Source organism: Acinetobacter pseudolwoffii (genome assembly GCF_002803605.1).
Taxonomy (GTDB): Bacteria; Pseudomonadota; Gammaproteobacteria; order Pseudomonadales; family Moraxellaceae; genus Acinetobacter; species Acinetobacter pseudolwoffii.
Genome location: NZ_PHRG01000008.1, coordinates 1 through 57,671 on the forward strand (window position 1 = coordinate 1; position 57,671 = coordinate 57,671).

56 protein-coding genes, 1 tRNA gene and 2 pseudogenes (1 of these 59 running past the window's edge) are annotated in these 57,671 nt (G+C 42.1%); 32 read left to right on the top strand and 27 right to left on the bottom strand.

The window, feature by feature from the left end; genetic code table 11:
- The 12 genes and pseudogenes from CWI32_RS12455 to CWI32_RS12510 all read right to left on the bottom strand — a co-directional run.
- Positions 1-192: pseudogene (locus CWI32_RS12455) on the bottom strand (IS982 family transposase); the annotation flags it as partial.
- Positions 193-331: 139 nt separating this feature from the next.
- Positions 332-1,720 carry an adenylosuccinate lyase gene (purB, locus tag CWI32_RS12460; RefSeq protein WP_005096467.1) on the bottom strand — a complete coding sequence of 463 codons (1,389 nt, stop codon included), beginning with the start codon at positions 1,718-1,720 and terminating at the stop codon, positions 332-334.
- 54 nt (positions 1,721-1,774) lie between these two features.
- Positions 1,775-2,506, bottom strand: coding sequence for a high frequency lysogenization protein HflD (gene hflD, locus CWI32_RS12465; RefSeq protein ID WP_005096468.1), 732 nt, complete (start codon positions 2,504-2,506; stop codon positions 1,775-1,777).
- Between the two features lie 7 nt (positions 2,507-2,513).
- The gene (gene mnmA, locus CWI32_RS12470) at positions 2,514-3,653 is read right to left on the bottom strand and encodes a tRNA 2-thiouridine(34) synthase MnmA (RefSeq protein ID WP_005171681.1); all 1,140 of its coding nucleotides are present in this window, start codon (positions 3,651-3,653) and stop codon (positions 2,514-2,516) included.
- A gap of 4 nt (positions 3,654-3,657) precedes the next feature.
- A complete protein-coding gene (locus CWI32_RS12475; protein ID WP_100535429.1) occupies positions 3,658-4,143 on the bottom strand; it encodes an NUDIX hydrolase in 486 nt (161 codons plus the stop codon).
- A gap of 169 nt (positions 4,144-4,312) precedes the next feature.
- Positions 4,313-4,789, bottom strand: coding sequence for a hypothetical protein (locus tag CWI32_RS12480; RefSeq protein WP_005171677.1), 477 nt, complete (start codon positions 4,787-4,789; stop codon positions 4,313-4,315).
- Positions 4,758-5,459 carry a hypothetical protein gene (locus tag CWI32_RS12485; protein ID WP_005171676.1) on the bottom strand — a complete coding sequence of 234 codons (702 nt, stop codon included), beginning with the start codon at positions 5,457-5,459 and terminating at the stop codon, positions 4,758-4,760. The genes CWI32_RS12480 and CWI32_RS12485 overlap by 32 nt, the downstream gene beginning before the upstream one ends.
- A gap of 2 nt (positions 5,460-5,461) precedes the next feature.
- Positions 5,462-6,025: a PAAR domain-containing protein gene (locus CWI32_RS12490; protein ID WP_228127731.1), complete on the bottom strand. Its 564-nt coding sequence runs from the start codon at positions 6,023-6,025 to the stop codon at positions 5,462-5,464.
- A 258-nt stretch (positions 6,026-6,283) separates the two neighbouring features.
- Positions 6,284-6,814 (bottom strand): gamma carbonic anhydrase family protein, encoded by a 531-nt coding sequence (locus CWI32_RS12495; RefSeq protein ID WP_100535458.1) that lies wholly within the window; start codon positions 6,812-6,814, stop codon positions 6,284-6,286.
- A 111-nt stretch (positions 6,815-6,925) separates the two neighbouring features.
- Entirely contained in the window at positions 6,926-8,074 is a 1,149-nt protein-coding gene (gene dacC, locus CWI32_RS12500; RefSeq protein WP_005096478.1) for a D-alanyl-D-alanine carboxypeptidase PBP5/6, read from the bottom strand.
- Between the two features lie 128 nt (positions 8,075-8,202).
- Entirely contained in the window at positions 8,203-8,583 is a 381-nt protein-coding gene (locus tag CWI32_RS12505; RefSeq protein WP_100535430.1) for an MCR_0457 family protein, read from the bottom strand.
- A gap of 162 nt (positions 8,584-8,745) precedes the next feature.
- A complete protein-coding gene (locus tag CWI32_RS12510; protein WP_005096482.1) occupies positions 8,746-9,117 on the bottom strand; it encodes an MCR_0457 family protein in 372 nt (123 codons plus the stop codon).
- 111 nt (positions 9,118-9,228) lie between these two features.
- Between CWI32_RS12510 and surE the strand changes: the two genes are divergently transcribed.
- From surE to CWI32_RS12525, 3 genes are all read left to right on the top strand, one after another.
- The gene (surE, locus tag CWI32_RS12515) at positions 9,229-10,017 is read left to right on the top strand and encodes a 5'/3'-nucleotidase SurE (RefSeq protein WP_100329817.1); all 789 of its coding nucleotides are present in this window, start codon (positions 9,229-9,231) and stop codon (positions 10,015-10,017) included.
- Between the two features lie 95 nt (positions 10,018-10,112).
- Positions 10,113-10,943: a peptidoglycan DD-metalloendopeptidase family protein gene (locus CWI32_RS12520; protein WP_005096485.1), complete on the top strand. Its 831-nt coding sequence runs from the start codon at positions 10,113-10,115 to the stop codon at positions 10,941-10,943.
- Between the two features lie 91 nt (positions 10,944-11,034).
- On the top strand, positions 11,035-11,964 hold the full coding sequence (locus CWI32_RS12525; RefSeq protein WP_100535431.1) for a LysR family transcriptional regulator: 930 nt from the start codon (positions 11,035-11,037) through the stop codon (positions 11,962-11,964).
- A gap of 57 nt (positions 11,965-12,021) precedes the next feature.
- Here the strand turns inward: CWI32_RS12525 and CWI32_RS12530 are convergent, their stop codons facing one another.
- The gene (locus CWI32_RS12530; RefSeq protein WP_100535432.1) at positions 12,022-13,233 is read right to left on the bottom strand and encodes an aspartate aminotransferase family protein; all 1,212 of its coding nucleotides are present in this window, start codon (positions 13,231-13,233) and stop codon (positions 12,022-12,024) included.
- A 160-nt stretch (positions 13,234-13,393) separates the two neighbouring features.
- On the opposite strand from CWI32_RS12530, the gene grxD reads away from it, so the two are divergent.
- On the top strand, positions 13,394-13,735 hold the full coding sequence (gene grxD, locus CWI32_RS12535; protein ID WP_004279738.1) for a Grx4 family monothiol glutaredoxin: 342 nt from the start codon (positions 13,394-13,396) through the stop codon (positions 13,733-13,735).
- A gap of 89 nt (positions 13,736-13,824) precedes the next feature.
- On the opposite strand, the gene CWI32_RS12540 is transcribed toward grxD, so the two are convergent.
- Complete coding sequence (locus CWI32_RS12540) at positions 13,825-16,452, bottom strand: Lon protease family protein (protein WP_100535433.1); 2,628 nt, start codon at positions 16,450-16,452, stop codon at positions 13,825-13,827.
- A 197-nt stretch (positions 16,453-16,649) separates the two neighbouring features.
- Here CWI32_RS12540 and CWI32_RS12545 point away from each other — a divergent pair, with 197 nt between their 5' ends.
- The 4 genes from CWI32_RS12545 to rpmE all read left to right on the top strand — a co-directional run bounded on the left by CWI32_RS12545 (position 16,650) and on the right by rpmE (position 20,764).
- Positions 16,650-18,815: an AmpG family muropeptide MFS transporter gene (locus CWI32_RS12545; protein ID WP_100535434.1), complete on the top strand. Its 2,166-nt coding sequence runs from the start codon at positions 16,650-16,652 to the stop codon at positions 18,813-18,815.
- Position 18,816: 1 nt separating this feature from the next.
- Positions 18,817-19,218, top strand: a complete 402-nt coding sequence (gloA, locus tag CWI32_RS12550; RefSeq protein WP_005096493.1) for a lactoylglutathione lyase — start codon at positions 18,817-18,819, stop codon at positions 19,216-19,218.
- Positions 19,219-19,363: 145 nt separating this feature from the next.
- Positions 19,364-20,344: a bile acid:sodium symporter family protein gene (locus tag CWI32_RS12555; protein WP_005171651.1), complete on the top strand. Its 981-nt coding sequence runs from the start codon at positions 19,364-19,366 to the stop codon at positions 20,342-20,344.
- A 195-nt stretch (positions 20,345-20,539) separates the two neighbouring features.
- Entirely contained in the window at positions 20,540-20,764 is a 225-nt protein-coding gene (gene rpmE / locus CWI32_RS12560; protein WP_005096496.1) for a 50S ribosomal protein L31, read from the top strand.
- 86 nt (positions 20,765-20,850) lie between these two features.
- Here rpmE and CWI32_RS12565 read toward each other — a convergent pair whose 3' ends face one another.
- The 3 genes from CWI32_RS12565 to epmB are packed head-to-tail and all read right to left on the bottom strand — an operon-like array spanning position 20,851 to position 25,775.
- Positions 20,851-23,016, bottom strand: a complete 2,166-nt coding sequence (locus tag CWI32_RS12565) for an EAL domain-containing protein (RefSeq protein WP_100535435.1) — start codon at positions 23,014-23,016, stop codon at positions 20,851-20,853.
- The gene (locus tag CWI32_RS12570) at positions 22,998-24,743 is read right to left on the bottom strand and encodes a cyclic-di-GMP receptor FimW-related protein (protein WP_005096498.1); all 1,746 of its coding nucleotides are present in this window, start codon (positions 24,741-24,743) and stop codon (positions 22,998-23,000) included. Before CWI32_RS12570 ends, CWI32_RS12565 begins: the two co-directional genes overlap by 19 nt.
- A gap of 9 nt (positions 24,744-24,752) precedes the next feature.
- Complete coding sequence (epmB, locus tag CWI32_RS12575; RefSeq protein ID WP_100358087.1) at positions 24,753-25,775, bottom strand: EF-P beta-lysylation protein EpmB; 1,023 nt, start codon at positions 25,773-25,775, stop codon at positions 24,753-24,755.
- Positions 25,776-26,161: 386 nt separating this feature from the next.
- On the opposite strand from epmB, the gene efp reads away from it, so the two are divergent.
- The 9 genes from efp to CWI32_RS12620 all read left to right on the top strand — a co-directional run bounded on the left by efp (position 26,162) and on the right by CWI32_RS12620 (position 35,820).
- Positions 26,162-26,731 carry an elongation factor P gene (gene efp / locus CWI32_RS12580; protein WP_100535436.1) on the top strand — a complete coding sequence of 190 codons (570 nt, stop codon included), beginning with the start codon at positions 26,162-26,164 and terminating at the stop codon, positions 26,729-26,731.
- Positions 26,732-26,902: 171 nt separating this feature from the next.
- Complete coding sequence (locus tag CWI32_RS12585) at positions 26,903-29,002, top strand: carbon starvation CstA family protein (RefSeq protein ID WP_005171642.1); 2,100 nt, start codon at positions 26,903-26,905, stop codon at positions 29,000-29,002.
- A 10-nt stretch (positions 29,003-29,012) separates the two neighbouring features.
- Positions 29,013-29,315: a YbdD/YjiX family protein gene (locus CWI32_RS12590; RefSeq protein ID WP_005096505.1), complete on the top strand. Its 303-nt coding sequence runs from the start codon at positions 29,013-29,015 to the stop codon at positions 29,313-29,315.
- Between the two features lie 431 nt (positions 29,316-29,746).
- Positions 29,747-30,709, top strand: a complete 963-nt coding sequence (locus CWI32_RS12595) for an AAA family ATPase (RefSeq protein WP_171304345.1) — start codon at positions 29,747-29,749, stop codon at positions 30,707-30,709.
- A 12-nt stretch (positions 30,710-30,721) separates the two neighbouring features.
- Complete coding sequence (locus tag CWI32_RS12600) at positions 30,722-31,627, top strand: DUF58 domain-containing protein (protein ID WP_100535437.1); 906 nt, start codon at positions 30,722-30,724, stop codon at positions 31,625-31,627.
- Positions 31,628-31,640: 13 nt separating this feature from the next.
- Positions 31,641-33,632 (top strand): transglutaminase TgpA family protein, encoded by a 1,992-nt coding sequence (locus tag CWI32_RS12605; protein WP_100535438.1) that lies wholly within the window; start codon positions 31,641-31,643, stop codon positions 33,630-33,632.
- A 47-nt stretch (positions 33,633-33,679) separates the two neighbouring features.
- Positions 33,680-33,756: transfer RNA gene (locus CWI32_RS12610), tRNA-Val, on the top strand.
- Positions 33,757-33,967: 211 nt separating this feature from the next.
- Positions 33,968-34,972 carry a tyrosine-type recombinase/integrase gene (locus tag CWI32_RS12615; protein WP_100535460.1) on the top strand — a complete coding sequence of 335 codons (1,005 nt, stop codon included), beginning with the start codon at positions 33,968-33,970 and terminating at the stop codon, positions 34,970-34,972.
- Positions 34,969-35,820, top strand: a complete 852-nt coding sequence (locus tag CWI32_RS12620) for a phospholipase D-like domain-containing protein (RefSeq protein ID WP_252146113.1) — start codon at positions 34,969-34,971, stop codon at positions 35,818-35,820. Before CWI32_RS12615 ends, CWI32_RS12620 begins: the two co-directional genes overlap by 4 nt.
- A gap of 18 nt (positions 35,821-35,838) precedes the next feature.
- On the opposite strand, the gene CWI32_RS12625 is transcribed toward CWI32_RS12620, so the two are convergent.
- Positions 35,839-36,144 (bottom strand): hypothetical protein, encoded by a 306-nt coding sequence (locus tag CWI32_RS12625; protein WP_100535439.1) that lies wholly within the window; start codon positions 36,142-36,144, stop codon positions 35,839-35,841.
- 101 nt (positions 36,145-36,245) lie between these two features.
- On the bottom strand, positions 36,246-37,055 hold the full coding sequence (locus CWI32_RS12630; RefSeq protein ID WP_100535440.1) for a S24 family peptidase: 810 nt from the start codon (positions 37,053-37,055) through the stop codon (positions 36,246-36,248).
- 144 nt (positions 37,056-37,199) lie between these two features.
- Here CWI32_RS12630 and CWI32_RS12635 point away from each other — a divergent pair, with 144 nt between their 5' ends.
- Positions 37,200-38,501, top strand: coding sequence for a DUF3631 domain-containing protein (locus CWI32_RS12635; RefSeq protein WP_100535441.1), 1,302 nt, complete (start codon positions 37,200-37,202; stop codon positions 38,499-38,501).
- A 143-nt stretch (positions 38,502-38,644) separates the two neighbouring features.
- Here CWI32_RS12635 and CWI32_RS12640 read toward each other — a convergent pair whose 3' ends face one another.
- Both CWI32_RS12640 and CWI32_RS12645 read right to left on the bottom strand, forming a co-directional pair.
- Positions 38,645-39,127, bottom strand: a complete 483-nt coding sequence (locus tag CWI32_RS12640; protein WP_100535442.1) for a very short patch repair endonuclease — start codon at positions 39,125-39,127, stop codon at positions 38,645-38,647.
- Positions 39,128-39,489: 362 nt separating this feature from the next.
- A pseudogene (locus CWI32_RS12645) lies at positions 39,490-40,002 on the bottom strand (IS66 family transposase); the annotation flags it as partial.
- A 210-nt stretch (positions 40,003-40,212) separates the two neighbouring features.
- Between CWI32_RS12645 and CWI32_RS12650 the strand changes: the two are divergent.
- From CWI32_RS12650 to CWI32_RS12670, 4 genes are read left to right on the top strand one after another with little or no spacing between them, the layout of a single operon-like run.
- Positions 40,213-40,434: a hypothetical protein gene (locus tag CWI32_RS12650; protein WP_100535443.1), complete on the top strand. Its 222-nt coding sequence runs from the start codon at positions 40,213-40,215 to the stop codon at positions 40,432-40,434.
- The gene (locus CWI32_RS15085; RefSeq protein ID WP_157799539.1) at positions 40,431-42,533 is read left to right on the top strand and encodes a hypothetical protein; all 2,103 of its coding nucleotides are present in this window, start codon (positions 40,431-40,433) and stop codon (positions 42,531-42,533) included. Before CWI32_RS12650 ends, CWI32_RS15085 begins: the two co-directional genes overlap by 4 nt.
- On the top strand, positions 42,530-43,354 hold the full coding sequence (locus CWI32_RS12665) for a hypothetical protein (RefSeq protein WP_100535446.1): 825 nt from the start codon (positions 42,530-42,532) through the stop codon (positions 43,352-43,354). Before CWI32_RS15085 ends, CWI32_RS12665 begins: the two co-directional genes overlap by 4 nt.
- On the top strand, positions 43,347-44,093 hold the full coding sequence (locus CWI32_RS12670; RefSeq protein ID WP_100535447.1) for a DUF6339 family protein: 747 nt from the start codon (positions 43,347-43,349) through the stop codon (positions 44,091-44,093). Before CWI32_RS12665 ends, CWI32_RS12670 begins: the two co-directional genes overlap by 8 nt.
- Positions 44,094-44,189: 96 nt before the next feature.
- Here the strand turns inward: CWI32_RS12670 and CWI32_RS12675 are convergent, their stop codons facing one another.
- A complete protein-coding gene (locus CWI32_RS12675) occupies positions 44,190-45,389 on the bottom strand; it encodes an IS256 family transposase (RefSeq protein WP_100535448.1) in 1,200 nt (399 codons plus the stop codon).
- A 142-nt stretch (positions 45,390-45,531) separates the two neighbouring features.
- The gene (locus tag CWI32_RS12680) at positions 45,532-46,452 is read right to left on the bottom strand and encodes a Dyp-type peroxidase (RefSeq protein WP_100535449.1); all 921 of its coding nucleotides are present in this window, start codon (positions 46,450-46,452) and stop codon (positions 45,532-45,534) included.
- A gap of 161 nt (positions 46,453-46,613) precedes the next feature.
- Between CWI32_RS12680 and CWI32_RS12685 the strand changes: the two genes are divergently transcribed.
- Entirely contained in the window at positions 46,614-47,234 is a 621-nt protein-coding gene (locus CWI32_RS12685; RefSeq protein WP_100535450.1) for a LysE family transporter, read from the top strand.
- 328 nt (positions 47,235-47,562) lie between these two features.
- Here the strand turns inward: CWI32_RS12685 and CWI32_RS12695 are convergent, their stop codons facing one another.
- From CWI32_RS12695 to CWI32_RS12710, 4 genes are read right to left on the bottom strand one after another with little or no spacing between them, the layout of a single operon-like run.
- On the bottom strand, positions 47,563-48,045 hold the full coding sequence (locus CWI32_RS12695; RefSeq protein WP_005094567.1) for a 2-thiouracil desulfurase family protein: 483 nt from the start codon (positions 48,043-48,045) through the stop codon (positions 47,563-47,565).
- A 3-nt stretch (positions 48,046-48,048) separates the two neighbouring features.
- Complete coding sequence (gene znuB, locus CWI32_RS12700; protein ID WP_100535452.1) at positions 48,049-48,849, bottom strand: zinc ABC transporter permease subunit ZnuB; 801 nt, start codon at positions 48,847-48,849, stop codon at positions 48,049-48,051.
- Between the two features lie 3 nt (positions 48,850-48,852).
- Positions 48,853-49,635 carry a zinc ABC transporter ATP-binding protein ZnuC gene (znuC, locus tag CWI32_RS12705; protein WP_100535453.1) on the bottom strand — a complete coding sequence of 261 codons (783 nt, stop codon included), beginning with the start codon at positions 49,633-49,635 and terminating at the stop codon, positions 48,853-48,855.
- On the bottom strand, positions 49,617-50,114 hold the full coding sequence (locus CWI32_RS12710) for a transcriptional repressor (protein ID WP_005173814.1): 498 nt from the start codon (positions 50,112-50,114) through the stop codon (positions 49,617-49,619). The genes znuC and CWI32_RS12710 overlap by 19 nt, the downstream gene beginning before the upstream one ends.
- Before the next feature lie 146 nt (positions 50,115-50,260).
- Between CWI32_RS12710 and CWI32_RS12715 the strand changes: the two genes are divergently transcribed.
- The 9 genes from CWI32_RS12715 to atpD all read left to right on the top strand — a co-directional run.
- Positions 50,261-51,097 carry a metal ABC transporter solute-binding protein, Zn/Mn family gene (locus CWI32_RS12715; RefSeq protein ID WP_100535454.1) on the top strand — a complete coding sequence of 279 codons (837 nt, stop codon included), beginning with the start codon at positions 50,261-50,263 and terminating at the stop codon, positions 51,095-51,097.
- A 174-nt stretch (positions 51,098-51,271) separates the two neighbouring features.
- Entirely contained in the window at positions 51,272-51,664 is a 393-nt protein-coding gene (locus CWI32_RS12720) for an ATP synthase subunit I (RefSeq protein WP_005173819.1), read from the top strand.
- A gap of 110 nt (positions 51,665-51,774) precedes the next feature.
- Positions 51,775-52,650 carry a F0F1 ATP synthase subunit A gene (atpB, locus tag CWI32_RS12725; protein WP_005094552.1) on the top strand — a complete coding sequence of 292 codons (876 nt, stop codon included), beginning with the start codon at positions 51,775-51,777 and terminating at the stop codon, positions 52,648-52,650.
- 85 nt (positions 52,651-52,735) lie between these two features.
- The gene (atpE, locus tag CWI32_RS12730; protein ID WP_000424060.1) at positions 52,736-52,981 is read left to right on the top strand and encodes a F0F1 ATP synthase subunit C; all 246 of its coding nucleotides are present in this window, start codon (positions 52,736-52,738) and stop codon (positions 52,979-52,981) included.
- 39 nt (positions 52,982-53,020) lie between these two features.
- Complete coding sequence (locus CWI32_RS12735) at positions 53,021-53,491, top strand: F0F1 ATP synthase subunit B (RefSeq protein ID WP_005173825.1); 471 nt, start codon at positions 53,021-53,023, stop codon at positions 53,489-53,491.
- 12 nt (positions 53,492-53,503) lie between these two features.
- Positions 53,504-54,040 carry a F0F1 ATP synthase subunit delta gene (locus CWI32_RS12740; RefSeq protein ID WP_005173826.1) on the top strand — a complete coding sequence of 179 codons (537 nt, stop codon included), beginning with the start codon at positions 53,504-53,506 and terminating at the stop codon, positions 54,038-54,040.
- A gap of 43 nt (positions 54,041-54,083) precedes the next feature.
- Positions 54,084-55,628 carry a F0F1 ATP synthase subunit alpha gene (atpA, locus tag CWI32_RS12745; protein ID WP_074383695.1) on the top strand — a complete coding sequence of 515 codons (1,545 nt, stop codon included), beginning with the start codon at positions 54,084-54,086 and terminating at the stop codon, positions 55,626-55,628.
- An 88-nt stretch (positions 55,629-55,716) separates the two neighbouring features.
- Positions 55,717-56,586 carry a F0F1 ATP synthase subunit gamma gene (gene atpG / locus CWI32_RS12750; RefSeq protein WP_004280996.1) on the top strand — a complete coding sequence of 290 codons (870 nt, stop codon included), beginning with the start codon at positions 55,717-55,719 and terminating at the stop codon, positions 56,584-56,586.
- A 26-nt stretch (positions 56,587-56,612) separates the two neighbouring features.
- On the top strand, positions 56,613-57,671 hold the 5' portion of the coding sequence (gene atpD / locus CWI32_RS12755; protein WP_004280997.1) for a F0F1 ATP synthase subunit beta. It continues 336 nt past the right edge of the window; the window shows 1,059 of its 1,395 coding nt (coding positions 1-1,059); the start codon lies at positions 56,613-56,615; the stop codon falls past the right edge of the window.

Consider the following 57,671-nt stretch of genomic DNA (forward strand, 5'->3'; position numbering starts at 1 on the left):
GTTTTTAAAATACATCCAGATACTTTTATCTGTATCCATTCCAAGGAATTCACCCACAATTTGCATTGTGATAATTTCAATATCGGTAAGAGCAGGTGGAAAGCCACGAGTTCTGAGTGGTTTATTAACAACAATTGGATATAGCTCATCTATAATTAAATAGACAAAGATGATAAATTCTTCAATGGACATAACTGTAATTTTATTTTCTTGGTCGAAATTAAAGTGAGGTTATGTCCTTCTCATTTCAATGACTTAAAAAGTTGAGATTGGCGTAACATTATAAATAAAAAGGCGAAGCCTGAGCTTCGCCTTTTGGTCTTATTTTAAATTAGATTTTAGCAATCAGCTCAGCCACTTGTTTGGCCTGTTCAGCAGCATTACCTGTATAAGAAGCAGGTGTCATTTCAGCTAGACGCGCACGATCAGCAGCAGGAACCGCTTCTAACTCGTTACCGTTTACGAAATCAACCATCATGTCGCGAGTCATGGCCTGACCACGAGTCAGAGCTTTTAATTTTTCGTATGGTTTTTCAACGTTGTAACGACGCATTACAGTTTGAATCGGTTCAGCCAACACTTCTTGCGCATTGTCTAAGTCTTCGTTAATGCGCGCAGCATTGAGTTCAAGTTTGCCGATCCCTTTAGCACATGCTTCGAAAGCAATTAAGCTTTGTGCAAAACCAACACCCATGTTACGCAGCACAGTAGAGTCAGTCAGGTCACGCTGCCAGCGAGAAATTGGCAGTTTTTCCCCAAGGTGTGCAAGTACAGCATTGGCAAGACCCAAGTTACCTTCAGAGTTTTCGAAGTCAATCGGGTTTACTTTATGCGGCATGGTTGAAGAACCGACTTCGCCATCTTTTAGCTTTTGCTTGAAGAAACCAAGCGAGATATAACCCCAAACATCACGGTTAAAATCGATCAGAATAGTGTTGAAACGACGCAGGGCATCAAACAGTTCAGCCATGTAGTCATGTGGCTCGATTTGTGTGGTGTACGGGTTGAAATCTAGACCCAAAGATTCCACAAATGCTTGTGAATGCGCAGGCCAGTTGATGTCTGGATAAGCAGAATAGTGCGCATTGTAGTTACCTACTGCACCATTGATTTTGCCTAGAAGTTCAACATTTTTGAACTGTTTGATTTGACGTGCAAGGCGGTAAGCCACGTTCGCCATTTCTTTACCCAACGTCGTTGGGCTTGCAGTTTGACCATGCGTACGAGACAACATTGGCTGGTCAGCATGCTTTTCAGAAAGTGCAACAATTGAATCAATGATTTGCTGCATAGATGCAACCAGTACATCACGACCGCTTTTCAGCATTAAAGCATGTGATAGGTTGTTAATATCTTCAGACGTACATGCAAAGTGAATGAATTCACCGGCATTTTTCAATTCGTCGATATTGGCAATTTTTTCTTTCAGGAAATATTCAACCGCTTTAACGTCGTGGTTGGTGGTGCGTTCAATTTCTTTGATACGATTGGCATCATCTTCAGAGAAATTGCTTACAATCGCATCAAGCGCTGCATTAGTTTCGCCTGAAAACGCCGGAACTTCAGTAATTTCCGGATGGTTCGCAAGCGCCTGTAACCAACGCACTTCAACAGTCACACGAGCATGGATTAAACCAAACTCAGAAAGAAAGGGACGTAGAGCATCACATTTGCTCGCGTAACGTCCATCTAGTGGAGAAAGTGCAGTTAAAGCGTTCATATCGATTCCTTAGATTTTGGAATTAAACGTAAAACGAAACACGTGCAGTATCAGTTAAACCACCTGAAACTGTAAACGCGCCAGATTCTGAATATCTTTTAGCAACTTGCGTTTGCCAAATACCATGCCCCAGGAGCTGCCACCGAGCTGACGCCACAGGTGCGCCATTTGTAAACCGGTAAAGAGGGAAGCACGGATGCGGTTGGTGTGTCCGGCATCTTTAAAGGCTTCGGCATTGCCACGAACCATGATGCGCGGATTGATTGATCCCGCAGTATCGACATAGGTTTGAGCCAGATTGGCAATGATGCTGGGGTGCAGGTAATTGTTATCGAAAAAGGAAAGCTGTCTGAGAATTTTCTGTTGGGACTGTTCAATAATTTCAACAAATTTGGGATTGCTATAGACCTTCTTTTCTAATTGAAGAAGTGCCATGGCATAGCTCATTGGAAGTTTGGTGCTGGAAAGTTTTGGAATTCTGGATTTTGGCGAAGTATTGAAGGGTTGAATAATGCTGCTTTCTAATGTTTTTAAGCCTAAGGAAATATCGGCCAGTTGATTAAAAAAGTCTAGGGTCTGGGCATTTTCGTTATTGCCGGGACGAATATTGAGACTGGCTTTAATCAACTGTTCAAAATAAAAGTTACCGTTTTCACCAATACTTTGCTGACCACTCAATGCGGTCATATGGGTCAGCTGGGTGGCCTGAAACACACCCGCTAACGCCAAAGCGCGATTTTGACGAGTATTCAACGTTGTGGCTGGTTGAAATGGTAACTCCGTCATGCCGAATTCATCCTTTTATAAAATCAGGTTTAGGTGCATTGGTATGATGAATCACACCACCGCCTAAACAAACTTCACCTGAATAAAACACCACACTTTGACCTGGGGTCACTGCACGTTGTGGTTCATCAAACTCCACACGTACACCATTGGGTGATTCTGAATCTTGGTACACCGTACAGGCTTGATCAGTCTGACGGTAACGGGTTTTGGCCGAGCAACGGAAACCTGTTTCAGGAATATCCTGCTCGCCGGCCACCCAGTCAATCGCTTCACTCCAAAGCATGGTGCTTTGCATCAGTGGGTGCTCATGGCCTTGACCCACCACCAGACGATTGCCTTCGATATCTTTATGTAATACGAACCAGGCACCTTCCGCGACGCCTTTCATTCCGCCAATACCGATGCCGCCGCGTTGACCGAGCGTATAGTACATTAAGCCGTGATGATCACCAACCTCTTTACCGTCTTCCAGCACGATTTTTCCGGGTTGTGCCGGTAAATATTGCTTCAAGAAGTCATTAAATCGGCGCTCACCAATAAAGCAGATGCCAGTCGAGTCTTTTTTCTTTGCCGTAGCAAGATCTAATTCTTCAGCGATTTTGCGGACTTGCGGCTTTTCAATTTCACCGACAGGGAATAATGTCTTGTTAATTTCACGACCATGTACGGCATGCAGGAAATAGGTTTGATCCTTATTCTGATCAACACCACGTAATAGTGGTGCGTATTCTTCACCGCGCGAATTGGTCATGGTTGCACCGCGACGACAGTAATGACCTGTGGCAATAAAGTCTGCACCCAAGTTCACCGCATGATCTAGAAAAGCGCGGAATTTAATTTCTTTATTACATAAAATGTCTGGGTTTGGGGTACGGCCAGCCGCATATTCTGCTAAAAAATGTTCGAATACACGATCCCAATATTCCATGGCAAAGTTTGCGGTATGCAGTTTAATCCCGATTTTGTCACAAACGGCCTGAGCATCGGCAAGATCATCCATCGCCGTGCAATATTCTGTGCCGTCATCTTCTTCCCAGTTCTTCATGAAAAGACCTTCAACCTGATAACCCTGTTGAAGTAAAAGCGCAGCAGAAACAGATGAATCTACACCACCCGACATACCGACGATGACACGTTGTTGCATAGGATTAGGCATCCAAATTTGAAATTAAGGGAGAGTTTTGGTGCTCGTAAATGAGCGATAAAGGGTATTTTTGACCTGACAGGGCATCTTGCACGGCTTTAATCACCAGGGGACTACGGGCACGCGCCGATTCTTTCAGTTCGTCCAATGTCATCCAGACTGCGCCGACAATGTCCGTATCTAAAGCGGCATTTGGGTCGTAGTCAGTGGATTTGGCTAAAAAGCAGAAACGAAAATAAGTACGATCCGGAAACATGGGCGGGGTATAGGTATACATCCCTAAAAGATGGGTCACTTCAACCGTATGTCCGGTCTCTTCCATGGTTTCACGAATTGCGGCTTCGATAATGGTTTCACCGCATTCCACATGACCTGCTGGCTGATTAAATACGGTATGTGTCACAGCTTCTGTATGTTCTTCGACAAACAGGAATTTTCCATCTTTTTCAACGACGGTTGCGACAGTGACGTGAGCAGTCCAAGCGGTCATAGAATAGCACCAACACCAAGGAAGAGAGTGCACTATTGTATAAAATTTTGTGGTGTGTGGCTATGATGATCAGTTTTTTCTTTAAGGTGTTATCTCCTTTGCATGTGAGAAGTGGGAAATAAACCAAATATAATCAGTATCCCGCTCAATTAGATTATGAGGCATACATTTAATCTGATTTTCTACAGTCATTTTCAATCAATGTATCACGATAAGATTCATTCAAGCTGTGTTGCCAATGCTTAACATAAGCATCAACCCAGATGTAGCTCTCATTTTTGTCAATTTTAGTGGGTAAATATTGCTTATATTTTTGCAGAAAAACACCCATCCAACAGATTTGATTGATTTGAGCAATGTTTAAGTCTTCATCAAAACGATAAGACTTACCAATCGTTTGCTCATAGCCTCGAATCACAGCGATTTTTTCCAGTGTCGAAAATAGTAACTGTTGCGTTAATGGAGATAATTCAGATGAGGAGGCAATTTGGTACACTTTGGCATCGGACAACAATGTACCTACTATTCCTCGATTGGCATTTTTTAGTGCTTCACTATTTATGTCGGTTTGAGAGGCGAGTGAACAACTTGCCAAAAATATGAAACATAATGAACTAAGGGTTATTAATTTTTCTATACATGACATTGTCTGGATCACCTAAGTATATGCCTTGAGATTTTAATATTTGAATCATGTTTGGATTAAAATCCTGTTTAAAAACATCAATAAACATATTTTTATTAATTGTAATCGGCCCTTTGTTATTTTGGATTAAAAACATATCTCTTGTAGCATCAACAATATTAATTTTATCAATCTGATTTTGTAGTTTCTTAGCTTTAATTAGAGCAGATTTTAATTGATCTTGGGTGTTTAAATAAGGAATATCTTTTACTTCATCAATGGTAAAAGTCGTAAGAAACCGAGCCTTAAACACAGCTTTTTGAAATTCAGCTACAATTTTAGGAGCTTCGCGCATCACATTTTTCATTAGATAGTTATGAAACTTTACATACATTTGAGTATGAAATGCAGGATCTGATAAATACCCTTCAGGCAAATTATTAGTATCCCATTCCATCCCAAACCTGATAGCTGTAAGTAACTCTATCTTATTTGTGATACTCGACCATTGATCTAAGCTCATCAAAAAGTTGTAAGGACGAGCAATATAGTAATTTCGTACTTTAATAACACTGTTGCATAATGGTTCTGAAAATTCACAGACTTTTTTTTCCTCTGGAAAGGCTTCCCAAATATTAGAATTTCCAGAAATGATGCGACTATAGGCAGAGGCTAATTTTGTGGTTTCCATCATTATTCCCATTTATTCATGGGGTGGGAAAAGTCAAAAACATGTAGATCGACTTGTTCTGATTTAATTCCTGTATGCAAGATTTCAGTAAAACCATCATGATCTGTAAAGCCGCTCTGTTCTTTCCCATCATTTGTTGTTAATAGATAAAAATATCCATTTACAGGTATATTGAATTTTTTATTTATGAGCTGGAACTTTAGTCCATGTTCTTCTACAGGAATAGGATTCTCTACGAAATTTTGGGTACTTGAATATAGGTTTCTTTTTTGTTGCAGAAAGGCATGTACAGTATGCTGAGGAGCTCCAACCACATGAACTTGCTTTGGCATTAAGATTGCCCCACAGCTAAAGTGATCACCTGCATAAGCCACTGCTTTCCCATCCATAATGACATGATCATGGCTTTTAATTAGTGTTGACCACATATTACATTTGGGACAAGCAAAACCATCACCAACTCTTAAGAAGGAGATCCCCATTTGGGTAATCCTGGACTGGCTTGCCATAACTATTCCACCGTGTGAAGTCGTGGAACCTTGAATGCCGAAAGGACGTGTCATCATTTAAATTCTTATTGGTATATTGTTAACATGAATAAAGATACTTTTAATAACAACGATATATTCAAAATATGAGAAACTAACTCGCTTTTATAGAAAAATTATTCATACTTTTATATTGGGTTTTTCTTGTAAGTATATATTTTTATTAAAATTGCTATAATGATAATTTATTATGTTTTAAGCATATCAGAAGCATGATGAACTTGGAATCATCATGCTGAAAATTTTGCTTTAGAGGATCTGCTTTAAATAATTTTTTTACTTGTAATTCCCCGACACCTTCACATAATTCTGCGCTGAATACGGTAAAAATGCTTTTTCTTTATCTGTCAGCGGACGCACTTTTTTCACAGGGCTGCCCACATACAAATAACCGCTTTCCAAAACCTTATTCGGTGGAACAAGCGAACCTGCACCAATCATGACATCATCTTCAACAATCACATCATCCAGAATAATCGTACCAATACCGACCAAAACACGATTGCCAATGGTACAACCATGTAGTTTGACATGATGACCAATGGTGACATCTTCACCAATAATTAAAGGCGAACCTTCAAGCTTATCGGCTTTCTTATGGCTGACATGCAACATCGAGTGATCTTGTACATTCGAGTTTTTACCAATCCGAATATGATTCACATCACCCCGAATTACAGCAAAAGGCCATACCGAAACATTTTCAGCCAAGATCACATCGCCGACCACAATTCCCATCGGATCGACATAACAGGAAGCATCAATCTGTGGGGTCGTATCTAAATAAGAACGAATATTTTGGCTCATAACGATCTGTCCGATAAATGATGAAGGATCATGTGCATAGTATAAAATAAAAAGCACCCATCTGAATGAGTGCTTTGGTCTTAGTCCAAGACTGAAATGGTCTGTTTAGACTTAGAACAAGTTGCTAAAGAACTGTTTGATATGGTCGAGCATACGCGCGAAGAAACCCGCTTCTTCCACTGCATTCAAAGCCACAAGAGGTTTTTCTGAAATGACTTTACCATCCAGAGTTGCAACATATTTACCGACAACTTGCCCCGGTTGTAATGGTGCAGTCAGTTTCGGTTGAACCACCAGCTGGGTTTTAATCGCATTGGCCTGACCTTTCGGCATGGTCACGTTAAAGTTTTCAGCAAGTCCGATTTGAACTTCATCTTCCTTACCGAACCAGACTTTGGCTTTAGCAAGTACCTGTTTAGCTGGTTGAACATTTTTGGTTTCGAAGTTTGCATAACCCCAAGCCAGCAATTCACGTGTCTGCGTTGCACGTTCCTGCATGGTTGGTGCACCAAAAATAACTGAAATCAAGCGAGTAGGGCCGCGTTTAGACGAGGTGGTCAAGCAGTACCCTGCTTCATTGGTATGACCAGTTTTTAAGCCATCTACACTTGGGTCGGTATACAGCAGGGCATTACGGTTACCTTGCTTGATGCCATTAAAGGTAAATTCTTTTTCAGCATAAATCGGATAATACTTGGAACTGTCTTTAATGATGTGCTGTGCCAGCGTTGCCATATCTTTGGCAGTCGAATAATGACCTTCAGCAGGCATACCGGTTGAATTGATAAAGCTGGTATTGGTCATACCAATACGTTTGGCTTCCTGATTCATCATATGTGCAAAGGTACCCTCGTTCCCTGCAATATGTTCAGCCATAGCCTTAGATGCATCATTACCCGATTGAATAATAATTCCGCGCAGCATTTCAAGTGCAGTGGCCGTACCGTTTAAAGGCACATACATACATGATTCCGCGCTACTACCGCGACACCATGCTGACTCATTCATGCGAACCTGTTCATCTTCAGTGAGTTCACCGCTCAATAGTTTTTGTTCGATGATGTAGCTGGTCATCATCTTGGTCATTGAAGCAGGGGCTAATTTTTCATTTTCATTTTTTGAAGCGAGAAGTTGCCCTGTCTCATAGTCCATTAGCACGTAGGATTTATTATTCAATTCTGGTGGTGCAGATAGGACAGTTGCTGCAAAGCTAAAACTAGGAACTAATAATAATGCAGCAAGGGCAGTTTTTTGGGTCATTTCTAGTGGGTTCCTATATCTTGATGTAAGCACGAAGAGCCTAGCATTTTAGGATAAAGCTAGGCGGACTTCTATGGGAAACCCGGTCTTATTTCAAAAGTATTGTAAGTAATCGGCAGAAAAGCAGGTTAATTGTTATAGGTGGTTAATTCATTACAAATCACCTGATTTTTTTTCTTGCCAGCTTTCTTGGCATCAGATTGTGCTTCAGCCAGAATACTGCGGAAATCGTTCTGTTGAACCATCTGGTTTAAGCTTGCAACCGGATTGCGCTGACCTGGCATATATTCAGTCACCAGCTTGGTATAGCCCTGATTGAACTGTGACTTGTCCTTAACCATGCTCGGGCAGATTTCTGAAAGAACATAAATCGCAGCCAGTTCCTGCTTGGTCACTTGCTGGGTTGGCGTGACATTGATATTTTCATTGGCTGCAAATGCAGATGTTCCTAAAAGAGTCACGGCAGAAGCTGCACAAAGTGTCATGGCTTGAAGTAATGGATATTTCATTAAAAAACTCAAAAAATAGATTTAGAACAATAATTTGCCTAGCTTAAACTTATTTTTGAAATTGAAAAGTGGGAAAATGTAGCGAAGCTGTAGAATTATGAAGAAATCTGTAAGAGAAAATAAGACGATGTTTACACCGTCTTATTTGAAGATTTATCTAGCTTAGCCCTGGTAATCCAGAATCTCTTCGCATACGGTTTTTTGTTCGTCAGTACTGGTTTGTTTTGCACCCTGACGAGCTTCTTCCAGTAAAGATTTATATTCGCTATCTGCCTGTAGTTTTTGATAGCTCATGCCTTTATCTGAGTAGTCTGCAAGATAAGACTGGATGAGAGTCTGAATAATGCTGTCTAATTTTGCATTTTGGCCAATCATAGCCGGGCAAACCTCAGCCATGACTTGTGCCGATGCGATGTCTTCTTTCACAATGGTATTGTTTTCGTCAACAGTCAGCTCGCTCGCCATAACTGAAGGAGAAACAGATACTGCCAGGCTTAAAGCGAAAGCACTAAATAAAGAGAATTTTTTAATCATCTTGAGCCACATATTTTAAAGATGGATGTCGAGCAGTAAATATATATAATTCCAGCACTAATACAATTAAATGTCCTAACCAGTCATTTTTTAGCGCGACGAGATTTTTCAGTGAATATTTTAGTTTCAAATGATGATGGTGTGTTTGCACCGGGTATTCAAGCATTGGCACAGGCTCTAAAACCTTTGGGGAGGATTGTTATTGTAGCGCCAGAAAGTGAGCGCAGTGGTTACTCCAGTGCTTTGACTCTGGACCGACCTTTACGCCCGATTCAGACTTCTCCCGATGTCTGGGCTGTCAATGGTACTCCGGCAGATTGTGTTTATCTGGCTATGAACGGCCTGTTTGACTTTGAATTTGATCTGGTGGTCAGCGGTATTAATAGTGGTGCCAATCTGGGGGATGATGTCTTGTATTCCGGTACAGTCGGGGCAGCCTTTGAAGGTCGCTTAAGTAAACATCCTGCTATTGCGGTGTCATTGAGTGGGCCGAATGTACGCAGCTATCAACACCCTCAGGATTATCAGCTGGCTGCCAACTGGGTACATGATTTTATTGCACGCGGTTTGCCGGTTCTTCCTGAGCGTCATATTTTTAATATCAATATTCCGGATATGGCTGAATTACAGGGTGAAAAAGTGACTTATCAAGGCCGCCGCCGTCAGTCGAAGCCCATCACCAGTCATGTTGACCCACGTGGTCGTCAGGTGTACTGGATTGGACTGTCTGGAGAAGCAGTAGCAGAACCCAAGCAAGGGTTGAGCGAGATTGACTCGGACTTCTTTGCTGTGGCCAATGGCTATGTCAGCATTACTCCGATTCAGATGGATGCCACCAACTATGAGGTTTTGCGGAATCTTCAAACACAATTGGCAGAAAATGCGTTCTCAGTGTTATAACTTTGTGAAAAACTCGCGATTGCAAGTATATTGCAGTAAAACTTTGCTAATCTTAACGGGATTTTGCAACCGTATAGATCTTAGAGAGGAAGATAATGTTCTTGGTGTTACCGAAATGTGTTGTTGCTTCGCCTGCAGCCCTGATTAAAACCCTAGTTTTATCAACCGTTGTTATTTCTACAGGAGTAATCACCGGTTGTGCCACCAAACCTCAAGTAAATAATGCGACGCGTTATGCGACAGCTCCTGATTTCTATACGGTACGTTCAGGAGATACATTGAGTGGGATCGCAGCACGTTATGGACTGAACTATATCAGTGTTGCCGAGATGAATGATATTGCTGCACCTTACCGGATTTATGTGGGACAGTCGATCCGCCTGAAAAATAATACCGTACGTCGCAGTACCAGCACGCAGGCAGTGACTCAGGCAGCCCCTATCCAGCGTCAAACGATTGCAGTACCAACACCGGCCCCAGTTACACCAGCGACCACCGTGCAGACTACACCGCGTGTGAGCACGCCGGCGCCAATGACACCCGTCTCTACTGCCGCGGGTTTAGGTTGGGTAAAACCGTCTAATGGCCCAGTTTTGCAGCAGTATAATCTGGCATCTAATATCAAGGGCACACGCTATAGCGGCAATGTCGGTGATCCGGTGTTTGCAGCAGCAGACGGGCAGGTGGTTTATGCCGCAGATGGCCTGAAAGAATATGGCAATCTGGTGTTGGTGAAGCATATTAATGGCTATATTACGGCTTATGCCCATAACAGCAAACTGGATGTAAAAAGCGGACAGAATGTAAAAGCGGGGCAAAAAATTGCAGAAATGGGTTCAACTGGTACAACGCGAACCATGCTTGAATTTCAGGTGCGCTTAGACGGCAAACCGATTAATCCAACTACAGTTTTACCAAACAATTAAATAAATAATGCAAAACGTGAATTTCGCCGTATAATACAATAAGTTGCTTTTATCAAATGATGAGGCATCTCATAAGTTTAGAGGGAAATTTATGTTAGATCAACTTCGAGCAATGGGTGTTTTTGCTTGTGTTGTAGAAAAAAACTCGTTTAGCGGTGCTGCCCGTGAATTAGGGATTACGACCAGCGCCGTGAGTCAACAAATTCGCTCATTAGAACATGATATGGAAGTGGTACTTTTAAATCGTTCAACGAGAAAATTAAGTTTGACGGAAGCGGGACAAGCTTTTTTCTACAGTTGCCAGGAAATGCTATCTGCTGCAGAGCGCGGTAAAGTCCGAATCAATGAATTACGCGATGATCTTGTGGGTGAACTGCGCATTGTCGCTTTGCCAGAATTGTGCGCGAATCATGTGATTCCTGCACTTTCTCACTGGATGTCCGCACATCGTGGCCTGGCAGTACATCTGGAAACCAATAATCATGAGGTTGATTTGTTCGATGGGCGTATCGATATCGCCTTAAGATTTGAACAGAAAAATGATGAGCACAATCTTCAGGTGGTGCCATTGATGCAGATTGAGCAAATTCTGGTGGCGACACCGAGTTATATTAATCAGAGTACCATTATTTCACGTCCTGATGATCTTAAAAATCATGATGTGCTGCCTTTGAACCATATCAAAAATCATCAGTATTTCCAGTTTCAAAATGTCAATACTGCAGAAAAAGCCGATTTTGAATTGAAATCCCGTTTCAGTACCAATAATGGTCTGGTGGCAAAATCGATGTGCTTGCAGGGCAATGGGATTGCCAAGATTTTATATCTCGATGCGAAAAAAGACTTACTGAATGGCACTTTGGTTGAAGTTTTGCCTGAATGGCGACTTCCACCGATTACACTATATGCAGTCATGCCGAAACGTGAGCAACAACCGACAAAAATTCTTCGTTGCCTAGATACATTGAAACAATATTTTGACCAGATTTCTGGTGGGCGTATTTTACAAGCCGCATCATAAGATACAGAATATAAAAAAGCCGCTTTCAAGCGGCTTTTTTGTTTTTAAGCGCAGGGTTTAGGCCAAAAAAGCATTGATCATTTTCACTAAACGCTCAATCAGCTGATCAGCCTGTTCCTGAGTAATGTTCAGGGTAGGCAACAGGCGAACTACATTACCGGCAGTCACATTGATGATGGTTTTGTATTCATCACGTGCAATTGCGACCAGCTCAGCACATTCTTTCGGTAATTCAATTCCGATCATCAGACCGAAACCACGCACGCTCACATTTTGATCGGCCAGTTTGTTGCGTAGCTGATCCACGATATAAGCGCCTTTTTCCGCAGCATTGGCGACGATATTTTCTTTTTGCATAATATCGAGAATGGTGTAGACCACACGTGAACCCAAAGCTGTACCACTATAAGTCGAACCATGATTACCGGCAGTTAATACACCTACACCACGACCTTGAGTCATGACGGCGCCAATCGGGAAACCATTACCCAAGCCTTTGGCTGTGGTCAGTACATCAGGAATAATGCTGGTGTGCTGATAAGCAAAATATTTGCCCGTACGGCCATTCCCGGTTTGCACTTCATCTAGCATCATCAACCAGTTGTGCTGGTTACAGATTTGACGAATCTCTTCGAGATAGCTGAAACCTTGAGGTGCGGTATTTACACCACCTTCACCCTGAATGGGCTCAACTAAAATGGCTACGATATCCGGATGATGAAGCGCTGCCTCTTCAATCGCTTCGAGATCACCAAAAGGTACACGAATAAAACCTTCGACCAGCGGACCAAAGCCTTCCTGAACTTTTTTATTGCCTGTTGCAGAGAGGGTGGCCATGGTACGGCCATGGAAAGAATGATCCGCCACAATAATTTTAGGTGAAGCAATGCCTTGCATATGACCGAATTTACGTGCAATTTTGATTGCACCTTCATTTGATTCTGCGCCACTGTTGGAGAAGAATACTTCTTCCATACCCGCGACTTCGGCCAGTTTTTGTGCTGCCGCAGTTTGCCAAGGCACTTCAAACAGGTTGCTGGTATGAATCAAGGTCGCAGCCTGATCAGCAATTGCTTCGGCAATGACTGGATGCGCATGACCCAGACCACATACTGCAATTCCGGTTAATGCATCTAAATACTCTGTACCATCTTCGGTATAAAGATATGCACCTCGTCCTCGGACAAAGCTGATCGGTTGACGGCCAAATACAGGCATCAAGTGAGAAGGTTGATCAGTTTGTACCGGTGCGAGGGTAATATTATTCATGACTAACTCTTAACTGTTAGGTGGAAAGAAAAACTTATATAAGCAAAAACCCGCTCAGATTTAAAGGGTAATTGTAAATAAAATTGGAATTATTGCTTTAGACATACTGTTTTGTCTGGATTTGGGTATAATGCCAGACAGATGAGTTGAGGATTTATCAATGACTGAACAAGCACGCGATACCGAAGCGTTAATTCGTGACCAAATTGCTAAACATGCAGTACTTCTTTATATGAAAGGCACACCGCAATTTCCACAATGTGGTTTTTCTGCACGTGCAGTAGAAGCACTCAGTCAGATTGGTCGTCCGTTTGCTTATGTAAACATTCTGGAAAATCAGGACATTCGTGCGATGTTACCACAAATCGCCAACTGGCCGACATTTCCACAGCTTTGGATCAATGGTGAATTGATCGGTGGGAGCGATATCATGCTCGACATGTTCCAAAAAGGTGAATTAAAGCCTTTGGTTGAACAGTACAGCCCGGCAGCTGATGCTTAATTAAGGTTTAAATTAGGCCAGATGTTAAAAAAGCGCTTCATTGAGAAGCGCTTTTTTATTGCTATTTTAAAGATAGAGCAACGACCGGATTAATCTTCTGTTGCTGCATTTGGCTTTTGAGCTATTGCATGACCTGCTTCAAGTTCAGTGTGTGGCTCAACAATTTGCTTCTTGTCTTTTTTCTTCTTCTTTTTTTTCTTTTTCTTCGGTAATTCGACCAGCTCACCACCATCTTCAATCGCTTGCCAGTAATCCAGCTGTGCCATCACCGCGGCATAGATTGAATTTTTGCTATAGCGACCTTTTTTATCCAAGGTGCCGACCGGACGCGCCATCAGGATTTCCAGCGCCTGATCAATGGTATCAATCGCATGAATATGGAACTGACCTTCTTCGACAGCAATGGTGACATCTTTACGCAGCATCAGATGCTGCATATTCTGACGTGGAATAATCACGCCTTGTTTGCCGGTCAGCCCTTGCAGCTTGCAGGCATCAAAGAAACCTTCAATTTTGGCATTGACACCGCCCACTGGCTGTACTTGTCCCAACTGGTTCATAGAGCCGGTAATGGCCCAGGATTGATCAATCGGTAACTGGCTAATCGCAGAGAGCAGGGCAGACAGTTCTGCGACTGTGGCACTGTCACCATCGACCTGACCATAGCTTTGTTCAAAGGCCAGCGCAGCAGAGAAGTGCAGGGTCTGTTCACGACCAAAATGTGCTTTCAGGAAAGACGACATCAATAACACGCCTTTGGCATGCAAGGAGCCACCGAGTTCCACACTGCGCTCAATGTCGAGAATGTCACCACCCCCTTGATACACCGAAGCAGTCAGGCGTGAAGGAAGGCCAAATTCGACATCGGCATAATGAATTACCGACAAAGCATTAATCTGTCCCAGACGATGGCCACGGGTTTCGATTAGCTGTGTACCACGGGTCAGATCCTGCCAGTATAACTCACGCAAATAGCCTAAGCGATATTTACGATGATCGAGTGCAGTATTGATATGTTTTTCCGAGACCATCTTGTCACCGGCCTGAAAGGCATGATGATGCGCTTCACGAATCAGGTCACCCAAGGTCAGGGCATGTAATGATAGTGAGCTTTGGTCTTCGGCCTGACGGCTGGAATCTGTGAGCAGTGCAGCCAAAGCAGAACGGTCAAAAGGCAATAATTTATCCGATTGCACATAGTCGGCAATCAGCTGCATATAGGCCTGCTCGTTGTCGTCATTACGTTGTAATGTATCGGTAAAATCAGCACGGATTTTAAAGATGCTGCCCAGCTCCGGTTCAAGCTCTAGAATTTCATAATAAATTTCAGGCTCGGCCAGCAAGATCACTTTAATGTTCAATGGAATCGATGCCGGTTCAATTGAAATACTGCCGGTTAGCGTGATCATATGCTCAAGTGAAGACAGTTTTAAATGCCCGGATTTAAGCGCACGCTTCAAACCTTGCCATGCATAAGGCTGTTCCAGTAATTGTTCCGCTTCCAGCATCAGAAAGCCGCCATTAGCTTTATGCAACGTTCCCGGACGAATCAGGGTGAAGTCCGTGGTGATCGTGCCATTTTGGGTTAGCTGTTCCACATGGCCGAGTAAATTGTAATGTGTTGGAAAATCTTCAAAGATGACTGGCGCACCGCTATTCGGCTTGTGGGTAATAATCACGTTGGCCTGATAACGTGCCGGTACGCGGCTGAATAGTGCCGGGGTGAAATCATCTTCTTCCTGTTCCAGCACGATTTCGACATTATTGATAATATCTTCGGCATAATATTTTAGATAATGTTCCAAGCCTTGCACATGTTTGAACTTGGATAAAATCTGTTCTACACGTGGCACCACCACCTGTTTGGCAATATCACGATTCAGAATCTGAACTCGGTCGCGTGCATCATCTTCCAGATCACCCAGATGCAAACCCAGACGCTCCAGTTTTTTGTCCATATAGCGCATATTGGTCGCCAATTCGGCCCGATCCTGATTGCTCAGCGCATTCAGATCTTCCTGAGTCATTTCCTGTAATTTGTCATCAATCAGATGTACGGGAACAAAGCAGTGTTCATCGTGTCGCGAGATCAGTTTCAGATCGAGTTCTGCACCTTCTTTGGTGAGTTCGATCAGCGCCTGTTGCTGTTCATCGCCAGTTTCCTGGCGAATCATTTCAATGCGGTTGTGATAGGTTTCCGCAGTAAAACGGCGTTCGAGCTGTTTCAGAATGGTTTGCCAGCTTTGATTTAGCATGGCCTGAAATTTTGGACCTTGACCTGCGGGAAACTCCAATGCTATTGGCTGGCGCTGGTTTTGAAAGTTGTTGACGTAGACCCAGTCGTTTGGGGTTTCCATGGTTTTGGCATGCTGTTGCAGCAGGCGCTTCACCATGGTGCGTTTGCCCAAGCCAGCCGTACCCACGGCAAAAATATTATAGCCTGAATAAGGTAAGGCAATCCCTGCCTCGACCGAAGCCCGTGCGCGGTCTTGTCCCAAGAAATTATTCAGGGGCTTGATCCGTTTGGTCGACGCCGGAATTTTTTCTAGGTTTGGAATGTGCGTCAGTTGGGTGGATTTTAAGCGGGTATGCTCAAGGGTGTTGTGAATTTCGCTTTGTTCAAATGCCGAGATAAGTAAATCTGAGCGGATATTTTCTGGTGTTGTCGTATTGTTGCTGGCGATAGAAGAATTAATTTGATCGAGTCTCTGGGTCACTGTTGAAATCCAAAACGAAATATTACGTTGATAAGCGTTAAGGTATACAGATTTGCTTGGAAAATTCAAGCGAACATGTGGCTTTTGCCAGAAAATAAAAAACCAGAAATGTGATAAATATATAAATCTTGTTGAAAGATGCGCTATTACAGGATTGAATAGCAGCAATTGGTTTTTCCGCGGAAAATAATAAAGCAATGACAACACAAACGACGGGTTGGAAATCCGCATTTACAGCATTTTTAGATCGACGTGCCTTGATCATGCTGTTCTTGGGATTTTCGGCCGGTGTCCCGATTCTTCTGATTTTTTCCAGTCTGTCTTTATGGTTAGGTGAGGCCGGAATCAGCAAAAGTGCAGTCACTTTTTTTAGCTGGGCAGCATTGGGCTACTCGTTTAAATTCGTCTGGGCGCCGCTCATTGATGAACTGCCAGTGCCTTTTTTGACCAAGGCTCTGGGACGCCGTCGAGCCTGGTTGCTGATTGCACAGATTCTGATTGTCTGCGCCATTTCCATTATGGCTTTTTCTGATCCGGCTTTGGGCGTAACTCATTTACAGCAAATGGCGCTGGGTGCAGTCCTGTTAGGCTTTTCTGCTGCAACGCAGGATATTGTGATTGATGCCTACCGGATTGAACTGGCGGAAACCCAGATGCAGACCGTCTTGGCCGCGACCTATAATGCCGGTTACCGGATCGGAATGATCGTGGCGGGTGCTGGCGCCTTGTTTCTGGCCGCTTATTTGGGCACAGCCAAAGGCAACTATATCTACGATGCCTGGAAATGGACCTATCTGGCCATGGCCGGGGTAATGCTGGTCGGGATTGTCACCACGCTTTGTATTCGGGAACCGCAGGTTGACCGTGTGCCTAAACATTATCTGCGCAGTGATTATTTCCGTTTAGTCGCAGTGTTTTTTGTCGCAGTGATCAGCTTTGTACTGAGCTATATCTATTCAGGCAATCTGGTCGCCAGTATTACCGAACAGTTCACCATTCAAGATACTTTTGCCTTGTTCTGCTTTGAAGCCTTACGCTTTATTGGTTCTGGTGCGATTGCCTTTGCCATTGGTGCAAGCTTGGTGAAAATGGGTGCAGTCAACAAGCAGATGGCCTATGAAACCTGGGTTAATCCGGTTGCAGACTTCTTTAGGCGCTATGGCTTAAAACTGGCATTGGTGCTGTTGTTATTGATCGGTTTTTATCGGGTTTCCGATATCATCGCCGGGGTCATTTCCAACGTCTTCTATCAAGACCTGAATTTCAGTAAAGAGCAGATTGCCGAAGCGGTCAAAGTCTATGGGGTGATTTTCTCTTTAATTGGTGGTTTTCTTGGTGGTTTACTGGCCCAGAAAATGAACATCATGAAACTGATGTTTGTCGGTGCCGTGCTGGCCTGTTCCACCAACCTGATTTTTATTGGGCTGGTCAAATCCGGTGAAAAACTGGCAGCTGTCGAAGTTAGGGTCGCTAATCAGGTTTATCAGGCCGATACCGATGAAGTCGGTTACTGGAAGCTGAATGTACCCAGTGATGTTTTAGCGCAGAGTAAGCAACTGCAAGTGACAGCCAGCTATCTAAATTCAGATCATGCTACTCAGCCTGTACAGGTCAGCATGCCGTATTTGACTGCACAACAGGGCAGCACCCAGTTACAGATTCTGCCGATCACCAGTGACAATACCCTCAATGTCGCTGAACAGGACAAGACCATTGTGGTACGTGGTCAATATGTCGGTGCAGCGCTGCAACCGAATCAAAAGATTGTTTTACAAATCAATGATCAGAATATTGAGGCAAAATTAGAAAGTGAAGGCGTATTTACTGCCGCGATTCCTGCGCAGCAACTGATTCAGTCACCCGCACATATTGTCAGTGCAGTCCTGATGCAAGATGGCCAGGCGCTTCAGCAAACCACACATGTTTATCAGGTCAATGATCAGCTCATCCCTGGCCAGAATCTGGATGTTGATATTCAGCCTTTGGCGGTGATAGATGGCAGTAGTTCCGACATGATCGAAGTCAGTGGCAAGGTGATCAAACCTTATAGCGACAAGTGGCTTTATTTTGCCATTATTGTCGATAATCTGGCTGCCGGACTTGCGGGTGCTGCGTTTATTGCATTCTTGTCGAGCCTGACCAGTGTGTCATTTACCGCGGTTCAATATGCGATTTTTAGCTCACTCATGACCCTGACTCCCAAGATTTTAGGCGGATATTCGGGTACTATAGTGACCAATATTGGTTATCCGAAATTCTTCCTCATGACCACGTTAATTGGGATTCCGATCCTGATTCTGGTGGTTTGGGTCGCAAAACTGCTCGGTGAACACCAACAACAATCTGTACAGAAGGATGATTAATATGCGCATGCTGCATACCATGTTACGTGTAGGCAATTTAGAACAATCGCTCAAGTTCTATACTGAAGTACTTGGCATGACTTTGCTTCGTAAACGTGATTACGAAGAGGGCCGTTTTACCCTGGCTTTTGTCGGTTATGGCGATGAAGAAAATCACACCGTACTTGAATTGACGCATAACTGGGATACAGACAGCTATGAGCTGGGCAATGCCTATGGTCATATCGCGATTGCAGTCGATGATGCTTATAAGGCATGTGAAGAGATCAAGGCACGTGGTGGTAATGTCGTGCGTGAAGCTGGTCCAATGAAAGGCGGTGTGACTGTCATTGCATTTGTAGAAGACCCAGATGGCTATAAAATCGAGCTGATCCAGCAAGATCAGGATGCACGTAATAACTAAGTGGGATGTAGCGTGATAGATGAAATGTATTCACGTATAGATGAAAATATTACATCAACCTGAGTGCATAGCATGGACCCGGCATCTGTTAAGATAGCCGGGCATTTTTTTATCGAACAATAAAACTTTAAGGGAAGAACAGCAGATGCTTAAATTGTTGGCATTGGACCGCTTTACGATATTGCTATTTGTCATGGTGCTGTTGGCCAGTGTAGTGCCTGTCTCCGGACAGGCCGCTGAAGTTTTTGGCTGGATCACGACAGGCGCGATTGCCATTCTATTTTTCCTGCACGGTGCCAAGCTGTCCCGCGAAGCGGTGGTGGAGGGGATCATGCACTGGAAATTACATACTTTGGTCTTTGCACTGACTTTTGCCTTGTTTCCTATTCTAGGTTTGCTGGCCAAGCCGATTTTATTGCCAATGCTCGGGCAGGAGCTGTACTGGGGCTTCCTATTTATGTGCTTCCTGCCATCTACCGTTCAGTCTTCGATTGCTTTTACTTCCGTCGCACATGGGAATGTGGCCGGTGCTGTCTGTAGTGCATCTTTTTCCAATATTATCGGCATGTTTATCACCCCGGTATTGGTCGCATTTTTCATTTTAGGTCAATCTGAGCACGGGTTTGACCCAACCGCTTCGATTATCCAGATTACGCTGTTGTTATTGGTACCTTTTATCTTGGGGCAAATTTTACGTCCCTGGATTTATCCAAAAATGATGAAAATGCCAAAAATCGTCAAGGTCTTCGATCAAGGCTCAATTTTACTGGTGGTCTATGGTGCTTTTAGTAGCGCCGTAGTAGCGGGACTTTGGAATGAAGTCAGTCTCAGTACATTATTGCTGTTATTGCTAGCCTGTTCGGTGCTTTTGACCCTGGTGATGCTGTTGTCGCTGTATATCCCACGCTGGCTGGGTTTTAGTCGCGCTGACCAGAAGACGGTATTTTTCTGCGGTTCTAAAAAAACCCTGGCCAGTGGCGTGCCGATGGCACAAATTCTATTTATTGGCCAGCCACTGGGCATGATTGTTTTGCCGATCATGATTTTTCATCAGATTCAATTGATGGTTTGCGGGATTATTGCCAATGTGTGGGCCAAAGAGGCTGAGTCAGAAGCAGAAGAATAATTCGCATATTGAATTTTTTTCACGTATAATAATGCCCACTTGTTGTGCTTAGCTCTGACGGTATCCGTCTCGGTGGGCCAAAAGAATGGTCTGTTGTGGTGTTGATCTGCATGAACTTTGTTCCTGCTTCCTCATTTGAGAGTGATCAATAGCGATGACAGCTAAACCTTCTTGAATCTAATGGAGTAATCGACCATGCGCGCCGATATTCACCCAAAATATGAAACTTTAGTTGCGACTTGTTCATGTGGTAACGTAATCGAAACTCGTTCAGCTGCTGGTAAAGAAACACTTTACCTAGACGTATGTTCAGCTTGCCACCCATTCTACACTGGTAAGCAAAAGAACGTTGACACTGGCGGTCGTATCGACAAGTTCAAACAACGTTTTGCTGGTATGTCACGTTCTGTTAAACGTTAATACCCAAAATAAAAGAAACGGGCCTCAAGCCCGTTTTTTTGTGCCGGCCATTTGGAAAATAACCGCATGGCAGGCAATATAACTATTTAATGCTCTTGTACATCAATCAGGTGATCGAGTTTTTTCTGGAAATAATCCCCTTGAATAAAGCGGGCATCAACATTCCAGGCATTGGCGAACAGTGTCATATCATTTAATTCGCGGACCAGAATATTCAGCGGTTTGATATCATTATAGCTGGTGATTTTTTCCTGTAGCTGCTCGACTTCAGTCTCGTTATTCAGCATCTGGGTCAAGCTGGAATGCAAGCTGACACCATCTATTTCCAGCTCACGCAGCAAATTCGGACTATACATCGATTGACCAAAATCACGCAGCGCAATCAGCGCGCCATGTTCATGCAGAACACGTAAATATTTCTGTGCATCCTGTTGATTTAGCAGAATATCTTCTTCTGAGAATTGTAGGGTCAGCGGATGTCGGACTTTGCTGCGAATAATCGTAATCAGCTTGGAAATAAATTCCGGGAAGCTACGGTCTTTAAAGAGTACCGCACGGTTCAAATTCACGATTAAGGTCGCATCCGGATACTGGGTAATAAAATTGTGCAACTGTTTACTGGCTTCAACCAGAATCCAGCGATCCAGTTTAATCGACAGCTCATCATCTTCATGCAGTTCAAGCAGTGTAGAAATATCCTGCCATTTATTCTCATAAATGAAGCCGTTGGTCACTTCATAAGTATAAAGGCGAGTATCTTCTTTATCATACAACTGCTGATATTTTAAATGGATTTCACCACGATCCAGACATTCACTCAAAGCTTTCAGGATATGAGGTGTCGCCGCAGGAATAGAGCTGACTGCTGGACTGATCGCCGCAACTGTTGGGCTTTCGATTGGTGTCTCGGCCACACTAAAATCGATCTGCGGCATTTCTAGAGATGGCTGGTTGCTCAGTGAAGCAGGAATATCCAGTACAAATTCAGGTGCTACTTCTGCTTGAGGTAAAGACGTAGAGAAGGCTCGTGCAATCAGTTCATTGCAGTGCGCTTCATCATTTAAACCCTGTTCCAGAACCACATAACCCATGCGTAAATTGAGCGGGAACGAATTTTGTCCCACTGTCACTAATTGCGGCTTGCTGAGCGCATTTAATCCGATCAGTTTGGATTCAAGAATTGCTTTGGAATCTGCCTGGAACAGACCGACAAGGACGTCATATTCCAGCTTGAATAATGGAACATGGGTTTGTTCTTTGAGGAATTCTTTAACAGCTTTGAAATATCCACTAAACGTCGTCCACTCAGACTGTAGAACTTCTGGTTCATAGGAACTTAAAGAGAAAGTTACCATGGCATTTACAGGTGCGGACTGTTTGGTTATTTCACGTTTAAGGAGCTGGAAAGTACTCGGTTTTCCGGCCGGCTTCTCGGTATTGCCTGCTTGAGCCTGAGTATCAATAGTAATTTGTAGTGCATCTTCTTCAGCGCTGGATGGCAAGAATTCCAGTTTTAATGGGTTAGATGCGGCGACACGCGGATTAAGAGAGTGGATTTCAACCCGGCCTAAATCGACCTGGCCTTGAGAAATCTTTTTGAAACGTGTTTTAAAGTCGTTTAGATCAGAAGGTTGTAATAGATCTAGCAGCGGCAGGCCAATAATCTCGTCTTCACTTTGTAAGCCAAACAGTTTCAGATAGTCTGCATTGGCCTGAATATGAATCCCTTCTTGAATGGTTGCGATGGCACGGTTACTATCTTCGACTAAGGATTGTGTCTGACTTTGTGCTGCTTCCAGTTCATTGAGCAAATGTTGCTGGGTCTGCGATACACGGCTAAATGACAATGCCCGAACCAGTCCCACATAAAAGCGTTCCAGGTAGTCAAAATTGAGAATGTCATAAATTCCTTTATGAATATACTGGGCATAGTGTTCAGCCTGATAGTCATCCGGTTTAAGCAAAATCATCGGCAGATGAGACTGCTGGGAAAGACGCACCAGACTTAAGGCCTGTTCATATTTCAGATCATAAGCACGGCCAAAGATAATCAGATCCCAGTTAAAATTTAACTGTTTTTCAAAAGATTGCAAATCATCAAGCAGGACAGCATCGACCTGATAGTCATTGCTGGTCAGAAGATCACGGATTTGGTTATATCTAATTTGATTATCATCAATAATCAGTAAACGTGTTTCGGTACGTTTTAACTTTTTAGACAATAATGGATTTCTCACTTCAATGCTTCCCATAAATCATGATTTCTGCTTTCATTCATGTGCTGACCGATAAAGTTTTCTATCATTTCTTCTTCTTGATCATTCAATAATTCATAATCAAAACGGATAAAACTCTGCGTAATCAGTTGTGCTTTGGTCAGATAGATTTTTAATTCTTTCTGACCGAGGCGTAAATGAATGGTTTGTTTTTCCCTAAACATCTGTGAACCCGAGACAATCACACTGGTCGTGACCTGATCCAGTTGCGTCATTTTTACCAGCAGTGCAGGCTGATAATTGACATGATGGCGTTCGGTACGGCTATAAGCCGCGCAAGGGAATAATTCCTGAGCCAGAACTTCCAGACCAATTTCCAGACTCTTGTCGGTCGATTGCTTGATCCAGCGAATCACACCACCACGCCACTGGCGCTGTGATTTTTCCTGAACCAGAATAAATTCACCGGTTTTCAGATTGGCAGGGGTAATACCAGTCCATTTAATCCGGTAACCATTGACACTAATATCCAGAACTTCAGCACTATGAATCTGTTTGGTTTCGCGATCGAGGGCCTTGATGCTGCTAAAACCACTTGGAATGGCATTTTCCATTGAGCTGACAAAACTGCTTTCACTCTGGAAATTATAATTGGCCTCAAGTTCCAGGGTCTCGTTAAAGTTTTTACCTTTGGATAGATAAAAATGTGCCACCGTCAAGCCAAAGCAGATATTGATCTGGGCTGAATATTCATAACGTTCATGACGGCGTTCGATATTATTCGAGAGCAGATTGTAGATATGAAAATGTAGTGCAGGGGTCAGGAACAGTTTTTCATTACGCGACAGATACTGAGCATTTTTGCTTTGAGTATGGGTCAAATGTTCCATCAGATTCTGGGTGGAAATATAGAAGCTTGGCTGAAAATGTTCACCCTGATGTGAATTAAAGATCGGGGGGTGATCTTTGCTGGCGTCGACTACATAGCGCGAAAGTGTGGTTTCTTTCGGCAGAATCTGCACCAGTTTGGCCCAGTCAAAACTGCATAAATACAGCCCTTGAATTTCTGCAGGGCGAATCTGATGGGTATTAAAAATATCCAGTAAAATCAGTTGAGCATAAGCATGTGCAATATTCTGGATCTCGTGCTGGGTGCCTAAGACCTGATTGATATTGCTTTGGTAGAAATTATTTTCGATTGCACATTCAAGCAGTTGATGTGCAGCCAACCATTGCCCCATACCCGGTGTGCTATATAACATATGCTGTTGATATAACAGCAGGCTGAGCTGTTGCAAAGCATAATAAATCGACACCATACGCGCAGTTTGAATGCTTTTCTTTTTACCCAGAGAAAACAGGGAAAATTTTTGATGGGTCAGTTGATGATTACAGCGTTTGACGATATCAATATAAATTTTGGCAAAATGGCTACGCAGCAGCATGGCCAGTTCAATGATTTGATCGTTACGATCCGAAGTAATCAGCCCCTGATTGACAAAATGCTTTTCCAGACTGGTCAGAACATTTTCAAGGGTCGGATGCAAGACCTGAATCAGGTCAAAGCGCAGGGTTTCTGTGCATTTCAGCTCAGAAATTTCTAATAAGGCATTAAACAGGGATTTGGATGAATTTCCCAGTTGCAAAATTGAAATACCGGAAACCCACTCTTGCAAAGCTTTGGCAGTCGTCGGGCAAAAGCTCAGCTGATCCCGTGTGAGTTCCGTCGGTGTCTGAAAAATGTCGGACGTATGCTTGCTCATCTTTATTATTTAACTCAAAAATGTTGAAACCCCAAAAAGCGGTGTCTTATTGTTCTCGCCCGCTATTTCTCGAACCAGTTTAGGAACCAAATACCCCGGAAGGTTCGCTAAAACTTCAGTATAAATCTCATAAATGTCATCAGGTGGTAAATCAAAATGATGTGCACCTTTTACTTTATCAAGTACATGTAAATAATACGGCATCACCCCGGCATCAAACAAGCGATAGCTTAAATCTGTCAAAACCTGAGCAGAATCATTCACACCTTTTAATAAAACTGTCTGATTCAGCACAGTAATCTGTTGTTGAACCAACTGGTTCAAACGCTTGCAGGTGAAGTCATCCAGCTCCGATGCATGGTTGGAGTGTACCACCAGAATAATACGTAGCCTACTGTTTTTTAACATGCTAAGTAGCTCTTCGTCCACCCGGTTAGGGATCACAATGGGAACTCGTGAATGTATTCTTAAAAATTTGAGCTGTGGTAGAGATTCTAGTCGCTCAATCCAGAGTTGCAATTTCCGGTTGGATAAGGTCAGTGGATCACCACCGCTCAGAATCACTTCATTAATATCAGGCTGGCTTTGCAGATATTGCTTGATATTGATCCAGTCTTCATTTTTAGGCAGGTTGTCCTGATAAGGAAAATGCCGGCGGAAACAGTAACGACAATGCACGGCACAGGCACCGGTCAGTGTCAGCAAGAAACGCGATTTATATTTATGTAATACACCGGGCTGCTGATTGGCCTGTTCTTCGCCCAAGGGATCGGTAACAAATCCCGGATGATCTTCCAGCTCCAGATGATGCGGCAGGACTTGTAACAGTAGCGGGTCTAAAGGATTGCCTGGCTGCATTTTGCCGACAAAAGCACGTGGCACGCGTAATTTGAACTGTTCACTAGCCAAAATGGCACCTGAGAGCAGCTGCGCCGGGGCGAGTTGCAGCAGTTCAAGCAGTTCGTGCGGATCGGTAATCAGGTCGCTAAGCTGTGATTGCCAGTTTTGTTCTTGATATAAATAATTCGTCATGCTGGAAGATTAACAGTAGAAGTGGGAGGGCAAGGCCAGAGGGTTGCAGTTTAACAGTTTGTCGAGAACCAGAATAATCTGCTGTGCGATAAAATTTGTCGTCATGACTATATGTCATGTCAAAAATGATGACAGCCGGATGGCATTTTAGCGTCCAGCAAGACATGAATAAACAAAGGATTTTCATGCCTGATGCTAACTTAGGCAGTGTGAAGGGCTGAAAGCGGAATTTTTCATTGCGGCGAGCGCCATTGCTCATTTAGAATACGTAACATTAAATGAATGTGCATGTGGCAACTTAATGTTCGTGTCAGACTTGCTAAATGACATTGCAACAGCCCTTAGCATCGATAGATTAAAGTTAGTAAGTTTGGAGAGCGCCAGTCATGGCCTATTATTCTACGAATGATTTCAAGTCAGGCCTTAAGGTTATGCTTGATGGTAACCCATGTTCAATCATGGAAAACGAATACGTAAAACCAGGTAAAGGCCAAGCCTTCAACCGCGTAAAATTACGTAACCTTAAATCAGGTAAAGTTCTGGAAAAAACATTCAAATCAGGCGAGAACCTAGAAGCGGCTGATATCGTTGAAGTAGAAATGGAATACTTGTACAACGATGGCGAAATGTGGAACTTTATGGATCCTGTATCGTTTGAACAGATCGCAGCTGATAAAACAGCGATGAGCGATGCTGCAAAATGGTTAAAAGACGATTCAAATGAAAAATGTACCATTATGCTGTTCAATGGCGTGCCGTTAAACGTGACTCCACCGAACTTCGTGGTACTTAAAATCATTGAAACTGATCCAGGCGTTCGTGGTGATACTTCTGGCGGCGGCGGTAAGCCGGCGAAACTTGAAACAGGTGCTGTGGTACGTGTTCCATTATTCGTACAGCAAGAAGAAAGCGTTCGTGTAGATACCCGTACTGGTGATTATTTAGAACGTGCATAATGGTTTTAAAATAGACTATTATCGAGAGGGATGATCTAGATCATCCCTTTTTTTATGCCAAAGTCTTAGAGGAAAGTGAAAAGAACAGGCGTAAAGTCGCAAGGGAAAACAGCAGTACTTCGAACAACAACAACCGCGCTGATTTGTATGCATCACAATATGAGGGATTGAATGGAAACTTTACAAAAGAAGTCCACGCTGACTTCGAAAATAATTTGGCTTTTGGTAGCCATAGTGGGTGCAGTCTCCTTTGGAGTGCTGGCCCTGAGTCGGGGTGAGCATGTCAATGCAGTCTGGCTGGTACTGGCAGCTGCCTGTGTCTATAGCATTGCTTACCGTTTCTATAGCCTGTTTATTGCCACCAAAGTATTCGAGCTGAATGAGCGCCGTTTAACCCCTGCGCATCGTCTGGCCGATGGTCTGGACTATGTGCCAACCAATAAAAGTGTTTTGTTTGGCCATCACTTTGCTGCAATTGCCGGTGCAGGCCCGCTGGTCGGTCCGATCCTGGCCGCGCAAATGGGTTATTTGCCCGGAACCATCTGGCTCTTGGTCGGTGTAGTACTGGCCGGTGCGGTACAGGATTTTCTGGTGCTGTTTATTTCGACCCGTCGTGACGGTCGTTCACTCGGTGAAATGGCCAAGCAGGAACTCGGCACCTTTGCCGGTATTATCGTCATGCTGGGTGCCTTGGGTGTGATGATTATCATCCTGGCGGTGTTGGCACTGGTGGTCGTCAAAGCCTTGACCAATAGTCCGTGGGGCGTGTTCAGTATTGCTGCCACGATTCCGATTGCGATCTTTATGGGCGTGTATATGCGTTTTATCCGTCCGGGTAAAATTGCAGAAGTGTCGATTATTGGTTTTGTATTGATGATGCTCGGGATCATCTACGGTGAAAACATCGCGCAACATCCGTACTGGGGGCCGTTCTTCACACTATCGGGAACTGAGCTGACCTGGGCATTGATCATCTATGGATTTATTGCATCAGTATTGCCGGTGTGGCTGTTGCTTGCGCCACGTGATTATCTATCCACTTTCTTGAAAATTGGTGTAATTGCCGGTCTGGCGATTGGTATTCTGTTTGCCATGCCTGAAATGAAACTGCCAGCGGTGACCAAGTTTATTGATGGTACAGGCCCGGTATTTGCAGGCTCCATGTTCCCATTCCTGTTCATTACCATTGCCTGTGGTGCGATTTCCGGTTTCCATGCCCTGGTCTCTTCGGGAACGACACCGAAACTGGTCAATAACGAACGCGATATCCGTGTGATCGGTTATGGCGGTATGTTGATGGAATCTTTTGTGGCGATCATGGCTTTGATCTGTGCCGCAGTTCTGGATCCGGGAATTTATTTTGCGATTAACTCGCCAGCCGCCTTACTCGGGACTACCGCAGAAAGTGCGGCAGAAGCAGTGCGTACCCTTGGTTTTGTGGTAACTCCTGAAGCCTTGACTTTATTGGCTCAAGAAGTCGGTGAAAACTCGATTCTGTCACGTACAGGTGGTGCACCGACTTTTGCGATTGGTATGGCGCATATCATCACGGAAATTTTTAATAGCCGTGAAATGATGGCGTTCTGGTATCACTTTGCGATTCTGTTTGAAGCTCTATTCATTCTGACAGCGGTAGATGCCGGTACGCGTGCCTGTCGCTTTATGGTGCAGGATACAGTCGGCATCGTGATTCCTGCGGTGAAAAACTCGCATAATTTCTTTGGTAACTTGCTGGGTACTGCGGTTGCAGTCGCAGGTTGGGGCTTCTTCGTCTATCAGGGCGTGGTCGATCCACTCGGCGGCATTAACAGCTTATGGCCGCTATTTGGTATTGGTAACCAGATTCTGGCTGCGATGGCGCTCATTCTCGGTACAGTCATTCTGTTCAAAATGAAAAAACAGAAATATGTCTGGGTCACCATTATCCCGACCGTTTTCCTGTTCATTACTTCCATGACTGCCGGCTGGCAGAAGATTTTCCACGAAAATCCGAAGATTGGTTTCCTGGCACAAGCTGATCGTTTCAATACGGCCATTGCCAATAATGAAATCCTGGCGCCGGCTAAAAGTATTGCAGAAATGCAGACTGTGGCCATGTCGAATCAGATTAATGCCGCACTTTGTGCCTTTTTTATGATCGTTGCTTTTGTGATGCTGTTCGCCGCGATTCGCGTGATTCGTCGTGCTTTAGCAGATCCGAATCCTTCTGTGCATGAAGCAGAAGCCATCTATCGCGATCCTGAAGACATTCAGCCAGCGAAAGGTCATTAAGGAGAGTCTTATGAATCTGAAATTTGCCAAAAGCGGAAAAACTATGATTTATAAAATCATCAAAATGACCGTGATGTCACAAAAGGATTTGATTCTGAATCCGAAAAACTGGTCACGTATTGCGACCTTGTGGCAACGCTTGCAGCAAAGTTTCCGCCTGATGGTTGGGGTGCCAGATTACCAGACCTATGTGGAGCATATGCGCAAGCATCATCCAGACCTGGAAGCGATGGACCCGAAAACATTTTATCGTCACTGTGTGGATTCGCGTTATCCATCGGCAGGCGGCGGGATGAAAAAGTGTCCGTGTTAATCATTGAGTAAAACAAGCGCCTTTCGGGGCGCTTTTTTATGCCTAAATATCGGTCTTAAAAATGGCCGAGCGAATGACCTCTCATTTCGTTCACTCAGTTGTTTCAGAATATTCTTGATTCAAATCCAGGATAAAAATAAATCTGCATACCTTTTAAGTATGGTGTTTTAACTATCATAAATAAAATGTATACGAGGTATTAATACTCGCACTCGAAGAAAAAATGATTTCTTCTTGAACCGGTTTTTTTGCCTGTTTTCTATGTTGCCATTTTCTCCGTACTTGATAAAACCCACCTATTTTTATTTGAATTTTCGCCATTTTGTCGCGGGTATTCTCATTCAGTTACACAGATAGAGAATTGATCTTTTGGGAAAATTAAAATTTCAGTGTATGTTAATCCTAGACCATGTTTTATTAGGAAAATTAGTGTGATCTGGGGCATGAAACAAAAGGAAAATAACGATACTGCACATCTCAATACTGTGCTTGAACAAAAGATTGCAAGTTATGCGCCCAAGATCCAGCATTTTTTTGAAGAGGTCAATGCCATCGTACTGGACAAGCAGGCCCAGACCAAGTTGGCGCTGTGCTGTCTGATTGCAGGTGGTCATGTTCTATTTGAGGATTTACCGGGTCTGGGGAAAACCACATTGGCGAGTAGTCTGGCACATCTGGCAGGGTTGAAGTTCCAGCGGATTCAATTTACCAACGATATGCTGGCCAGCGATGTCATCGGCATTAATATGTTTAACCAGAAAGAACATCAGTTCGAGTTTAAACAAGGCCCGATTTTCACCCAGATTTTACTGGCAGATGAAATTAACCGTTGTAGCCCCAAAACCCAGAGTGCCTTACTTGAAGCCATGGAAGAGGGTTATGCCACCATTGATGGCGTACGCTATGCCTTGCCAAAACCATTCTGGGTGATTGCCACGCAAAACCCGCTGTTTCAAAGCGGCACTTATGCCTTGCCGGAATCGCAGCTGGATCGTTTTCTGATGCGTTTGTCTTTGGGTTATCCATCGCGTCATGCCGAGAAGCTGTTATTACAGCAGGAATCCCGTTTTGCCCTGATTGCCAGTCTGGCGCATATTTTTACTGAAGATGAAATTCTGGATCTGCAAAGTCTGGCGCATCAGGTCTTTATGAGTGAAGCGATTCAGGAATATCTGCTCGATCTGGCGGAAGAAACCCGCAAGAACCGTCATGGCCTGTCCACCCGTGGTTTATTGGCACTCAAGCATGCAGCACAAGCACATGCGCTGATTCAGCAACGTGCCTTTGTCACAGCGGATGACGTACAGGCCGTATTTGTGGCGGTGACTTCACATCGTCTGGGTTTGAGTGAAGCTGAAACTTTGAATGTCATGCAACAGGTTGCGGTCAGCTAAAGGAGTCCTCTCTTGGATAAAACCTGGCAAAAATGGCTGGCCAAACGCTTTCAATTTTCACAGCAGAAACAGCTCTCGCAGAAAGACGTCTTGGTATTTATTTATCAGCAGGGTTATCTGTATCTGGTGTTGATCTTGATCACCTTTGTGGCAGGGGTAAATTATGCCAACAATCTGATTTTAGGTTTCTGCTTTTTAATCAGTGCTGTGCTGTGTATCAGTTTTTATCTGACGTTTAAGCAGCTGCATGGCTTGAAGATTGAATTAATCGCGGATGAAGTGGGGCAGGTCGGACACAGTCTGAATCTGCAAATGTATTTTCAGCAGCAGCAAGTTCGACCACGTTATTTGTATATTAAAGCTGGAAATCAGCTACACAAGGTTTATCTGAATGCACAGAAGCAGCAATTTATCCTGCCATTTTATACAGAGCAACGCGGTAAATTTAATTATCCCGTCATTCAAATATATTCGGTTTATCCTTTTGGATTAGTTCGGGCCTGGACTTATCTTTATCATCAGCATACTGCCTGGGTTGCGCCCAAAGCGGAAGTTTTTAGTGCAGAAAATAAATACCATCTGAACCGCTTTGAACCAGATATGGATGAATTTCGCGAGCTGCGAAATTACCAGACTGGAGATTCCTTGCAGTCGGTATCCTGGAAGCAGTTCGCCCGAGGACAGGGCTTATATGTCAAGGTTTTTGAGCAGTATCAGGATGAACACAGTATCGAGATTCATTATGAACATATGCCGACGCAATCACATGAAGAAAAACTTGAATTTATGATGGGACTGATCGAGCAATGCGAGCAACAGCAATGTGCTTATGCACTGCATTTGCCCCAGGCCGAATTGCCACAGGGTGCAGGTGAAGCGCAACTGCGTAAAGCTAAACAGTTATTGGCACAGGCCTAAGGCAGATAAAGCAATGATCAATGCAAAAATCCGTACTTCGATTGTACTGACCTTGAGCCTGATTCTCATCGCCCAAATGGCATTTATTCCGGTTTTACTCAGCATTATTTTTGCCATCAGTATTCTGTGTATCTGGATTTATCTGAAACGTCAGCAGCCATTTCCTAAAATTGGCACCTTCTTGCTCACAGTTTTGGCACTGGGCAGTATTTATTTAAGTTATCAGAGCTTTATTGGTGTTGAAGCTGGAGTGGCAGTTTTATCGACATTTTTATTTGCCAAATCACTGGAAAGTAAAAACAGGCGTGATCTAATTATTTTGTTTAATTTTGCCCTGTTTGTCGCTGCCAGTTCATTTTTATACAGTCAATCATTTGGTATGGCGATCGTGATTGTGCTGTGTTTAATCAGCTGTCTGATTGGCCTGTACCGGATTCAGACCAGCGAGTTTGAGCAGGAGCCGACCACCCAGCGTGCCGCCTTACAACAGGATGCCAAGCATGTAGCGAAGTTTATCCTGTATGCCATACCATTTTTCCTGCTGCTGTTTATTTTCTTCCCGCGTTTGCCACCACTTTGGCATATTCCCATCCCAGAAAATAAAGGTGTGACCGGTATTAGCGACAGCATGTCGCCCGGTGATATTGCTGAATTATCGCAGTCTAGTGCATTGGCTTTCCGGATTATCGGTGATGTCAGTAAACTCCCACCGCGTTCAGAGCTGTATTGGCGCGCCTTGGTACTGGATGAATATGATGGTCAACGCTGGACCAGCAGTTTCGTCAATCAGCAACCTTTAATGCGACAGCCCATGGATAGCTCGCCAGTGCCGGTTGGATGGAACTATCAATATCTGGCTGCGGATCCTTCGGTGTTCTGGATCATGGGGTTGGAAAAATCAATACCTGTGGAGCGCCGTTATTATAACCGTCAGGACTGGAGTATTGTGCCGCGACGACTCACGCAACGCGTTGAACCGATTCCGCTGCAGTGGATTGGGACACAATACGATCCTCAGGCTGTAGGTCAATATCTCGCGCGAATCAGTACCCAGGTACAGCGCAGATTGGATCCTCAAGCGCAGCAGCTGGCACAACGCCTATATATGCAAAGTGCTGAAGATCCACGCCGTTATGTGCAGAACGTTCTGAACTGGTATCAGCAGAATAACTTTGTTTATACCCTGAAACCGGGCCAGTTGGGACAAAACCGGATTGATGAATTTCTATTTAACTCCCGGCAAGGGTTTTGTGAGCATTATGCATCGAGTTTCGTCATGCTGATGCGTTATGTCGGGATTCCTGCACGTGTGGTGACTGGTTATCAGGGTGGGGAACTGGCACCGGATCGTAAGAGTTGGGAAGTCCGGCAACTGGATGCTCATGCCTGGACAGAAGTCTGGTTAGATCAGAAATGGCAGCGCTTTGATCCGACCGCCATGATTGCGCCGCAACGTATAGATGGCGGAATGCAAAACCTGCTGTCTCAAGATGAAAGAGTCTGGTCAAATAATTCGACCTGGACATCGCAGAATAATCAGTGGATGACCAAGATGCGGGTCTGGAGCGATTATGCCAGCTACCAGTGGCAAAGCAAGGTGGTGGGTTATAATGCAGAATCGCAACAGAACTGGCTATCAAAATTAGGTCTGAGTTCGGTTTATTCGAGTATTGTGGTTTTGCTCGGCAGTATTGCATTACTGATTCTAGCTTATATATTAAGAATTTATCTAAAAGCCCGACACGCTCAATCCCCATTTGATCGTGCTATCCAACAGTTGAATCAATCTTTAGCTGACGATCTCAAAAAACAGCCTGCTGAAACTTTTCATCACTGGATGCAGCGTTTATCCCAACAGGTTAAGGTCGAAAATCAGTCTGCATTTATAGAGGCAATCCGGATTTTTGAAAAGTATCTTTATTCAGGAGCAGAACTTACTGATCAAGAATTGAAAAAATTCAAGGATTTGCTTAAAACTTGTGCTGACAGTTTGAAAATCAAATGAAAAGACTTGTCTTCAGTCAGAAAAATTTATAATATGCCATACATTCTAGGTGTATAGCTCAGTTGGTTAGAGCGCTACGTTGACATCGTAGAGGTCTCCAGTTCGAGTCTGGATATACCTACCAAGATTTTTATTTGGAAAATCAAGTAGATGTAATTTATATCAATAACTTGCGTCTAAGTTTTTATTGCTAAATTGGTCAGCTTGAGAAACAAAATTCTCAAAATTCGCATTAAAAACCGCTTAATATTTCCGTTTTGACACCAAAACGACCCCAAGTTAAATGCATGGGTGTTGGTTTTGGTGTCTTTGCGACTACATATTTTGAGGTATATATGCAAAAGCCGATTCAGCGTGGTAAATCTTGGCGTATCACTGTACGCCATAAGGGTCAAAGATATAATGCTACCCGTGACACACAAGAAGAATGTATTAAATGGGCAAGGCTTAAATTGGTCGAGCTTAAAAGTCTAGAAAATCAATCTCAAGATCAACTCATTCATATTACTTTCCAAGAGCTTTTTGAAAAATACTATGCCGACCTCGGTTGTCAAATGCGTGGTGCTAGCTATATTAAACAGCAACTAAAAGCCTTCAAGAAATATTGGGGGTACTTGGCTCAAGAATCCATTCATAGTATTACTCCTCAAAAAATTACTAAATGGCGTAATGATCGTTTAACCGAGGTTGCTCCTGGTACAGTCCATCGTCAAATGGGTTTGTACAGTGCGGTATTTACTTATGCGCGCAAAGAATTATTCTTGATTAAGGAAAATCCTTTCAGCGGTGTTGCAAAGCCTGTAAAGCCAGATTCACGTTCACGTTTAATTTCAGAGAGTGAAATTGATGCTGTTCTAGCAGGTTTGAATTATAAACATGGAATGGTCCCAACTAAGCCCTCACATTTTGCAGCTTGGGCTTTTCTATTTGCCATGGAGACTGCTATGAGACGAGGGGAAATTGTTGGTATTACAAGAAAGCATATCCATGAGGATTATATCCATTTGCCAATTACCAAAAATGGAAATCCAAGAGATGTGCCATTAACTCACAAAGCAAAAGAGCTATTAAATTTGATTCAACATACTAGTGAAAAATTGATTCCCCATACTGATAATTCATTAAGGTTGATCTGGGAGCGAAATTTACATCGTGTGGGTTTAAATGGGGTTGTGCATTTTCACGATACCAGACACGAAGCTATTACTCGTTTTGTGAATCAACGTAAGTTGCCGGTAGAGATACTTGCAAAAGTTACAGGACATAAGACAATAAAAACTTTGATCAATACTTACTATAATCCAAGTGCTTCAGATATTGCCAAAATGATGAACGCATGAAACTATTAGCCCCTGATTATAGGGGCTTTTTGATAAGTATGAAAATATCTAATCTTTCTATAGGATCTTTAATAGCTGTAGTTTTAGGAGATGAAAATACTCCTAGCTATAGAGGAGGGCCTAAAATAGTAGAGCTATTTAATTTAGTAGGGTTTAATGAAGAATATTGGGATTTAAGTAAAAAAGGTTTGTTTGGAGCTAGAAAGGACTTTACAAAAAGGAAGCTCGAAGAAATAAATGGAACTAATAAGCTAGTTTTTTTAATTGAGCTACTCGTTGATGATCGTCAAACCCAGAAAAGTGATGAAGTAGCTAAGAAATTAAATAATATTTTAAAACATGATAAATATCATCTAATAAAAAATAAAGAAGGTATTTATAAATTGTCAGGCTTTAATTTACCTGAAGATGCCATGGTAAGGCCTGTATTTGAGTTAATTGAAAAAGAAATTATAGGGCATATTTTAGCCAGTAAATATGCTGTCTGGGTTGCTGTAGCATGGATTACTTCAAAACCAATAGCTACTGCTCTTTATAGACAACATCAAAAAGGAGTAAATATTCGTATAATTGTAAATGATGATGAAATAACAAATAGCAAAGGGATTGCTTTCGAAAATACCCAAATTGAATATTATAAGATCCAGCAGCAAAATGGTGCTTTTAATAACCTTATGCATCATAAATTTTGTATTATTGATTTTAAAAAAGTCATTACGGGTTCATTCAATTGGACTATTAAGGCATCCTTTAATAATGAAAATATAACAGTGATAGAACAAAAAGAGCAGGCAGAAAAGTTTGCAGATGAATTTATAAAGTTAATTAAAGACTTTCAAAGAAGCTAAAAGTCCATTAAGTCTTCTTTAATTTTTACGTCTTGAATTGCGTTTTTCATTCTGCAAGTGGAGATTTTCTAAAATTGGGATAACCTCTTTAGGATCATAAAGGTGTTTGTTCTCATCACCTTTATTGTAGATACCGACTTTCTCGATGATTGTTTTTCGAGATAAATTGAATCTTTCAGAAAGCCATGCTGCTGTAACACGATTTGGTAATTCCTCGCTCTTAAGTTCAACAACTATTCCAATATTTGGAAGGTTGTCTTTTAAATGGATGCGTGGAGGAAGGTGGGACTCGACGACAATTATGTACTTATGAAGGATTGTCATATATTTATTTTCTCAAAATTAATGAAAGCGACGCAGAGGGTCAGCTATGCGTCAAAATAAATATTAAACCTTGGATTTAATTATTGCAATAATTTTTTTGATCAATTTAATTTTCTTTGGTGTTCTACTACTGTTCCTAAAATTATTAAATCATTTTCAATAGATGAATAAGATGGAAAATTGTGATTTAGTACTTCTATATTAAAAACTGGTTGCTGCTCAGATGTATGAGAGCCTATAACATACTTACCAAGTACAACATTGGTTTTGCCATTTAAAGCTAATACATAATCATTTGTTTGAGGCAGTTTTTGAGGGTCTATAATGATGTGATCATCTATTTGAAATACAGGCTCCATACTTTTATCTTCTATTTTATAAGAAAATGAGTAATCACTAATTTTAGATAAAGTTGTAGGTATTACTTCATTATTCTCATCTAAAACTGTTTCTTTAAAGTTAACTAATTGATTTTGCGTGTAAACTGGAATTATGCTTACTTCTATTTTTTCAGAAATATTTAATTTACTAATAAATTTTTTCTCACTATTGTCTTTGAGCGCTTTAAGAAAATAGCTTAACCCTGCTGTAGCTAATCCAAGAATTGGACCTCCGAAACCAGTAGCTATAGTTGTTGTGCCTATCATTCCAATTGCTTGAGCTGGCTTGGGAGTGGGATGCCCTTTACCTGTTAACAGCCAATAATAATCTACCCCAGTAAAATTCGATATTTGTTCAAGTGTATCTTTGCTTACTTTATCTTTTTTCCAGTTAGTCGGAGCTTGAGGAGTTAGACCAATAGCTTTGGCTAGGCTTGACCATGTAAGTTTTTGATTATTTTTCTTTTTATAGAAATTTATAGCATATTCTATTCGGTCAGATATGTTCTTCAACTCATTGATACTATTCATCTTAATTAAAACTCCTCACCTAATATTTAAATTAATTATATATGAGTTTAACAAATAAATCTTATAATTATGTCAAAGGTATATTGATTTAATAATGATACTAATGATTTAATATTTTAAGTTTAAATTAAATCAGAGATCCTCATGTCTATCCAAGAGAAACAAACAAATGGAATTAAAAGCCAATCTGGCTATGAAGCCGAGCCTTTCCAAGGGGACTTTGAAGAAGAAATTCAGAGGTTGGCTCAACTGAAAATCGAGGAGTATGAACTGCAAAGAAAGCAAACAGCCAAATTGTTTGATATACGTCCTCAAGTTTTAGATAAACTTGTTGAAAAAAGACGTCCTAAACATCAGATGAAGCAAAATGAAGATGAATGGTTTGAAAAAGTAGAGCCATTCTCTGAACCAGTTAATGGCAGAGATTTATTAAATGAAATCAATGCACAAGTAAAAAAATATATAGTTTGTGATGAATCTGTAGCTATCGCAGCAACTTTATGGATTTTATTTACTTGGGCTATAGATCATATGAATTTCGCTCCTATAGCTTGTATTACAGCTCCAGAAAAACGATGTGGAAAAACACAACTACTTACTCTTATAGGCGAGTTATCTAAAAAAAATATTTCAGCTTCTAACATTACAAGTGCGGCTTTATATCGAACTATTGATATGTATCAACCAACTTTAACAATTGATGAGGCTGACACTTTTTTAAGCGAGCAATCAGGTATAAGAGGAGTAATGAATGCAGGGCACAGTAGAGAAAATGCATTTGTAATACGTTGTGATGGGGAAGACAATCACCCTAAAAGATTTAATGTATGGTGTGCTAAAGCAATAAGCGGGATTGGCCATCTTTCTGAAACATTAAGGGATCGTTCTATTATATTAGAATTAAGAAGGAAAGTGAAAAATGAAAGTATTGAAAGCCTGAGATATAGGGATAAGGAATATTGGAAACTGATTAAAAGAAAATGTCTTAGATGGGTAAATGATAATCAAGATTTACTGCGTGCTATTAAACCTGTATTACCTGAATGCTTAAATGATCGTGCTAAAGACAATTGGGAGGGTCTATTCAAAATAGCAGCTATAGCAGGTGAAGATTGGCTAGAGCGGGTTGAATTTACAGCAATTAGTATTCAAAGAAGTGAAGAAGATAATCTCAATCTCAATGAGCAATTATTATTGGATATTCACACAATTTTCAAAAATAAAAATGCTGCTAAATTATGGACACAAGATATTCTTAGTGCCTTGTGTGAGGATGAGGAAAAGCGTTGGATAGATATTTGTGAAGGTCGAAAACTTTCTGCCCGTAAGCTGGCTACTATGCTAAAAGGGTTCAAGATTTCCTCACATGATATACGTATAGGTGATAAAGTGAAAAAAGGATATGAGTTAGTACAATTTACTGAGGCATTTGAGAGATACCTGTGAGAATCTGCTACAACGCTACAACGCTACAACGCTACAAGATAGTAAAATTAAGGTCTTACAGTGTAGATAAACGCAACATAGTTATTTATGTTGCGTTTTCTTTTAAAGAAATTTTATATTTATCATTGTTGTAGCGGCGTTGCTTATTGAGATGTGACAACTAGATTATGCTTATTGTCCACACTAATTTCAAGGAAGGATTCTGAGCTTTTTAACCAGTTAGCAACATTTATGATAACTGATTGTGGATCTGTCTTCGCGCCTTTTATACTGCATTCCCATATAATACAAATTCTCCAATTTGTAGACTGTAATGCGGCAATAGCTTTAATATCATTAGCCTGATTCTTTAAAATTTTGTTTTCCCAAAATTCAGGTCGAGTTTTAGGTAATTTAAAAAGATGACAACTATTATGACCATGCCAAAAACAGCCATTCACAAATATAATTGCTCTATATTTAGGTAATACGATGTCTGGTTTTCCTGGAAGATCTTTCACATGCAAGCGAAAGCGGAATCCCATTCGATGAAGTAAACTGCGAATTAATAACTCTGGTTTTGTATTTCGGCCTTTGATACCTGCCATCATGCGACTACGGGTAAGAGGATCAACAATGTCTGTCATTTAAAAATACCAAGTATTGTAATTTTTTTGAGAAGGCTAACAATTATCTGTATTGATTGATGCCTATTTAATCTTGTTTTAAAAGTAATCGTTCAGTGAACCCCGCTTTTCCTAACTTACTAATACCGCGATAGTACTCAAAAAAACTAAGTAGACACCTATAATAGAACACTAACAGAAAAACGATCACTATACTTTTCTTTTGAAAGTCGAGTAGGCAATTTTCAGTATTTCTGATTATATCCTCTACAATATCTTCGACTAGATCAACAATAACTGAAAATGCATTAGATTAATCTGCATCAAGCCAAAATAATGATGGGAATTTAACACATAAACCAAGAATTCATTATCTTCTGCTAATCAAGTAACTCATAGATCACTGCCTGAACTGGATTATACTGTGTGGGGGCATAGGTCCAGACATAATATTTCTTCAGTTTTTGCTCATCCTCACACATCCGCATAATGGTGACCGATGTTTCATCGGCATGTATCACCTGCTGTTACGGCACCATCTGTTTTAAGGCGTTGACCAGAGATTCCGGTTCCACACCACAGCAGCTAATCCAATCTTAGAGAGTGGATCTGGATAAATCAATTCCCGCACTTAGAAAAATCTGGCGCTGACGGTACAGCGGTAAATGATCAGCATACTTCGAGACCAGCAAATAACTCGGCAATTTTGTACTGGCAATGCCTTTATCAATCACATGGGCAGGTATGACTTGCTGAGTCAGGGTGTCACTCTGATCACAGATCCATTTGCCGCGCACATGCTATCCCTTATAGAACTGTGCCGGTCTGAAATTCATTTTCTCACTGATATCTTCACCGATATGAAGTAACTGGCAGCCACAAGCACATTGTGTTGATCAGCTATCAATAACTGTCTTTAAATTCATAAAGAGTTGTCCAATTAATTAGTGGGCACTATGGTGATATTAATGAGTCAGAAAAAGAGGAATACATTGTGTTTTTACTTCCTATTTTAGAAATGTTGTTCCTATTTTAGAAATGTTGTTTGTATTTCTAAAATAATTATTGTATTTTCTGTTAAAAATCTAACTTTACTGGATCTAGTTATGAGTAGTAAACGTGAAAAATTTGTTGAACTTGCAGAAAGCAGAGTTCAAAGAGCTTTGAAAGATATTCAGTTAATCGGAAATCTCTCAAATAGAAACTCATATGAATATACGGATGAGGATGTGAAGAAAATTTTTTCAGCCCTGCAAAAGTCTCTGAACACATCTAAGTTACGTTTTAATCTTGACGCTGAGTTATCAAATGAGGAGTTTAAGTTATGAATGAAATAACTTTAAAATTTCTTCCTAATATTGCTGGAGAGACTGAAGGGTTAGCAGATGCCGGAATCGAAAGTTTTCGTGGACATCCTTATCTTTCAGTAGCAAGAGAAACATCACAAAATAGTAGGGATGCTAGAGATAATGAAACTTCTCCTGTTTTACTAAAAATTGATCGATTTAGTATTCCTGCTAATGATTTTCCAGAGATTGAAAAATTACGATCAACAATTAATAGCTGCTTAAACAAAGCTAATATGCGTGGGGGTATTAATGAACTGGAATTTTTTAAGAAAGCTCAGGAATATCTGAATCGACCAGATCTTCCAATCTTATGTACTGCAGATTTCAATACAAAGGGTGTCCGAGGTCCGTGTGAAGATGGTTTTGCGTTTCATGCCTTGGTTAAAGCCGATGGAGTAAGTGTTAAATCAGATTTGGACTCTGGGGGGTCTTATGGCATAGGTAAGAACGCAGTTTTTGCCTTATCTGAAATCCGAACAGTTTTTTATTCTACAAAATATCAAGAAAATAATGAATTACATACACTATTTATGGGTAAAACATTATTGATGTCTCATACGGCAGAAGATGGTGAAGAGTATGGACGTAAAGGATATTTTGGTTCAGAAAACTTTATGCCTATCTTGGATGAAAAAAAAATACCTCACTACTTTCAAAGAAAAGATCAGGGAACTTCTATTTTCTCTATTTGTGTAAGAGATACTCCATATGAATGGTCTTATGAGATTTTAGTAGCGTTCATGATCAATTTTTTTGCAGGTATACATAGAGAAGAAATTAAGTTCGAAATTGATGGTGGAAAGATTAAATTAAACAAACATAATATTAATTCTTGGTTTAGTAATCAAAAAGTGTTGTCTATAGTAAAGGAACTTCAAATACAGGAAGTATTTGATGTAGCTAAGAAACTATATAATTGTTTGATTGATAACAATGTTAACTCTGAATTGATTAATATAAAGAATTTAGGACAAGTTAAGATTAGTATTTTATTACGAGAGAAAGTTGGTTACACCGTTGGGATTATTCGTAATGGGATGTATATAACAAATAATTTATCAAATTTTAATGAGTCTTTTCAGCGTTTTCCTCTATATCACGAGTTTACAGCAATTGTTGAACCAAATGATAAAGAAGCTGGAGAATGGTTTAAGCGTTTAGAGAATCCTAGTCATGATGAATTTTCTGCTGAACGTATTATAGATCCAGATAAACGTAAAAAGGCAAAAGCAGCTTTTACGGAACTTGGACGCACAGTTAGGAAGATAATCAAAAATTTTGCTAAAACTGAACCTAAGGATGCTTTTAAGTTAGACGAATTGAATGATTTTTTTACTGCAGAGAGCTCAGAAGCTGAGAGTGATACTGGCTTGATCAAAAAGATAGGTAGCAATAAACCTACCAAGCTCATAAAATTAGTGCAGAAAAAAAAACTTGGTATATATGATTCAAATGATTCAAATGATTCAAATGATTCAAATGATTCAAATGATTCAAATGATTCAAATGATTCAAATGATTCAAATGATTCAAATGATTCAAATGATTCAAATGATTCAAATGGTTCAAATGGTTCAAATGGTTCAAATGGTTCAAATGGTTCAAATGGTTCAAATGGTTCAAATGGTTCAAATGATTCAAATGATTCAAATGGTTCAAATGGTTCAAATGGTTCAAATGGTTCAAATGGTTCAAATGAGAAGAAAAGTAGAAGTAAGCCAAGAACTAAAGAGCAAATTTTGAATAAAGATAAAAATTTAAAATTAATATTTGTGGAACTGGAAGAACAACGAACTCTACTACTTGATAGATCTAACACAAAATATAGACGTGTGATATTCACTTCTACTCAGACAGGTAACATACTCCTTAGAATTTTTGCTGCTGGGGTTAATATAGAAGAGCAGCTTCATATTTTAGCTTCAAATGTTGGAGATGTTAATGATGGAATGGTCAAGGTATATTGCAAGAAAGGTCAGCGCATACAGTTAGATGTTAAGTTTAGTGTTGAATTTCCTGGTCCAATTCGAATTCAGGCTATAGATCTAGGTAAAAATAATCATAAGGAAAAAGTATGAAAATTAACGATAACATGCGTTTTCCGCATCCTATTCTTAGTGATATAACAAATGACTATACAAAAGGCTCATTTGAGTCTGACTTTACAATTACAGAGACCGAAAATAGAAGTTTAAAGTTAACTTCAAAAATCAATATTGAGAGTCCTCGATTATCTGAGCTAATTCAAGATGGTAAGGTTGCTGTAGGTTATTATCTTATATGTCGAGAAACATTTTATGATGAATTACATGTCTCAATTTTAGGTGAATCTGAAATTATTATTCCACAAGGAATGTTATTTGGCAGTGTGATAATCCGTCCAATTGCTTGGACTACTTCATCTGAGGTTGATTTGAGTACATTAACACTAAATCCAGAATTTTCTGTGCTGCCAATACTAGCCAAAGGTGAAATAGTTGCATTAGGTCCTGAATATAGATTCTCTATGGATCCTAAAAAATATAAACCGCTAGGTAGTATTTTTGAATTAACTCGTAATGATAATTTACCGGCTGGTATTTTTCATGTTGATACTGAAGGAGATATTATCAGACTAGTTGCTGAAAAAAATACCTTTGAAAATATTGTTCAGCTTCGGAATACCCATAATCGAAACTTGTTACTTGGTAGTATCTATTTGGCAGCTCTAGTTGATGTACTTTCTAGAATGTCAACTTCATCTAATGATGAAGGTAAAACTTGGTATCGTGTTTTAAAAGCTAAATATGATGAGTTGGGTTTAGATTTATTGCAGACTACACCAAGTGAAGGCGCTCAAATGCTATTAAAACGACCAATTCAAGAACTTTTTGCAGTAGTGGAGCATATGAATGGCTAAATTAATGTATTTTTCAGAGAAGGTTGTAGATCAATTGAAGTCAAATATTGAGGCCAATAAATCACGCTACCTTCATGATGGATTTACAGATTTACTTGATAATGAAGGCTGGGGAAATTCTTTAGATATAGAGATTGATTATCAAAGGCTTAAAACTTTGGATTGCCCTGAAAAAACTGCATTGGGATCTTCCGATGTAATTAATTCACTAATTGTTGGCGAAGCGTTATATGGGCTAAGTGCCGCAGACGCAAATGAAGCTGAAATTTGGACAAGGTTATCCCACGTGGAGTGTATTGACTATACTAGAAAACGATGGATAAAAAATCTAGATAATGATGAAAAAATTCGACGTGATATTAAAATACATTTTTTTGCAGATACCCAAACAAAAAGGCGAGATGACCATTCAATATCAAGGTTATGGTGGAATTATTATATTGCAAAAAAATGTATGCCTGAAGATATACCAAAAGCACTGGATTTATTTGTCGCTAAAACCGATATACGCAGTAATTTTGTCGAACGAATTTGGTCGACCAGTCGAAAAAATATTGCTACCGCAGTTCTACGAGCATTAGCAGATAATGATTGGCTTTCTATTGACGAGGTTCATTTTCGCAAATTTATGAAAGCGCTTAATCGGTTAGGGGCTGGGGTTATTTTTGAAGAATACTCAGAAAGTGAAATGAATTATTTTGTTGAAAAGTGTATCGCTGATGCTAAAAAAGATTCATGAATTTATTATCAAATATCGTGAATTTTATAAATTTAAAGATAGTTTTTATATGACGATGAGCCTGTAAATAATTTTGTGTAATTGCTTTTCATAAATTTAAAGGTGATTGCTTAAGCGGTCACCGAATTCAATAATAAAGCGGCTCATGGCTAAACGCCAGTCGCGAATAGGCATATTCCACTTTTTAGACGCTGCATCAATTGCCAGGTAAATCACTTTACGTACAGAATCATCCGTTGGAAAGACTTTACGCTTTTTGATCGCCTGACGTATTACGCTGTTTAATGACTCGATTGCGTTGGTAGTGTAGATGGCTTTGCGAATCTCGGCTGGATAAGCAAAGAAGGTATTCAGATTCTTCCAGTGTGTACGCCAGCTTTTGCTAATCTGTGGGTACTTGTCATCCCATGTTTGAGCAAATTGATCCAAGGCCATCAATGCAGCCTCTTCAGTAGGTGACTGATAAACGGCTTTTAAATCCTGAGTGACGGCTTTGTAATCTTTCCATGACACGTATTTCAAGCTGTTACGCAGCATATGGATAATACACAGCTGGATATGGGTTTGCGGGTATACGCTGTTAATGGCATCAGGAAAGCCTTTTAGTCCATCCACACAGGCGATCAGAATATCCTGCAACCCTCGGTTTTTAAGCTCAGTCAGGACATTCAGCCAGAACTTTGCACCTTCATTCTCAGCCATCCACATGCCGAGCAGTTCTTTCTGTCCATCAAGATTAATGCCTAAGGCAAGGAATACAGCCTTGTTGATAACACTGCCATTATGACGGACTTTAACTACAATACAGTCCATATAGACGATGGGATAGAGTGCATCCAGCGGACGGTTTTGCCATTCAGCGACTTGCTCCTTAACAGCATCAGTCACCTTGGAAATAAGCGTTGGAGATACATCAGCATCGTACATTTCTTTGAAAGTAGCCACGATTTCACGGGTAGTCATACCTTTGGCATAGAGGGATAGAATCTGGCTATCCATTTGCGTGATACGGGTCTGATTCTTTTTAATCAGCTGTGGCTCAAATTTACCGTCACGATCTCGTGGTGTAGTAATCTCAATCTCACCATCATCGCTCAGCACGGTCTTACTGGAATAACCGTTACGGGCATTTGAACCGTTCTTACGAGCATTCTTTTCATGTCCGAGATGTTCGGCATTGAGAGCCGTTTCAACAGTGAGTTTAGTCAACAATCGGGTGAATTGGTTGAGATCGTCTTCTGTTTTGATTCCTTTAGCAAATTCTGCTGCAAGGTCTTTTAGTTTTTGTTCGTTCATCATGTTGCCTGACTCCGTTGTGAATATGAACATAGCAAATTCAGGCAATTACACAATTTAATTTACAGTCTCTGATTTTTTTCTTTAATTAAATAAAACACTTTAGTTCATAAAAAAAGCCGACTTCCGTCGGCTTCTTAAATCACCCTTCCAAAACTTCTTCCAACAACTCTTCACTCGGTGCAAAGTAATATGCTCCATCTAGTGGAGTGACGAAGTGTAGCAAGCGGTCATGGATCCCATCGCCAGACGTACCAAACATACGCTCTAACATGGCATCAATAATAGTTAAGTCTTTGGTATAGGCAATGAAGAATAGACCTTGGTCACCACGGCCATCACCATAAGGCAAAGAATGACGGAGAATCTCCATTTCTTCGCCTTTTTCATCTTCCACTACAGTACGTGCAACGTGAGCATTTGCCGGTTTAACCTCATCCTCCAGTTCAATCGATTCCAGTTTGGTACGACCCATCACTTGCTCTTGAGTATCGACTTTCAGCTTTTTCCACTTTTCCAGATCATGCGCATAACGCTGGGCAAAAATAAATGAACCATCTTGGAAAATGCCCGTATCTTCACCGAGTAATGCCACCTCAGCACGATCATCTGGGAATTGCGGATTTTCAGTGCCATCAATAAAGCCTGTCACATCACGGCCATCAAAATAGCGAAAGCAGACACGTTCATCCAGAACTTCAACCTGATCCTGAATCCCTTCAAAAAAAGCCTGACTCAGCGCAAAACAGATATCCGCCCGTGCACTGGCAATATGAATCAGAATATCTGCCGGAACAACCGGCATTGCAAATGAACCCTGAATCGGTTCAAGCTGTTTGAAACCCGCAGGGCTTTGTGAATAAAGTCTTGACCAAAGCTCAGGACCAAAAGCGACCGCTGTTTTAATTTGTGCTTGAGGATGTTGCGTAATCAGACGATCACGAGAAGTAAAAAGATGTTCTAATTTTTCTTTGAGTGCTTCAATATTTAAGTCTTTAAGACGCAATACAATAAAGCGAGCATGATCTGAGGGGAGGGGCAAGATTACCGATTGGGCTGTCATTCATGGCTCCTGTAATGATAAATCCTGTTTTTTAATGCACATATTGTGCCTGAAGCTCTGCAGAGTGAACAGTGCAGCGCCTTATATTTAAGCAATTTTTTAGCCTGAATCTATTGGATAAGTCCTATAATATTGTGCAAGTTTTCCAGAGTTCAATGTTCATGTCCTACCAAATGTGGTTTGCCTATATGCTGGCCTGTTGGGTGATTAGTGTTTCACCCGGTGCAGGGGCAATTTCTTCGATGTCGAGTGGGCTGAATTATGGTTTTCGGCATGGCTACTGGAATGCATTGGGTCTGCAACTGGCATTACTGGTGCAGATTGCAGTGGTGGCAGCCGGAGTGGGGGTGCTGTTTGCGACCACGCCATGGGCATTTTTGGTGGTGAAATGGTTTGGTGTGGGCTATTTATTATATTTAGCTATTTTACAGTGGAAAGCGCCACTACAATCCATTGAAATTAAACATGAATTGGCACGTAAGTCTGCGGGGAAACTGGTTTTATATGGTTTCTTGGTGAATATGAGTAACCCCAAAGCCATTGTGTTTTTACTGGCTGTATTGCCACAATTTCTGGATTTATCCAAACCACAATGGATTCAGTATGTGATTATGGCGCTGACCATGATCACGATTGATCTGATTGTGATGGCGGGCTACACGGGGCTTGCTGCAAAAGTTTTACGATTGCTCAAGTCACCAAAACAACAGAAAATTCTAAATCGTACATTTGCCGTATTATTCGGTTGTGCTGCTAGTTTGTTGAGTTTGGTACATCAATAACAGTATGGAATACATTTTTAAGTCTATTAATTGATTTTTAAGCGTATTTCATCTAGTTTGATCGCATGAAAACAACAATAGGCAAAGCAGCATGTCAACGCCATTATGGATTTTGATCTATGTCTTACACTGCATTTTAACCAAGTGGATTATTTCGTGGGGCGGGGCAGCATATATTAGAGGCTGGAAAACATGGTTTGTGTTTAACATATCTCAATCTGAAGAATGGACGAAAGATCAGGTAATTATGATGGCGTGGTTCTTTTGGATTGCATTCACGATTTTATTTTTGATTGGGCTGTTTAATCCTGAATTTCGCTTTTATAAATTAAAGAATAGTCTGTGATAATTGTGCCAAGAATTCATCTTCAGTCATCACAACAATGCCATGTTGTTTAAAGAGTGCAGCGGTAACACCATCGCCCTGAATTTTATGTCCTGAAAATGATCCGTTATAAATCAAATCACTACCACAAGAGGGACTGTGGGCTTTAAGAATTGCATGTGTGGCGTGAAAGTCTTGCGCAACTTTTAAAGCGAGATATGCACCTTGTATAAAAGCTTGAGAAACATCATTGCCTAGAATATCTATAACTAAAGATTTTTGCGCAAGTACATCTAAGCCTGAACCATTTTGAATTTCGGCAGGTGGACGTGGAATCGGTAGTCCACCTGAGATTTCAGGACACAGACTGATATATTGATTTGGAACTAAAGATTCGAGCACTTCTTTGACAAGGCAATCCTTGCCATCGTAACGAACTTTTTGACCGAGCAAACAGGCACTCACAAAGTAGCGTTTAGTCCCCATGTCCTAGCTCAGCTTTTTAAATTTTTGAAAGATAAACATCATTGCAAATAACACTGCCATGGTCAGCACAATGGTCAGCCCAGTTGAAGTATTAAGGCCTGCGCTCGACCAGAGGCCTACTGTCACACCAATCTGTGCAATCACGAATGCCCAGATCACCATTTGGCGTGGAGAGTTTGCCAGAAGGCGAGCAGTCAGAGCAGGAATAACCAACAATGCACCCATCAATAGGGAACCGACCGCGCGTAAAGCCAGTACAGTAAATAGCGCAAGCAATAACATAAAGATCAGGCGTTGCCATTTGGCATTTACCCCTTCACTGACCGCCATATCCGGATCAATCGCGATCTGAATCTGGGCTTGCCAGCTTTTATATAAAACACCTAAGGCCAGAATGATCACAATGGCGAACGTGGGCAAGTCCGTCCAGGAAATGGTCAGTAGATCACCGAATAAATAGCTGAGCAGTTCAGGTCTTAAACTTGGTAAATGTTGAATAAACAATAAACCCGAGCAAAGTAAGGTCGCTGAACACAGTGCAAGCAGGGCATCATTGGGGAGGCGGGGATCATGTAGCACCCACAGAATGGCAACCAGCAATAATGCCAAGAAGGCCACGCCCATCCACAGCGGTAGACTTAAGGCGCCTGCAATCGCAACACCCAGTAAAGTACCATGTGCCATAGTATCAGCAAAAAATGACATACGACGCCACAGCATCAAGCAGCCTAGCGGTGCCGTCAGAAACACCAGTAGCGTGCCCATAATCCATGCAGGTAAAAGGAGTTGTAACCAATCCATCATGGTTTAAGCTTCCGGCTCGGGGTGAATATGAGGGCGCGTATCATGCTGACACGGCATAGCAGAATCGCCATGCGCACAATGATCATGATGATGCTGATAAAACACCCGGTTGGTGCCAAAGATTGCCTGATATTCCGGATGCTGCTGCACGCTTTCCGGCAGGCCGCTGCAACAGATATGCTTGTTCAGGCACACCACCCGAGTCGTACCTTGCATCACCCATTGCAGGTCATGTGACACCATTAATACGGCACAGCCATATTTTTCCGGCAAGTTACGCACATATTCATACAGTTCAGCTTCGGATTGAATGTCCAGACCTTGCATCGGTTCATCCAGTACCAGAATATCGGGTTGGCGTAATAAGGCCCGTGCCAAGAGCACCCGCTGACGCTCACCGCCTGAGAGTTGTTGAACTTTGGAATCTTGCAGTTTACTAATGCCAGTATCGCGAATAATTTCGGTTTTGATTTTGGATGGGCATTTTTCCAAAGCCAATAAGTCTTTTACACGCAGTGGCAGACTATGCGATGGATTGAATTTTTGTGGCACATAAGAGAATTTCAGTTTACGTGCAGTTTTGATCTCACCGGATTGCGGTTTCAAGATGCCGAGCATGACTTTAATTAAAGTCGACTTGCCTGCACCATTCGGGCCAATCAGCGTGACAATCTCTTTTTCTTGCAATGAAAAATCAATGGCTTTTAAAATATCACGCTCATCAATCTTGACCCAGATCTGGGAGAGCTGAATCAGGGGGGAGGCACTTAGGCTTTGTTGCGACACTGCTGACAGATTCCTGAAATTTCAATAATGCTGTGATGTGCGCTAAAGTCATCCGAGCTTGCAAGTGCATCAAGTTGGTCAAGCAGACCTTGCGCTGATGCTTCTGTCACCGCTTTACATTCGGTACAGATTAAAAAAGCCGCCTGATGCCCTTCACGTGGATGGCAACAAGGAATATAGGCATTGATCGAGGTCAGGCGGTGAATCAGCCCTTTACCCAATAAAAAATCCAAGGTTCGGTATACCGTAGGTGGCGCCGCAGGACGATCACTGGCATTTTTCATTTGTGCCAGTAAGTCATAAGCCCCCATCGGGCCAGTCGCATTTAAAATGAGTTCCAGCACTTCTTTACGCAAAGGGGTAAGGCGTGCGCCTGTTGCTGCACAAAGACTTTCCGCTTCAGCAAGACGTTGTGCGACATTGGGATGATCGTGCACGCCGTGCAATGCGTTGTGGTGTTCGTGCGAACAAGAACCCATAGTTCACCTCAAGTGCGAAACTGAAAATTAATAGATTTCAAATCTTAACATGAAGCGTTCAGAGTTTCGATTGGGCATAGGTATTTTTGTATTTTTGTTATATTATAACACTCACTAATTTTCTCGTTTTTAAGTGATTTCTACTCATGTTCCGTCTCCTTGCAATGGGTCTTTTGGCTTTGTTCAGCACACTCAGTTGGTCACAAAGTCTGGTGGTCTCGACTCAGCCGATCTATCTGATTGCCAAGAAAATTACCCAGGGCGTGGAACAGCCGACTTTATTACTGGCCAATCAGAGCGGACATGATGTCAGTCTGACCCCGGCACATCGTAAAATCATTCAGGATGCCGGTCTGGTGATCTGGCTGGGTCAGGCGCATGAAGCACCGCTGGCCAAAGTGCTGAATGACAGTCATAAAGGTATCGCTATTTTAGAGTCCGGTATTTTGACCACATTGCCGATGCGTAACCCGCGTGGTGAGGCCTTAAAAAATACGGTAGATACGCATGTCTGGCTCGATCCAAACAATGCCGTAAGGATTGGCTTCTTTATTGCGGCGCTGCGTTCGCAACAATTGCCGGAGAACCGTGAACTGTACTGGAAAAATGCACGCGACTTTGCGCAAAGCATGTTTGCGACGGCCCAGCGTTATAGTTCCAGCACTAAAGCCAAAGCTTACTGGTCGTATCATGATGCCTATCAATATCTGGAACGTCCTTTGAATATGAAGTTCATGGGCGCACTGACCGATGATCCACATGTCTCGCCAACTGTGGCACAAATCAAGTTCTTACAGGATCATCGCCCACAGCCTAAAATGTGCCTTCTGGCCGAAGGTCATGCCAGTGAAAATCAGTACCGAAAACTCAAACCGGTGGTGTTTCAGCATGTCGATGAAAGCATGAGCGGGGCAGGGGACTTTGTGCAAGCCTGGCAGCAATTAGCAGCAGAAACCCAGAAGTGCGTATTAAATGCGCGCTAATGATTTAAAAAATAGACAGATTTTGATTAGTTTAACAGCATTGCCCCGATTTAAAAAAACACGACTAAGGTCGGGAAAAGATTGCATGTTCAGGGGTGTAACTCTATAATGCCTGCGATTAAAAATAATCACCTGTTAAACTTGTCAAGCATGATTGCTGTGAGTGAATAAATAATGAGCCGAACTAGTCGCTTGATTGACCGACGATTAGCGAAAGCTTTGGTCCTCCTGCAAGCCTGTATGATCCCTGTTTCAGCCTTGATCGGCTGGGTCGTGAAAGACTCAACCGCAGCCCTGAGTGCAGCATTAGGTGCGCTCGTTTGTTGGCTTGCGACTTGTTATTTTTCGTGGCAATCGTTTCGAGCAGCAGGAGCCCGCGCGTCTAAACAAGTTCTTTCGAACATGTATAAAGGCTTAATGGGAAAGTTTGCAATTGTGATTGTTGGTTTCATTTTAATTTTAAGCAATGTCGAACCGTTGTCAGCGGTGGCGTTGTTTTGTGGTTTTATACTTGTTCAAGCCATGTCGTGGGTCGCTCCGTTTTGGGCGTCACGTCTACAAAAATGAGTATAGACACAACAAGAAATTGAAAAGTTTTTCAGGAGCAGGCGAGATATCAAGCAGCACGCGATATTCGTTTGTTCTATTAGTTTTTTGACATTGACCAGGTGTGATTTATGGCTGCTGAAGAACATGCCCTTACTTCGACCGAGTATATCAAGCATCACTTGACCAACATGACCTATGGCAAAATGCCAGATGGTACATGGAAATTGGCCGAGAGCGGTGCTGAAGCTCAACAGATGGGGTTCACTGCTATTCACTTGGATTCAATGGGTTGGTCTATCGGACTGGGTCTGATTTTCTGTTTGTTATTCTGGTTGGTTGCGAAAGCGGCTAATGCTGGTGTTCCTACCAAGTTCCAGTCTGCAATTGAAATGATTATCGAGTTTGTAGATTCAAGTGTACGTGATACCTTCCACGGGAAGTCTCGATTAATTGCACCCTTAGCTTTAACCATTTTCGTGTGGATTTTCCTCATGAACTTGATGGATTTGATCCCTGTTGACTTTATTCCTTATGTAGCTCAACACGCGATTGCTTCTATGCTGGGTGTAGACCCTCATCAGGTTTACTTTAAAATTGTTCCGACTACAGATCCAAACGTTACCCTCGGTATGTCTATTTCTGTATTCTTCTTGATCATTTTTTATAGTATTCGTGAGAAAGGTGTTGGCGGCTTCGTTGGTGAGTTAGCACTTAACCCATTTAACCCAAGTAACCCAGTTGCTAAAGTGCTTTTGATTCCATTCAACTTATTGTTGGAATTGACCACTTTCTTGGCGCGACCAGTTTCATTGGCTCTACGACTGTTCGGTAACATGTATGCGGGTGAGTTAATCTTCATTCTTATCGCGTTATTACCGTTCTGGATCCAGTGGGCGTTGTCTGTGCCTTGGGCGATTTTCCACATTTTGATTATTACGCTACAAGCATTCATTTTCATGATGTTGACTATCGTGTACATGAGTATGGCAAGCGAAAAGCATTAATGGTATTGCCTAACTGTCAACGGATGGTTGGGCACACAATTTTTTAACTTAATTTGGTATAAAACCTAACCTCTGAGGAATTATCATGGAACTCACTTTAGGTCTAGTTGCAATTGCATCTGCTATCTTGATCGCTTTCGGTGCTTTAGGTACTGCGATTGGTTTTGGTCTTCTAGGCGGCCGTTTCCTTGAAGCTGTTGCTCGTCAACCAGAATTGGCTCCGCAACTTCAAACTCGTATGTTCTTAATCGCAGGTCTTCTTGATGCTGTGCCTATGATCGGTGTTGGTATTGGCTTGTTCTTCATCTTCGCTAATCCATTTGTAGGTTAATCAGCTTAATTCCGAAATTCACTATTTGAGGAATTTGCAATGAATATCAACCTCACATTGTTTGGCCAAGCGATTGCGTTTGCGATTTTTGTCGCGTTCTGCATGAAGTTTGTATGGCCACCACTAATCAATGCGATTAGTGAACGTCAGCGTCGTATCGCTGATGGCTTAAATGCTGCTGAAAAAGCGAAAGCTGACCTTGCAGATGCGCAAGCACAAGTGAAAGCTGAACTGGACACGGCAAAAGCACAAGCGGCTCAATTGATCGAACAAGCGAACCGTCGTGCAGCACAGTTGGTAGAAGAAGCGCGTACTCAAGCATCTGCTGAAGGTGAGCGTATTCGTCAACAAGCGAAAGAAGCTGTTGATACCGAAATCAATTCTGCTCGCGAAGAATTGCGTCAACAAGTGGCTGCTCTTGCAGTGACTGGTGCTGAGAAAATTCTTAGCCAGCAAGTTGATGCAGAAGCTCACAATGCCATGCTGACTCAGCTGGCTGCTAAACTTTAAGAGAGGCAGATTATGGCTGAACTCTTGACGTTAGCACGCCCTTATGCAAAAGCAGCATTTGCTTACGCTTCTGAGCAGGGTGCAACTGACTCTTGGTCAACTGCACTTGAATTGCTCAGTGCTGCGGTGCAAGACGAAGCATTTTCAGCTTATCTAAATCGCCCGGAGCTTACACCTGCTGAGCAGGTGTCTCTTTTTGCCAAAGTTTTAGGTGAAGACCAAACTGCAGCAGTGTCTAACTTCCTGACATTGCTTGCTGAAAACAACCGTTTGACGCTTCTTCCTGAAATTGCTGCAGAATATGAACAGCTCAAATCACAGAATAACAATACTGTGGATGTTGTGATTGAATCAGCATTCCCATTAACTTCTGTTCAGGAACAATTACTGACGCATGCATTAGAGAAGAAATTCGAAGCTGCAGTAAGTGTTTCTGTAGAAGTGAAACCAGAGCTTATTGCTGGTGTAGTTATTCGTGCAGGCGACCAAGTGATAGATGATTCTGCGCTTAACAAGCTTGAGAAAATGCGTACTCGTCTTCTTGCTTAAGAAATAAGAAGACTGAACTTTAAAAAGATTGAGGTATAGCGCAATGCAACAACTGAATCCATCCGAGATCAGTGCGCTCATTAAACAGCGTATCGGCGATCTGGACACCAGCGCAACCGCTAAGAACGAAGGGACCATTGTTATGGTTTCCGACGGTATTGTGCGTATTCACGGCCTTGCTGATGCAATGTACGGTGAAATGATCGAATTCGACGGCGGCCTTTATGGTATGGCACTGAACCTAGAACAGGATTCAGTGGGCGTCGTTGTTTTAGGTAACTACTTAAGCCTTCAAGAAGGTCAAAAAGCGCGTTGCACAGGTCGTGTATTAGAAGTTCCGGTTGGTCCAGAACTTTTAGGCCGTGTAGTCGATGCTTTGGGTAACCCGATTGATGGTAAAGGCCCGATCGATGCTAAATTAACTGATGCTGTTGAAAAAGTAGCACCAGGCGTAATTTGGCGTCAGTCAGTGGATCAACCTGTACAAACTGGTTATAAATCAGTAGATACAATGATCCCTGTAGGCCGTGGTCAGCGTGAGTTGATCATTGGTGACCGTCAAACTGGTAAAACAGCAATGGCGATCGACGCGATCATCGCTCAGAAAAACTCTGGCATTAAATGTGTATACGTAGCAATTGGTCAAAAACAATCGACTATCGCTAACGTAGTACGCAAGCTGGAAGAAACTGGCGCTATGGCGTACACCACTGTTGTCGCAGCAGGTGCATCTGATCCAGCAGCAATGCTGTATTTGGCTCCGTACTCTGGCTGTACAATGGGTGAATACTACCGTGACCGTGGTGAAGATGCGTTAATCATTTATGATGACTTGTCTAAGCAAGCTGTTGCGTATCGTCAAATTTCATTGCTTTTACGCCGTCCACCAGGTCGTGAAGCTTATCCAGGTGACGTGTTCTATCTACACTCGCGTCTACTTGAACGTGCTTCTCGTGTATCTGCTGACTACGTTGAGAAATTCACTAACGGTGAAGTTAAAGGCCAAACTGGTTCATTAACTGCATTGCCGATTATTGAAACTCAAGCGGGTGACGTATCTGCATTCGTACCAACCAACGTAATTTCGATTACTGATGGTCAGATCTTCCTTGAAACATCATTATTCAACGCAGGTATTCGTCCTGCTGTGAACGCGGGTATCTCTGTATCTCGTGTTGGTGGTTCAGCGCAAACTAAGATCATCAAGAAATTGTCTGGTGGTATCCGTACTGCTTTGGCGCAATACCGTGAATTGGCAGCATTTGCTCAGTTCGCTTCTGATCTTGACGAAGCAACTCGTAAGCAACTTGAACATGGTCAACGTGTAACTGAGTTAATGAAGCAAAAACAATATGCTCCTTACTCAATTGCTGACCAGGCTGTTTCAATTTATGCATCTAACGAAGGCTACATGGCTGACGTAGACGTTAAGAAAATCGTAGACTTTGATGCTGCGTTAATTTCTTACTTCCGTTCAGAACATGCTGCGTTAATGCAACAAATCGATGCCTCTGGTGATTACAACAAAGACATCGAAGCTGCAATCAAAGCAGGTATTGAAAGCTTTAAAGCGACTCAAACTTACTAATTTAGCAACTTGCTAGATTAGTGTTGGTTTGGTTCACGGAATCAACCTTCGGAAGCTCGCAAGGGCTTTCGAATACTAGGTTAAGCGTATGGCAAATTTAAAAGAAATTCGCGCCAAAGTAGCTAGTATCAAGAGCACGCAAAAGATTACTCGAGCGATGCAAATGGTAGCAGCTTCTAAGATGCGTCGTGCGCAAGAGCGCATGGCTCAAGGCCGTCCGTATGCCGAAAATATGCACCGTGTAATTGCTCATTTGGTCCAAGCGAACCCTGAATACAAACACCGTTATATGGTTGAACGCCCGGTTAAGCGCGTTGGCTATATCATTGTGTCTTCAGATCGCGGCCTTGCTGGTGGTTTGAACATTAACCTGTTCAAGAAAGTGGTAAAACACGTTCAACAGCAACAAGAGCAGTCAATTGAAGTTCAATTTGCTTTAATTGGTCAAAAAGCGGTTTCGTTTTTTAAAAACTACGGCGGTAAAGTGCTTGGGGCGACGACGCAAGTCGGTGATACTCCGAGTCTTGAGCAGTTATCTGGTTCTGTACAGGTGATGTTGGATGCTTATGATAAAGGCGAGTTAGATCGTATTTATCTAGTGTCAAACGGCTTTGTCAATGCCATGACTCAAAATCAAAAGATCGAACAACTTGTTCCTTTGGCTGCTGCTGAAGAAGACAAGACTCTTAACCGTCAATACGGTTGGGATTATATCTACGAGCCTGAAGCTGAAGAGCTTTTAAATGGCTTGTTGGTTCGCTATATCGAGTCTGTGGTGTATCAAGGTGTGATTGAAAACATCGCATGTGAGCAGTCTGCACGTATGGTCGCTATGAAAGCAGCGACAGACAACGCAGGCGAGATCATTAAGAGCCTGCAACTTATTTATAACAAGCTGCGTCAAGCCGCGATTACTCAGGAAATTTCTGAGATCGTTGGTGGTGCCGCTGCCGTTTAACATTATTTTGAATTGAGGAGACAGCAATGAATAGCGGTCGTATCATTCAGATCATCGGCGCGGTTATCGACGTCGAGTTTGAACGCAACAGCGTTCCTAAGATCTATGACGCTCTCCAAGTAGATGGTACTGAAACTACTTTAGAAGTTCAGCAACAGCTTGGTGATGGCGTAGTTCGTACTATTGCAATGGGTTCTACTGAAGGCCTTAAGCGTGGTTTGAACGTAGTTAACACTGGTGCGCCGATTTCTGTACCTGTAGGTACAGCGACTCTAGGCCGTATCATGGACGTTCTTGGTCGCCCGATCGACGAAGCTGGTCCTGTTGCGACTGAAGCGCGTTTACCAATTCACCGCTCTGCACCTTCTTATGCAGAACAAGCAGCTTCTACTGACCTTTTAGAAACTGGTATTAAAGTCATCGACTTGCTATGCCCGTTCGCTAAAGGTGGTAAAGTTGGTCTGTTCGGTGGTGCCGGTGTTGGTAAAACTGTAAACATGATGGAATTGATCAACAACATCGCGAAAGCTCACTCAGGTTTATCTGTGTTTGCTGGTGTTGGTGAGCGTACTCGTGAAGGTAATGACTTCTATCACGAAATGAAAGATTCTAACGTTCTAGACAAAGTAGCAATGGTCTACGGTCAGATGAACGAGCCACCAGGTAACCGTTTACGCGTAGCGTTGACTGGTCTTACTATGGCTGAATATTTCCGTGACGAGAAAGACGAAAACGGTAAAGGCCGTGACGTACTATTGTTCGTAGATAACATTTATCGTTATACACTAGCGGGTACTGAAGTATCAGCACTTCTAGGTCGTATGCCATCTGCAGTAGGTTACCAGCCTACACTTGCAGAAGAGATGGGTGTTCTTCAAGAACGTATTACATCGACTAAGTCTGGTTCTATTACGTCAATCCAAGCGGTATACGTACCTGCCGATGACTTGACAGATCCATCGCCTGCTACAACGTTTGCTCACTTAGACGCAACTGTTGTATTGAGCCGTGACATCGCATCTTCTGGTATTTACCCAGCGATCGATCCACTAGACTCAACTTCACGCCAATTAGATCCGTTAGTT

What these genes read in the sequence shown, in the direction of transcription:
- purB (WP_005096467.1), bottom strand. Translation starts at nt 1,720, where the DNA reads ATGAACGCTTTAACTGCACTTTCTCCACTAGATGGACGTTACGCGAGC.
- hflD (WP_005096468.1), bottom strand. Translation starts at nt 2,506, where the DNA reads ATGACGGAGTTACCATTTCAACCAGCCACAACGTTGAATACTCGTCAA.
- mnmA (WP_005171681.1), bottom strand. Translation starts at nt 3,653, where the DNA reads ATGCAACAACGTGTCATCGTCGGTATGTCGGGTGGTGTAGATTCATCT.
- CWI32_RS12475 (WP_100535429.1), bottom strand. Translation starts at nt 4,143, where the DNA reads ATGACCGCTTGGACTGCTCACGTCACTGTCGCAACCGTCGTTGAAAAA.
- CWI32_RS12480 (WP_005171677.1), bottom strand. Translation starts at nt 4,789, where the DNA reads ATGTCATGTATAGAAAAATTAATAACCCTTAGTTCATTATGTTTCATA.
- CWI32_RS12485 (WP_005171676.1), bottom strand. Translation starts at nt 5,459, where the DNA reads ATGGAAACCACAAAATTAGCCTCTGCCTATAGTCGCATCATTTCTGGA.
- CWI32_RS12490 (WP_228127731.1), bottom strand. Translation starts at nt 6,025, where the DNA reads ATGATGACACGTCCTTTCGGCATTCAAGGTTCCACGACTTCACACGGT.
- CWI32_RS12495 (WP_100535458.1), bottom strand. Translation starts at nt 6,814, where the DNA reads ATGAGCCAAAATATTCGTTCTTATTTAGATACGACCCCACAGATTGAT.
- dacC (WP_005096478.1), bottom strand. Translation starts at nt 8,074, where the DNA reads ATGACCCAAAAAACTGCCCTTGCTGCATTATTATTAGTTCCTAGTTTT.
- CWI32_RS12505 (WP_100535430.1), bottom strand. Translation starts at nt 8,583, where the DNA reads ATGAAATATCCATTACTTCAAGCCATGACACTTTGTGCAGCTTCTGCC.
- CWI32_RS12510 (WP_005096482.1), bottom strand. Translation starts at nt 9,117, where the DNA reads ATGATTAAAAAATTCTCTTTATTTAGTGCTTTCGCTTTAAGCCTGGCA.
- CWI32_RS12520 (WP_005096485.1), top strand. Translation starts at nt 10,113, where the DNA reads ATGTTCTTGGTGTTACCGAAATGTGTTGTTGCTTCGCCTGCAGCCCTG.
- CWI32_RS12525 (WP_100535431.1), top strand. Translation starts at nt 11,035, where the DNA reads ATGTTAGATCAACTTCGAGCAATGGGTGTTTTTGCTTGTGTTGTAGAA.
- CWI32_RS12530 (WP_100535432.1), bottom strand. Translation starts at nt 13,233, where the DNA reads ATGAATAATATTACCCTCGCACCGGTACAAACTGATCAACCTTCTCAC.
- grxD (WP_004279738.1), top strand. Translation starts at nt 13,394, where the DNA reads ATGACTGAACAAGCACGCGATACCGAAGCGTTAATTCGTGACCAAATT.
- CWI32_RS12545 (WP_100535434.1), top strand. Translation starts at nt 16,650, where the DNA reads ATGACAACACAAACGACGGGTTGGAAATCCGCATTTACAGCATTTTTA.
- gloA (WP_005096493.1), top strand. Translation starts at nt 18,817, where the DNA reads ATGCGCATGCTGCATACCATGTTACGTGTAGGCAATTTAGAACAATCG.
- CWI32_RS12555 (WP_005171651.1), top strand. Translation starts at nt 19,364, where the DNA reads ATGCTTAAATTGTTGGCATTGGACCGCTTTACGATATTGCTATTTGTC.
- rpmE (WP_005096496.1), top strand. Translation starts at nt 20,540, where the DNA reads ATGCGCGCCGATATTCACCCAAAATATGAAACTTTAGTTGCGACTTGT.
- CWI32_RS12565 (WP_100535435.1), bottom strand. Translation starts at nt 23,016, where the DNA reads ATGGGAAGCATTGAAGTGAGAAATCCATTATTGTCTAAAAAGTTAAAA.
- CWI32_RS12570 (WP_005096498.1), bottom strand. Translation starts at nt 24,743, where the DNA reads ATGAGCAAGCATACGTCCGACATTTTTCAGACACCGACGGAACTCACA.
- epmB (WP_100358087.1), bottom strand. Translation starts at nt 25,775, where the DNA reads ATGACGAATTATTTATATCAAGAACAAAACTGGCAATCACAGCTTAGC.
- efp (WP_100535436.1), top strand. Translation starts at nt 26,162, where the DNA reads ATGGCCTATTATTCTACGAATGATTTCAAGTCAGGCCTTAAGGTTATG.
- CWI32_RS12585 (WP_005171642.1), top strand. Translation starts at nt 26,903, where the DNA reads ATGGAAACTTTACAAAAGAAGTCCACGCTGACTTCGAAAATAATTTGG.
- CWI32_RS12590 (WP_005096505.1), top strand. Translation starts at nt 29,013, where the DNA reads ATGAATCTGAAATTTGCCAAAAGCGGAAAAACTATGATTTATAAAATC.
- CWI32_RS12605 (WP_100535438.1), top strand. Translation starts at nt 31,641, where the DNA reads ATGATCAATGCAAAAATCCGTACTTCGATTGTACTGACCTTGAGCCTG.
- CWI32_RS12615 (WP_100535460.1), top strand. Translation starts at nt 33,968, where the DNA reads ATGCAAAAGCCGATTCAGCGTGGTAAATCTTGGCGTATCACTGTACGC.
- CWI32_RS12620 (WP_252146113.1), top strand. Translation starts at nt 34,969, where the DNA reads ATGAAACTATTAGCCCCTGATTATAGGGGCTTTTTGATAAGTATGAAA.
- CWI32_RS12625 (WP_100535439.1), bottom strand. Translation starts at nt 36,144, where the DNA reads ATGACAATCCTTCATAAGTACATAATTGTCGTCGAGTCCCACCTTCCT.
- CWI32_RS12630 (WP_100535440.1), bottom strand. Translation starts at nt 37,055, where the DNA reads ATGAATAGTATCAATGAGTTGAAGAACATATCTGACCGAATAGAATAT.
- CWI32_RS12635 (WP_100535441.1), top strand. Translation starts at nt 37,200, where the DNA reads ATGTCTATCCAAGAGAAACAAACAAATGGAATTAAAAGCCAATCTGGC.
- CWI32_RS12640 (WP_100535442.1), bottom strand. Translation starts at nt 39,127, where the DNA reads ATGACAGACATTGTTGATCCTCTTACCCGTAGTCGCATGATGGCAGGT.
- CWI32_RS12650 (WP_100535443.1), top strand. Translation starts at nt 40,213, where the DNA reads ATGAGTAGTAAACGTGAAAAATTTGTTGAACTTGCAGAAAGCAGAGTT.
- CWI32_RS15085 (WP_157799539.1), top strand. Translation starts at nt 40,431, where the DNA reads ATGAATGAAATAACTTTAAAATTTCTTCCTAATATTGCTGGAGAGACT.
- CWI32_RS12665 (WP_100535446.1), top strand. Translation starts at nt 42,530, where the DNA reads ATGAAAATTAACGATAACATGCGTTTTCCGCATCCTATTCTTAGTGAT.
- CWI32_RS12670 (WP_100535447.1), top strand. Translation starts at nt 43,347, where the DNA reads ATGGCTAAATTAATGTATTTTTCAGAGAAGGTTGTAGATCAATTGAAG.
- CWI32_RS12675 (WP_100535448.1), bottom strand. Translation starts at nt 45,389, where the DNA reads ATGAACGAACAAAAACTAAAAGACCTTGCAGCAGAATTTGCTAAAGGA.
- CWI32_RS12680 (WP_100535449.1), bottom strand. Translation starts at nt 46,452, where the DNA reads ATGACAGCCCAATCGGTAATCTTGCCCCTCCCCTCAGATCATGCTCGC.
- CWI32_RS12685 (WP_100535450.1), top strand. Translation starts at nt 46,614, where the DNA reads ATGTCCTACCAAATGTGGTTTGCCTATATGCTGGCCTGTTGGGTGATT.
- CWI32_RS12695 (WP_005094567.1), bottom strand. Translation starts at nt 48,045, where the DNA reads ATGGGGACTAAACGCTACTTTGTGAGTGCCTGTTTGCTCGGTCAAAAA.
- znuB (WP_100535452.1), bottom strand. Translation starts at nt 48,849, where the DNA reads ATGATGGATTGGTTACAACTCCTTTTACCTGCATGGATTATGGGCACG.
- CWI32_RS12710 (WP_005173814.1), bottom strand. Translation starts at nt 50,114, where the DNA reads ATGGGTTCTTGTTCGCACGAACACCACAACGCATTGCACGGCGTGCAC.
- CWI32_RS12715 (WP_100535454.1), top strand. Translation starts at nt 50,261, where the DNA reads ATGTTCCGTCTCCTTGCAATGGGTCTTTTGGCTTTGTTCAGCACACTC.
- CWI32_RS12720 (WP_005173819.1), top strand. Translation starts at nt 51,272, where the DNA reads ATGAGCCGAACTAGTCGCTTGATTGACCGACGATTAGCGAAAGCTTTG.
- atpB (WP_005094552.1), top strand. Translation starts at nt 51,775, where the DNA reads ATGGCTGCTGAAGAACATGCCCTTACTTCGACCGAGTATATCAAGCAT.
- atpE (WP_000424060.1), top strand. Translation starts at nt 52,736, where the DNA reads ATGGAACTCACTTTAGGTCTAGTTGCAATTGCATCTGCTATCTTGATC.
- CWI32_RS12735 (WP_005173825.1), top strand. Translation starts at nt 53,021, where the DNA reads ATGAATATCAACCTCACATTGTTTGGCCAAGCGATTGCGTTTGCGATT.
- CWI32_RS12740 (WP_005173826.1), top strand. Translation starts at nt 53,504, where the DNA reads ATGGCTGAACTCTTGACGTTAGCACGCCCTTATGCAAAAGCAGCATTT.
- atpA (WP_074383695.1), top strand. Translation starts at nt 54,084, where the DNA reads ATGCAACAACTGAATCCATCCGAGATCAGTGCGCTCATTAAACAGCGT.
- atpG (WP_004280996.1), top strand. Translation starts at nt 55,717, where the DNA reads ATGGCAAATTTAAAAGAAATTCGCGCCAAAGTAGCTAGTATCAAGAGC.